General features: G+C 43.1%; 45 protein-coding genes and 1 riboswitch (1 of these 46 cut by a window edge). Of the genes, 35 read left to right on the top strand and 10 right to left on the bottom strand.

The window, feature by feature from the left end; all coding sequences use genetic code 11:
* Positions 1-171, bottom strand: partial view of a response regulator gene (locus CD03_RS0118800; RefSeq protein WP_027294949.1) — the start only. It extends 1347 nt beyond the left edge of the window; 171 of the gene's 1518 nt are visible here — the first part of the coding sequence; the start codon lies at positions 169-171; the stop codon falls past the left edge of the window.
* Positions 172-435: 264 nt separating this feature from the next.
* Positions 436-1287 carry a helix-turn-helix domain-containing protein gene (locus CD03_RS0118795; protein ID WP_044289497.1) on the bottom strand — a complete coding sequence of 284 codons (852 nt, stop codon included), beginning with the start codon at positions 1285-1287 and terminating at the stop codon, positions 436-438.
* Between the two features lie 301 nt (positions 1288-1588).
* Here CD03_RS0118795 and CD03_RS34065 point away from each other — a divergent pair, with 301 nt between their 5' ends.
* From CD03_RS34065 to CD03_RS34050, 11 genes are all read left to right on the top strand, one after another.
* On the top strand, positions 1589-3040 hold the full coding sequence (locus CD03_RS34065) for an MATE family efflux transporter (RefSeq protein ID WP_044289496.1): 1452 nt from the start codon (positions 1589-1591) through the stop codon (positions 3038-3040).
* 136 nt (positions 3041-3176) lie between these two features.
* Positions 3177-4121 carry an ABC transporter permease gene (locus CD03_RS0118785; RefSeq protein ID WP_027294947.1) on the top strand — a complete coding sequence of 315 codons (945 nt, stop codon included), beginning with the start codon at positions 3177-3179 and terminating at the stop codon, positions 4119-4121.
* Between the two features lie 29 nt (positions 4122-4150).
* Positions 4151-5020 carry a carbohydrate ABC transporter permease gene (locus CD03_RS0118780; RefSeq protein ID WP_027294946.1) on the top strand — a complete coding sequence of 290 codons (870 nt, stop codon included), beginning with the start codon at positions 4151-4153 and terminating at the stop codon, positions 5018-5020.
* A 50-nt stretch (positions 5021-5070) separates the two neighbouring features.
* The gene (locus CD03_RS0118775) at positions 5071-6765 is read left to right on the top strand and encodes a hypothetical protein (RefSeq protein ID WP_027294945.1); all 1695 of its coding nucleotides are present in this window, start codon (positions 5071-5073) and stop codon (positions 6763-6765) included.
* A 195-nt stretch (positions 6766-6960) separates the two neighbouring features.
* Entirely contained in the window at positions 6961-10086 is a 3126-nt protein-coding gene (locus CD03_RS34060) for a glycosyl hydrolase 2 galactose-binding domain-containing protein (protein ID WP_156042960.1), read from the top strand.
* Position 10087: 1 nt separating this feature from the next.
* Entirely contained in the window at positions 10088-11170 is a 1083-nt protein-coding gene (locus CD03_RS34055) for a glucuronyl esterase domain-containing protein (RefSeq protein WP_052377870.1), read from the top strand.
* A 16-nt stretch (positions 11171-11186) separates the two neighbouring features.
* On the top strand, positions 11187-13445 hold the full coding sequence (locus CD03_RS0118760) for a glycoside hydrolase family 95 protein (protein WP_027294944.1): 2259 nt from the start codon (positions 11187-11189) through the stop codon (positions 13443-13445).
* 78 nt (positions 13446-13523) lie between these two features.
* Complete coding sequence (locus CD03_RS0118755) at positions 13524-16241, top strand: hypothetical protein (protein WP_044289495.1); 2718 nt, start codon at positions 13524-13526, stop codon at positions 16239-16241.
* A gap of 11 nt (positions 16242-16252) precedes the next feature.
* Entirely contained in the window at positions 16253-17599 is a 1347-nt protein-coding gene (locus CD03_RS0118750) for an alpha-L-fucosidase (RefSeq protein ID WP_027294942.1), read from the top strand.
* A gap of 156 nt (positions 17600-17755) precedes the next feature.
* The gene (locus tag CD03_RS0118745; RefSeq protein ID WP_027294941.1) at positions 17756-19771 is read left to right on the top strand and encodes a beta-galactosidase; all 2016 of its coding nucleotides are present in this window, start codon (positions 17756-17758) and stop codon (positions 19769-19771) included.
* Positions 19772-19858: 87 nt separating this feature from the next.
* On the top strand, positions 19859-22249 hold the full coding sequence (locus CD03_RS34050) for a glycoside hydrolase family 31 protein (RefSeq protein ID WP_156042956.1): 2391 nt from the start codon (positions 19859-19861) through the stop codon (positions 22247-22249).
* A 133-nt stretch (positions 22250-22382) separates the two neighbouring features.
* Here CD03_RS34050 and CD03_RS38625 read toward each other — a convergent pair whose 3' ends face one another.
* Both CD03_RS38625 and CD03_RS0118730 read right to left on the bottom strand, forming a co-directional pair.
* Positions 22383-22469 (bottom strand): putative holin-like toxin, encoded by an 87-nt coding sequence (locus tag CD03_RS38625; RefSeq protein ID WP_255348127.1) that lies wholly within the window; start codon positions 22467-22469, stop codon positions 22383-22385.
* A gap of 321 nt (positions 22470-22790) precedes the next feature.
* On the bottom strand, positions 22791-24599 hold the full coding sequence (locus CD03_RS0118730) for a sensor histidine kinase (protein WP_027294940.1): 1809 nt from the start codon (positions 24597-24599) through the stop codon (positions 22791-22793).
* 133 nt (positions 24600-24732) lie between these two features.
* Between CD03_RS0118730 and CD03_RS0118725 the strand changes: the two genes are divergently transcribed.
* On the top strand, positions 24733-26511 hold the full coding sequence (locus CD03_RS0118725) for an extracellular solute-binding protein (protein WP_197041678.1): 1779 nt from the start codon (positions 24733-24735) through the stop codon (positions 26509-26511).
* 135 nt (positions 26512-26646) lie between these two features.
* Here CD03_RS0118725 and CD03_RS0118720 read toward each other — a convergent pair whose 3' ends face one another.
* Positions 26647-27645, bottom strand: coding sequence for a LacI family DNA-binding transcriptional regulator (locus tag CD03_RS0118720; RefSeq protein WP_027294938.1), 999 nt, complete (start codon positions 27643-27645; stop codon positions 26647-26649).
* Between the two features lie 163 nt (positions 27646-27808).
* Here CD03_RS0118720 and CD03_RS38955 point away from each other — a divergent pair, with 163 nt between their 5' ends.
* The 3 genes from CD03_RS38955 (at position 27809) to CD03_RS0118700 (ending at position 31078) form a co-directional block, all read left to right on the top strand.
* Positions 27809-27931 carry a hypothetical protein gene (locus CD03_RS38955; protein ID WP_255348098.1) on the top strand — a complete coding sequence of 41 codons (123 nt, stop codon included), beginning with the start codon at positions 27809-27811 and terminating at the stop codon, positions 27929-27931.
* A 979-nt stretch (positions 27932-28910) separates the two neighbouring features.
* Positions 28911-30044, top strand: a complete 1134-nt coding sequence (locus CD03_RS0118705; protein WP_027294937.1) for a uroporphyrinogen decarboxylase family protein — start codon at positions 28911-28913, stop codon at positions 30042-30044.
* Positions 30041-31078, top strand: coding sequence for a uroporphyrinogen decarboxylase family protein (locus CD03_RS0118700; RefSeq protein ID WP_081820290.1), 1038 nt, complete (start codon positions 30041-30043; stop codon positions 31076-31078). The genes CD03_RS0118705 and CD03_RS0118700 overlap by 4 nt, the downstream gene beginning before the upstream one ends.
* A 251-nt stretch (positions 31079-31329) precedes the next feature.
* On the opposite strand, the gene CD03_RS0118695 is transcribed toward CD03_RS0118700, so the two are convergent.
* On the bottom strand, positions 31330-32853 hold the full coding sequence (locus CD03_RS0118695) for a response regulator transcription factor (RefSeq protein ID WP_027294935.1): 1524 nt from the start codon (positions 32851-32853) through the stop codon (positions 31330-31332).
* Between the two features lies 1 nt (position 32854).
* Positions 32855-34588 (bottom strand): sensor histidine kinase, encoded by a 1734-nt coding sequence (locus CD03_RS0118690; RefSeq protein WP_027294934.1) that lies wholly within the window; start codon positions 34586-34588, stop codon positions 32855-32857.
* A 464-nt stretch (positions 34589-35052) separates the two neighbouring features.
* Here CD03_RS0118690 and CD03_RS0118685 point away from each other — a divergent pair, with 464 nt between their 5' ends.
* The 10 genes from CD03_RS0118685 (at position 35053) to lpdA (ending at position 46683) form a co-directional block, all read left to right on the top strand.
* Complete coding sequence (locus tag CD03_RS0118685) at positions 35053-36411, top strand: ABC transporter substrate-binding protein (RefSeq protein WP_027294933.1); 1359 nt, start codon at positions 35053-35055, stop codon at positions 36409-36411.
* Between the two features lie 85 nt (positions 36412-36496).
* Positions 36497-37378, top strand: a complete 882-nt coding sequence (locus CD03_RS0118680; protein ID WP_027294932.1) for a carbohydrate ABC transporter permease — start codon at positions 36497-36499, stop codon at positions 37376-37378.
* 14 nt (positions 37379-37392) lie between these two features.
* Entirely contained in the window at positions 37393-38232 is an 840-nt protein-coding gene (locus CD03_RS0118675) for a carbohydrate ABC transporter permease (RefSeq protein WP_197041677.1), read from the top strand.
* Positions 38233-38303: 71 nt separating this feature from the next.
* A complete protein-coding gene (locus tag CD03_RS0118670; RefSeq protein ID WP_044289494.1) occupies positions 38304-39401 on the top strand; it encodes a uroporphyrinogen decarboxylase family protein in 1098 nt (365 codons plus the stop codon).
* Between the two features lie 30 nt (positions 39402-39431).
* Positions 39432-40499, top strand: coding sequence for a uroporphyrinogen decarboxylase family protein (locus tag CD03_RS0118665; protein ID WP_027294929.1), 1068 nt, complete (start codon positions 39432-39434; stop codon positions 40497-40499).
* 119 nt (positions 40500-40618) lie between these two features.
* A riboswitch (glycine riboswitch) is annotated at positions 40619-40701 on the top strand.
* A gap of 201 nt (positions 40702-40902) precedes the next feature.
* Positions 40903-42009, top strand: a complete 1107-nt coding sequence (gene gcvT / locus CD03_RS0118655; RefSeq protein ID WP_027294928.1) for a glycine cleavage system aminomethyltransferase GcvT — start codon at positions 40903-40905, stop codon at positions 42007-42009.
* 48 nt (positions 42010-42057) lie between these two features.
* A complete protein-coding gene (gene gcvH, locus CD03_RS0118650) occupies positions 42058-42435 on the top strand; it encodes a glycine cleavage system protein GcvH (protein WP_027294927.1) in 378 nt (125 codons plus the stop codon).
* A 26-nt stretch (positions 42436-42461) separates the two neighbouring features.
* Positions 42462-43778, top strand: coding sequence for an aminomethyl-transferring glycine dehydrogenase subunit GcvPA (gcvPA, locus tag CD03_RS0118645; protein WP_027294926.1), 1317 nt, complete (start codon positions 42462-42464; stop codon positions 43776-43778).
* A complete protein-coding gene (gene gcvPB, locus CD03_RS0118640) occupies positions 43778-45277 on the top strand; it encodes an aminomethyl-transferring glycine dehydrogenase subunit GcvPB (protein ID WP_027294925.1) in 1500 nt (499 codons plus the stop codon). Before gcvPA ends, gcvPB begins: the two co-directional genes overlap by 1 nt.
* A 44-nt stretch (positions 45278-45321) precedes the next feature.
* A complete protein-coding gene (gene lpdA, locus CD03_RS0118635; RefSeq protein WP_027294924.1) occupies positions 45322-46683 on the top strand; it encodes a dihydrolipoyl dehydrogenase in 1362 nt (453 codons plus the stop codon).
* On the opposite strand, the gene CD03_RS0118630 is transcribed toward lpdA, so the two are convergent.
* Positions 46684-47352: a DUF1638 domain-containing protein gene (locus CD03_RS0118630; protein ID WP_027294923.1), complete on the bottom strand. Its 669-nt coding sequence runs from the start codon at positions 47350-47352 to the stop codon at positions 46684-46686.
* Between the two features lie 195 nt (positions 47353-47547).
* On the opposite strand from CD03_RS0118630, the gene CD03_RS0118625 reads away from it, so the two are divergent.
* Positions 47548-48204 carry a cobalamin B12-binding domain-containing protein gene (locus CD03_RS0118625; protein WP_160295872.1) on the top strand — a complete coding sequence of 219 codons (657 nt, stop codon included), beginning with the start codon at positions 47548-47550 and terminating at the stop codon, positions 48202-48204.
* Positions 48205-48207: 3 nt separating this feature from the next.
* Complete coding sequence (locus CD03_RS0118620; protein ID WP_027294921.1) at positions 48208-48906, top strand: GntR family transcriptional regulator; 699 nt, start codon at positions 48208-48210, stop codon at positions 48904-48906.
* Between the two features lie 38 nt (positions 48907-48944).
* On the opposite strand, the gene CD03_RS0118615 is transcribed toward CD03_RS0118620, so the two are convergent.
* Together CD03_RS0118615 and CD03_RS0118610 are read right to left on the bottom strand one after the other, a co-directional pair.
* Positions 48945-49751 (bottom strand): methyltetrahydrofolate cobalamin methyltransferase, encoded by an 807-nt coding sequence (locus CD03_RS0118615; RefSeq protein ID WP_027294920.1) that lies wholly within the window; start codon positions 49749-49751, stop codon positions 48945-48947.
* A 12-nt stretch (positions 49752-49763) separates the two neighbouring features.
* Positions 49764-51137: an MFS transporter gene (locus CD03_RS0118610; protein ID WP_027294919.1), complete on the bottom strand. Its 1374-nt coding sequence runs from the start codon at positions 51135-51137 to the stop codon at positions 49764-49766.
* A gap of 235 nt (positions 51138-51372) precedes the next feature.
* On the opposite strand from CD03_RS0118610, the gene CD03_RS0118605 reads away from it, so the two are divergent.
* The 8 genes from CD03_RS0118605 (at position 51373) to CD03_RS38950 (ending at position 57541) form a co-directional block, all read left to right on the top strand.
* Complete coding sequence (locus CD03_RS0118605) at positions 51373-52428, top strand: threonine aldolase family protein (RefSeq protein WP_052377867.1); 1056 nt, start codon at positions 51373-51375, stop codon at positions 52426-52428.
* 220 nt (positions 52429-52648) lie between these two features.
* Complete coding sequence (locus CD03_RS0118600) at positions 52649-53293, top strand: cobalamin B12-binding domain-containing protein (RefSeq protein WP_027294917.1); 645 nt, start codon at positions 52649-52651, stop codon at positions 53291-53293.
* Positions 53294-53310: 17 nt separating this feature from the next.
* On the top strand, positions 53311-54486 hold the full coding sequence (locus CD03_RS0118595) for a uroporphyrinogen decarboxylase family protein (protein WP_027294916.1): 1176 nt from the start codon (positions 53311-53313) through the stop codon (positions 54484-54486).
* Positions 54487-54501: 15 nt separating this feature from the next.
* On the top strand, positions 54502-54690 hold the full coding sequence (locus tag CD03_RS0118590; protein WP_027294915.1) for a hypothetical protein: 189 nt from the start codon (positions 54502-54504) through the stop codon (positions 54688-54690).
* Between the two features lie 13 nt (positions 54691-54703).
* Positions 54704-54781: a DUF6783 domain-containing protein gene (locus CD03_RS40025; protein ID WP_394910241.1), complete on the top strand. Its 78-nt coding sequence runs from the start codon at positions 54704-54706 to the stop codon at positions 54779-54781.
* A gap of 33 nt (positions 54782-54814) precedes the next feature.
* Positions 54815-55984: an iron-containing alcohol dehydrogenase gene (locus CD03_RS0118585; RefSeq protein WP_027294914.1), complete on the top strand. Its 1170-nt coding sequence runs from the start codon at positions 54815-54817 to the stop codon at positions 55982-55984.
* Between the two features lie 39 nt (positions 55985-56023).
* Entirely contained in the window at positions 56024-57388 is a 1365-nt protein-coding gene (locus CD03_RS0118580) for an MFS transporter (protein WP_027294913.1), read from the top strand.
* 30 nt (positions 57389-57418) lie between these two features.
* Entirely contained in the window at positions 57419-57541 is a 123-nt protein-coding gene (locus CD03_RS38950) for a hypothetical protein (RefSeq protein WP_255348100.1), read from the top strand.
* The last annotated feature ends 130 nt before the right edge of the window (positions 57542-57671 follow it).

Genomic DNA, 57671 nt, shown 5'->3' with positions numbered 1-57671 from the left:
GGATATATCCGTGATCAGCAGATCTACCGGATTGTTCTCCAGATATTCCAAAGCGTGGAGAGGGTTTGTTGTGCTGCAGCATATTTCAAAATTAAAACCGGTCCAGTCAATGGCCGTTTTCATTCCTTCAATCACAAAAGGTTCATCATCAACAATTAATACCCGATACATAGCAGGGCCTCATTTCTTATCATAAGTTTGATGCTGCCGCAAAGGCAGCTGTTTCTATATTTTATACTAGCGGATTGTTTTAAGAAAGTCAAGACTTGAAGAAATGTGGATAGAATTTAGACACAAGCCTTCTAAATCAGATGAAAAAAAGCTTTTTAGTAGGAATTGTGTTGAATATGTTCTGGCGCTTGAAATTCTGGAAAGCAAAATATAATATTGCAATACCATCTGCTCAGATATTTGGCAAACACCTGTAAAGTAGAATCATTTCAACTTTCTGGCTTTCCGATAAGCCCTTGGTGAAGCCCCGTTCACCTTATAAAACAAATCCCCAAAATAATTACTGTTTTCAAAACCACAGCGTGTTGCAATTTCGGTAATAGAATCATTTGTGTGGAGGAGCTCATAAGAAGCTTTTTGTATGCGGATCTGTGTCAGGTATTCTTTAAAGCCAAAACCGGTAACGGCTTTAAACTTACGGGAAAAGTAGGTAGGGTTTAAATTGGCTTCTCTGGCGGCATCTTCCAAAGTGATGGACTGCCAGTATGACTGGCTGATGAAGAAGGCGGCTTTGCCTATGGCTTCGTCCTGAGGTGTCAAAGGGGAAGGGGCAGGCGTATGCTCTTCCTGCTTGAGCCTTGTAAGCTGCACAAGCAGCCGGCACAGGGATTGTGACGTTAACATTGTGGAAAATTCATCCTTTTGTTCAAATTCCTGAAAAAGATGATTGATTGTCTGCATAATTTCTTCATGACAAAGCTCGGATACATGCAAACAGGGTGTTCCCAGAAAGTTGTCTTTTATCAGGTCCGGGAAGGCATCCGTAAGTGCGGAAATATAGCAGGGATCAAACATGATCACAATTCTCTCGTGTGCAGATACCTGGGAATATGTAGTGCGGTGCAGGAGTCCGGGGGAGATCAGGGCAAAGTCATGGGGGCACATGGCATGTACTGTGTGCTGAATAAAAAATTTCTGTGTGCCGGACAGAAGGTAATAAAGTTCATAGCAGTCGTGAGAATGGGATTCGGGCATACGGAAACTGCTGTTTCGCCTCAACTGGTTTATAAAAAACAGCGGAGGATCATTTGTGAGTTCTTTATTGTCTGGATTCATTTCAATATTGCCTTTCCTAAATATATATGATTTGATTATTTTTAATGCTCCCTATTAGAATAACACAAAATATCTGTAATTCAAGCTGATCTTCACGAAAAAACAGTAGATATCAATAAGATTTTGCGGTAAAATACAATACAAAATACAGTTCATAAAACAGTTAATGAGACAAGAGCATGAAAAAAATTTATGGCACCAGCCTTTGCTGTCCAAAAAAGGTACGCATTTGTGACGCAGCGGATCTTAAGTATTTCGCTGGTACGGGTATTTTTTGACATGTTCTAAAGGAGCAGACATCATGGAAGAGAATAACGCGGGGCTGTCGGCAAAAGATCAGAAGTTTCGGGATTTTACGCTGAACGGGAATATGTGGAAGGTAGTATGGCAGGTCGCATTGCCGCTATGTGTATATCAGTGTCTGGGTCAGGTATTCGGAGTGCTGGATACCATGATGGCTTCCCATATCAGCTCCAATACGGTATCAGCAGTGGCCTATCTGGCTCAGATTAATTCTATCATTTCGGCGGTGGGCGGAGGTCTGGCGGTAGGTGCCAGCCTGAAGGTAAGTGAAGCTTATGGTGAGGGAAAATATGACCTGGTAAAAAAACGGGTCAGTACCCTGTATGCCATGTGCGGTGTTTTATCTGCAATTATACTCCTGCTCATTCCGTTTACCCGGCATATTCTGGCTTTTGCAAAAACGCCGCCGGAGCTGATTGCAGAGGGCAATACCTACTTTCAGCTGCAGCTGCTGGCGATGGTTATTATTTTCTTCAACAATGTGTTTATTGCTATAGAACGTGCCAGGGGCGAAACAAAGCTGATTATGAAAATGAATATTATTGTAATCCTTACCAAGACATCTTTGACCGCATTGTTTGTTTATGTTCTAAAAGGCAGTATCGTTACAATGTCTCTGGCTACGATTATTTCTCAGTCAACTTTAATGGTGATCGGGCTGATCAAGATGAATCGTGAAAAGAATGCGTTTGGATTTTCAATACGGTTTGTGTCTTTCAAAAAAAGATTGTCAGGACCTATGATTATACAGTCTGTTCCTCTGGTTGTAGAAAGGGCTTTATTCTCTATGGGGAAACTGATGGTAAATTCCATGAGTACACTGTATGGTGTTCTTACCGTGGGGGCATTGGGGGTTTCCAATAATCTGGGAGGCTTTGCCGCTGCACCGCAAAACGGTTTACAGGAAGGAGCCGCTTCCGTAATCAGTCAGAATATTGGGGCAGGCAAATTTGACCGGGCATTACAGGCGTTTTGGAGTGTCTTGGTTTATAATTTAATTGCAGGGGCTGCTGCATATGCCATTGCAATGGGATTCTTACAACAGATAAGCGGCATGTTTTCGGAAAATGACCCGGAATTTCAAAGACTGATTATGAAAATATTCCGGTTTGAAGCTATGGGGTTCGTACCTCTTGGGATTAATTCGGCTGTCATGGCGCTGCTTTATGGTTTGGGGAAAACAAAAATATCATTGTTAATCAGTATGAGCCGTGTCTTTGTGTTCCGGGTACCGGTTCTATGGTTTCTGCAAAATTTTACGAATCTGGGAAGTGAAAGCGTAGGTATCGTAATGATGGTCAGTAATATATCCGTTGCCTTTGTGGCAATTCTGGCTGCTGCAATTGTTATACCGGCTGCAAAGAAAAAATATTGGGGGACACATAGAGAAAAAAGTAAGCGCTTCCATAATATGGATGTCAAAAATATTAAAAATATGAAAAAAATATAAAAAAAGATGAAATTTGTACAAAAATATTGAATCTCTACTATATAAAAAATTCTAAAAATCCCTTATACTTTCCTTAACGACGAAGAATAGACGGAAAACACACCGTCTTGAAAAAGATAATCGGGAGGGATATTGTATGAGGGCTTCCAGTCAAAAAAATGTAAGCACTTCCAAAAAGACATTAAGAAAGCACATCTATGAATATCGATGGATCTATGCACTAGGATTACCGGGATTAATTGTTTTATTCCTGTTCTGCTATATGCCGATGAGAGGTCTGTTGATGGCATTTCAGGATTACAATCCACATTTAGGTTTACTCCATAGCAAATGGGTGGGGATTAAACATTTTGAAGCACTGTTTCAGGACCCCAAATTTTATAACATGTTAAAAAACACTTTGATCATCAGTGGATTAAGCCTTTTGACTTTTCCGGCGCCAATCTTCCTGGCTTTGATCATGAATGAGGTACGGAATGCGAAGTTTAAAAAGCTCGTACAGACTTCGGTATACCTTCCGCATTTTCTATCCTGGGCGATCGTAGCCAGTCTGACATTTTTCCTGCTGTCTACAGAACAGGGCCTTGTAAACAAGATTGCGAACCTGTTGGGATATGAATCTACGGCTTATTTATTCAGTACCAAATGGATTTATCTGGTTATTGTAATCCAGTCACTCTGGAAAAGCATCGGATGGGGATCCATCGTATATCTGGCAGCGATTTCCGGAATTGACCAGTCACTGTATGAGGCAGCAAAAATGGATGGGGCTAACAAGTTCCAATGTATGATGAAAATTACACTTCCAAGTATTATGCCTACCGTAGCTGTTATGTTAATCCTGAGAATGGGAACGATCATCTCCGTAGATTTTGAACAGGTATTCCTGATGAATAACGCGATGGTTAAATCGAAACTGGAAGTATTTGAGGTCTACATATATAACAACAGTATTGCCAGCGGAAGTACACAGTACTCTTACACAACCGCAATCGGATTGTTTAAATCTGTAATTAATACGGCACTTGTTATCTTCACAAACTGGATTACGAACCGCAAAGGTTATGACGGGGTTATGTAAAGATGAGGATGGAAAGGAGAGCGAATAAAATGGGTATGAAAGCCAAAGAAAATATTTATCAGAGCATTTTGTGGTTAATTCTTATTATTATAGCAGGTACCATGATTCTGCCATTCCTGTATGTTGTAGTATTATCCTTTACAGATTCCACAGCGTATGTAGCAGGCGAATTTATGTTATGGCCGAAAAAATGGTCTCTGGCGGCATATAAACTGATCTTATCGGGAACAGGATTCCTGAATTCCCTGAAATCAACAATATTTATTACAGCAGTTGGAGTACCGCTCAGCGTCTTTTTAAATGCCGGACTGGCATATATGTTGTCAAAGCCCATACCGGGAAGAAGTTTCATCAATAAATACGTTATGATTACTATGCTGTTTACGGCTGGTATGGTTCCAAACTTTATGAATATCAATTCATTAGGATTAATAGATAACTATTTTGCATGTATCCTGCCGGCAGCATGCGGGGCATGGAGCATCATGGTAATGAGATCTTTCTTCCAGTCATTACCCATTGAACTGGAGGAGGCAGCAAAGATTGACGGATGCGGACAGCTTCGTATCTTTGGAACCATTGTAGTTCCTCTGTCCAAAGCAATGCTTGCAACCATGACACTGTTTTCCTTTGTAAGTTATTGGAATACATACTTTAACTCCATTATGTATATGACATCTACAGCGAAGGCTTCTTTACAGGTATATGTGCAGAAAGTTGTACTATCATCCAATATTTCAGATGTCCTGGATGTGCAGTCAACCGTTCAGAATGCCGTTCCGCAGGAAGTTATGAGAATGGCTGCGGTAGTAGTTGTTGTGTTGCCCGTATTAATTATTTATCCATTCCTGCAGAAGTATTTTGAGACAGGAATGATGGTAGGAGCAGTCAAAGGTTAAAAACGCGGAGCGTTTTGCATAAAAAGAATATTTTTTAGGAGGAATAAGATATGAGGAAGAATTTTAGAAATCAGGTAGCTCTTGGTTTAGCAGCAGTTTTGGCAGCATCTGCTCTGGCAGGATGCGGTGGTTCAGACGGCAAAACCACAGAAGCAGCAAAAACAGAAGGAACACAGGCAGAAGCAGCTACGGGAGATACTGCCGGCGGCGAAACAGCAGCATCAGGTGAAAGCGGAGACCGCATGACAATTTCTGTTATGGGTATTGACTGGGGATATGGTCCTCTGGCAAACAGTGAGATGGAACAGTACTGGGAAGATATGTTTGATGTAAATCTGGAAATTGAATGGGTGAACTATCAGGATTTTGACCAGAAGGTAAATACTTTGATTGCCGCAGACAGTATGCCGGATGTTATCCAGGTGAGCAAGCAGGGAAATGGTTCTTATTATTATCCGGTGTTTACACAGGCGGTAGAAGCAGGATCTTTTGTAGATATGACACCTTACTTATTTGATAATGGAAACGGAATTGCGGAGACCAATGCAGTTATGAAAAACTGGGACGAGAATATGTGGGATCAGGCAAGATATAACGGCGGCATTTATATTCTTCCAAGAAGTAAGGCGGAAAGCGGACAGAATTCCGGTATAGAAGTCAGAAAAGACCTGATGGAAAAATATAATTTCACGGAAGAACCAAAAACCATGGAAGAATTGAAGACCTGGTTAATCGATCTGTCTAAAGCGGCATCTGAAGGTGAAGGCAAGAAGATTTATGCTCTGGAATATTTTGATGATGATTTTATGAATGACAGAATTAAAGCTTTTGCAGTAGCGTTTACGGGACAGTCAGATTGGTCTGTAAATGAAAACGGCGAATTTGAATACATGCAGTTTAAAGATGAATATATCAATTTCCTGAACTGGATGAAAGATTTATACGATGCAGGTGTTATTGATCCTGAATTTGCTTTAGCAAATGCCGATACTTCTAAATGGAAAGCAGGCAATTCCGTGGCATATCTGACAGCATGGTATAACTGGAATCAGTCAGCAGACCTTACCAGTAATAAAATATTTGATGAAAGTACAGGACCGGAATTAAAAGCATGGTGTCTGATGCCGGTTAAGGGAGACAAAGCATATACGGTAAGTCCAAACTATACGGACATTGATTCCTGTATCGCAATCAGCGCTAAATGCTCTGATGAAAAAATTAAGAAGATTATGGAAGTATTTAATGCAACAGAAGAGACTCATCCGGGATACGATTCTGTAATAATGGATGGTGTACAGGATATTCATTATACCTTAAAAGAAGACGGAACAAAAAATACAGATGATGAAACATTTAAGAAAAAAAGACAGGATGGTTATGTAGGTGCATGGAACCAGATCTTCTTGAAAAAAGATGCGGATCAGATAAACGACAAATTTATGAAAGACGGAACCAAGAGAGCATCTGATGAAAATATTGCAAAAGTAAAAGAAATCAAAGAGTTTGTATATAGCGACTTAAAAGAAACCGGAATGAAAAATGCAATCAGTAACCTCCAGTCAGCAACTTACAATAATAACTGGAATGTATTGACCGATGATGTAAATACCCTTTGTGCACAGTATATTATGGGACAGATTGGGGAAACAGAATGGAAAACCTTTGTACAGGGAATCGTAGATTCTGCTGACTACAAAGCAATCCAGCAAGAATTTAAAGACGCAGCGGCAGAAGCAGCTAAATAATAGAAATTGGCAACAGGGTTCATTCACGATATGCTTAACAACTGAGAACTGACAGATGAAAAGTACGTGGATGTGCCCTGTTAATCTGTAAAGCAGTATTGCAGGCAGGACCGCGATATGCAGGAAGTATAAGGTTGAAAGAAAATTATGATATAGAAAGGATGCCATGGTGTGATTCTTTCAACCTGTTTTAGTGTGGCAGTATTGCAGGCAAGCCTGCAATATGCAATGGGTATAAATATGGTTAATCAGGATTTTTTTCATGAGATTGCAATGACAAAGCATCCAATTGGGACAACAGATAAAGAAGTACAGCCTTTACCAACACCGGATATCTGGTTTTCAAAAGAAGACTGCCGTCAGCATAAGATTTCCTGGGAGAAGGAAAAGACATTCGAAGAGCAGTGTGAGAAATTCACGCGGGACTTAGAAGCTATGAGAAAGCAATACCGTCCATACATGAAGAACTATCTGCCGCTTGCAGAGACGGGGACAGAGAGTATTCAATTGCGTGAATTTGAATTCCGCTATCGGGAAAAAGGAGAGGTATTTACAGAACGGGATGATGTCAATAAGGTATGGGAAAAAGTAACGGTACCTGATTACAGAGGACCTGCGCTGGAAGATGGAAAGTGGAGCGGTTATTACAGATGCTCTTATAGAGATACATGGTCAGAAGGGCTCATTCAAAATAAGAAGAGAGCTGTTCTGTATTTTCAGTGTGTGGACTATATTGCTGAAATATATCTGAATGGCAATTATGTAGGCAGCCATGAAGGATTTTTTGCTCCTTTTTCTTTTGATGTTACAGATTACATGCAAGAAGAAAATGAATTGGTTATCCTGTGTAAAAATGATGTGCCGATACTTGGCGTTGGTCCGGTTTTGGATGGGGATAAAATCTATGCGGCTACCGGACCCGGATGGGATGACCCAAATGTTGGATGGCACCATTGTCCGGCAGGTGCTGGAGTATTTGGAAGTGTTGCCCTGGAGATTCGCCCGGAAGTATACCTGGAAGATATTTTTGTAAGACCGGATATCGACAATGATATGGTGGAAGTACGGCTGGGGGTCCTGAACTATACAGATGAGGTGAAAACAGATTACAATTTGGATCTGGATCTGCTGCCACGTAATTATGAAGGGAGAAAGATCGGAGATTTCCATACGACGATTCCATACGTGGGACCGGGAAAGAATGAATACCGCTACTTTATACCGGTATCAGATTACAGGCTTTGGGAACCGGATACCCCGTGGCTTTATGGAGCCCGGGCAAATCTGAGAAAAGGTAGTGTATCTGTTTCAGGCAGGAGCCAGAATTTTGGACTAAAAAAATTTGTGAGTGATGAAACCTCTGTACCAAAAGGGAAATTTTATCTGAACAACCATCCCATAGTACTTCGCGGTGCCAATGAAATGGGACACCTCCAACAGTGTGTGATGAAGGGAGATTTTGACCAGTTGGTGGATGACATTCTGATTGCCAGGATGTGCAATATGAATTATTACCGTATCACTCAGCGTCCGGTACAGGAAGAAATCTATGATTACTTTGATATGCTTGGAATGATGCACCAGTGTGACTTTCCCCTTTTTGGTTTTCTTAGAAGGCCTCAATTTGCAGAAGCAGTGAAGCAGGTGCAGGAGATGGAACATCTGGTAAGAAAGCATGTATCTGCTGTGTTAGTTACTTTTATAAATGAACCCATGTGTATTCGGCGCACCGAAGATCCTGATGATAAATATTCCAGACGCTATGAAGCTAAAGGACACCGGCATCTGTTAAGAGATGAACTGGAGGCATTTTTCGCAGCGGCAAGAAAGGCAGTATATGTGGAAAACCCTGATCGTGTGATTAAAAATGTGGAAGGGGACTATGACGGGCCTACCGCAGAAGGTATGCCGGATTTTCACTGTTACACCATGTGGTATACCAATCATGGAGAACCGATTGGCCGACTGCTGAAAGGATATCTGCCCCCGGTTAAAGAAGGCTGGATGATTGGATGCGGTGAATATGGTGCCGAGGGCTTGGATCATGAGGAGGTAATGCGCAGTTTCTATCCAAAGGAATGGCTGGAAACACAGCCTGACGGATCCTGGTATCCGGATAAAATTGTTCGTGCACAGACCTATTCGGTACAGGGGGACTGGTATGAGGAACAGAATAATATAGCTGACTGGGTAAGGGAGAGCCAGATTCATCAGGCAAAAGCCACAAAGCTTTTGACGGATGCCTATCGAAGAAGGGGCGATATTATAAACCATACGGCAATTCATCTGTTGATTGATGCATGGCCGTCAGGCTGGATGAAGACCCTGGTAGACTGCAGGCGTCAGCCTAAAAGGGCATATTTTACTTATCAGGAATCGCTGCAGCCGCTCCGGGTAAATCTCTATACCGGGCGCAGCAATGCTTATCTGGATGAACAGGTGGACGTAGAGGCGTGGCTGTTAAATGATACGGGGAAAGACAGTGTATTGACAATCCGGGCAGAAGTATTTGCAGGTCATGACACAGATCCCTTCGCGGCTTATGAAATGGAAGATACAGCATTAGCGGCGAATGCCATATGTGCCGGCAAGATTCCGTTAAGCTTTGAGGAAATGCCGGGATTTAACGGCACTCATGCAGAAGTGCAGATTAAAGCAGCTATTTTAAATGAAGAAGGAAATGTTCTGAATACAGAAACCTTATTTCTACAGGTGTATAAACGTAAGATACATACGGAGAAGGTCAGAACAATTGGTGATGAAGCAATCTTACTTTGCACTAACTTGGGATTAACGCCAATAGAAACCGAAGATCAGACTACCTTAGGACAGTCTGACGCAACCGGCAATGATATCTTAATAATCAGTGATTTTAGTTCTGACAGCGTTTCAGAGGCAGAAGCCCATGCTAAGGCTGGCGGACGAAGCATTCTGCTAATGCCGGAGAAAAAAGTAATACTTAATATCGGAGAAAAAGAGGTATCCACAAAGGGATGTGGGGAACTGTTCTTTGCGGCAGCAAAGAAAGAGTTCCAAGATTATCCGATTTCCATGGTATATAACAAAGAAAAGGGATATATTGATGCTACTGCATCCTTCACTGTTCAGACGGAGCTTCCGGGCGAGGCACTGATATATACTTATGACAAGCAGGGGGCGGGAAAAAACCAGGGCGCAAAACCGCATCTTCCGTTTGTAAAGAAATGCCCACTGGGTGCAGGTGAGATTCTGTTGATAAGTCTGGCCAGATCAGGAAGAATCGGATGTAATCCGGGATTGGATGAACTGTTCAGAAATTTGATCTTGAAAGGTGAAAGATAAGATGGGATTGCTTGAGCAAGAAATAAAAAGCAGAAATCTTCCGGAGCTATTTAGAAATAAAGACAATGAGGCTGTACAGAATGAAAGCGGCTGGAGATCCAGACGGGAGGAGATAAAAAATCTGCTTTGCAGAGAGTTCTGCGGCTGTTTCCCAAGAATTACGCATCGAATAGCAGGTAAACAGGTTCTGGAGGATGATAGTGCCTACGGTGGCAAAGCGGTGGTGAAGACCATAAACCTTGGGATTGCATCCGATTATTCTTATGTATCATTTCCATACCGTCTCATGCTTCCGAAAAATGCAGAGCGTCCCCCTGTTTTTCTCTATCTGGCATTTTCACCGGAAATTGCGGATGGGTTAGGAGAAGAAATTCTGGATGCCGGATATGGTGTGGCAAATGTTTATTATCAGGATATTACCGCCGATTATTATGACGAGCATCAAAGCGGATTGGGCAGGTTTTGTACCAGGAATAATTATGACAGCTGGGGGAAACTGGCAATGTGGGCATGGGGGACCAGCAGAATCCTGGATGATATTTTGGAAAGGGAGGAAATAGATGAAAAGAGGGTTGCAGTTCTGGGGCATTCGCGTCTGGGAAAAACAGCGTTAATTGCCGGGGCTTTTGATGAGAGGTTTTCCCTGACGGCTGCAAATGAATCCGGCGCGGGTGGAGCCGCTCTGTTTCGGGGGAAAACCGGGGAGCAGATAGAAAATCTCTATGGGAAGGGATCCAGACTCTGGTTTGACGGAAATTTTTTTAACTACCGAAAGGATCTGACCCGGATGCCTTTTGACCAGCATTTTCTCCTGTCCCTGACAGCTCCCCGCCATCTCTATATAGCCAGTGCGGACAGGGATGACTGGGCAGATCCAAAGTCTGAATTTTTAACGTGTGCGGAATGTTCGAAAGTTTGGAGTCTGTATGGAGAAGAAGGTCTGGTTTCACCGGACCGCCTGCCGGAAACAGGAGCATGTTACCATGAAGGCAGAATCGGATACCATTTGCGGCGGGGGACTCATTATCTCAGCCGGGATGACTGGAGACAGATAATTGCATACCGGAATCGGCATGGAGTGTGAGAGGTTAAAAGAAAAGATGAAGAGATATGAAATATATATGAAAAAGCCCGCCAGGAAGTGGGACGATGGATTCCCTCTTGGGAATGGCCGCCTGGGAGCGATGCTGCTGGGGCGCTTGAAAGAAGAAACTATATTTATAAATGAAGAGACCCTGTGTTATGGACCTCCAAGAGAAAGGGAAAATCCCGATGCGTTCGGGCATCTGGGAGAAATCCGGGACCTTTTACTGGAAGGTAAGGTGGAAAAAGCGGCATTTCTGGCTAAAATGGCTCTGACGTCAACGCCGAAATACAACAATCCTTACCAGCCTATGGGAGATTTGAGACTTTGTTTCTTAAATCATGCCGGGAAGGAAACAAAATACGAAGCCAGGCTGTGTCTGAATGAGGCAATCGCCACAATTGTATATGAACTGGATGAAACCCGGTATGAAAGGGAACATTTTGTCAGTGAAGCTTATCAGGTGCTTGCAATCCGTGTCCGCTCTAAGGGAAAACATAAGATAACCATGAGTGCCAATATCAGCCGGAAACCATTTGAAGAATTTACGGGAGTTCTGGGAGAGGCTACAGCGGGAAACTGGGGAGAAAACGGCGCAGGCGGAATGCACTATCTGAGTGGGGTACGCATAGCATCGGAGCGAGCCAGGACCATGGGCGATGCCGTTTATCTGGAAGCAGCTGAGGAAGTGGTAGTATATCTGGCAGCAGGTACGGATTACCTGGATTGTCTGAATGGTAAGCGTAAAGACGGCAAAGAAGCTTATGAAGAACTGTATCAGGTGGTTGGCAAACGGCTGGACGCGGCACAGGCAGCGGGATATGATGAGATACGCAGGCGGCATTTAGAAGATTATCAGTCTGTATATGGTGATTTTAATCTGGATTTATATGGAACAGGGAAAGAAGAAATGGCAACAGCTGAAATTCTGAATGCCTTTCGCCAGGGGGATATTTCGTGCGACAATTATCTGACGGAAATTCTGGTACACTATGCCAGATATCTGATGGTTGCTTCTTCCTATAACTGCCAGCTTCCCGCTAATCTCCAGGGGTTATGGAACGGCTCCTATGAACCGCCGTGGCAGTGTCAGTATACAATTAATATTAATACCCAGATGAATTACTGGTTTGCGGAAAAAGCAGGGTTATCCCAGTGTCAGCTGCCTGTTATGAATCTGGTAAAGCTGCTTGCCGGGAACGGAAAGGAAACAGCCCGTAAGCTATATGGTGCAAGAGGGTTCTGCGCACATCACAATACAAATGTATGGGGGTGTACAGCACCGGAAGGAATTTTTGATGCATCTCCCTATTGGGTTATGGGAGGCGCTTGGATGTGCCTGCATCTGTATGAACATTATTTATATACAGAAGACATGGAGTTTTTGAAAGAAGCTCTTCCAATTATGAGAGAGGCGATCCTGTTCTTTGAAGATTATCTTTATGAGCTTCCAAATGGCCTTCTGGTCACAGGACCGGTTGTATCTCCGGAAAATACATATCGTTCAAGGGTGGGTGAAACCGGAGCATTATCTATGGGAACCGCAATGGACAGTGCAATATTAAGACAGCTTCTTAAAGCGTATCTGGACAGTATGGATGTCCTTGGAATTCAAAATGAAGAGGAAGAAAAAACCTTAAAGAATATTCTTGGGAAGCTGCCGCCGCTTATGATTGGAAAAGACGGCAGGCTAATGGAGTGGATGGAGGATTATGAGGAAATGGAACCGGGGCACCGGCATATTTCTCATCTCTATGCATTGCATCCGGGAAATGAAATTACTCCTGAAACTGAGGCATATTTTGAAGCAGCTAAAAAGACTTTGCAGACCAGACTTACCCATGGCGGCGGACACACAGGCTGGAGCCGTGCATGGCTTGGATGCTTTGCAGCAAGGCTGGAGGATGGAAAATCACTGAAAGAGCATGTGAGTCAGCTTCTGAAAAAGTGCATTCAGGATAATCTGCTGGATATGCATCCGCCATTTCAAATTGATGGGAATTTTGGAATTGCAGAGGCAATTCTGGAAGGCATTGTGCGGAGCCTGACAGGAAAAGCGGTACTGCTGCCGGCACTGCCAAAGGAATGGAAAGACGGCAGTTTGAAAGGTTATATTTTAATAGGAAATACGAGACTGGACATGGACTGGGAAAATGAAAGGCCTGTGAGAATTGCCCTGACTTCACAAAGCACAAAGACGTATCAGCTGGCCTGGAGGAATGAGATTAGAAATGTTATCTGCAGGGCAGGAGAAAAAGTAGAACTGAATTGGTAAATATGCAATTCAATTATATAAGTAATTTCGGACACACTTTGACATTTATAAAAACGCTCTAAGATTATGGAGGAACAAATGGAAAGAATTACAATATTACAAAACAGCACAAAAAATGAAAGAATCAATTTTGGATTACTGCAGCTTGATCAGGCAATGACCAGTGCCGGGTATGAAGTGATTTACGCCCCGCTCCCCCAGTCACCTGCAGAGTATCGGAATATAGAAGGGAAAAAGGTTTATATTTCTGTATTATGCGAAGACACATTCTTACAGTGGATGGTGGAAAACGAACTATTAATTTTCCATACCCGCCAGCCGGAGGGGGAAGGCTTTTATATTGAAACCTGTTCTGCAGAGTTAACGGTCATCTGTGGAGGAACAGACACCGGAGCCTTATACGGCTGTATGGAGTTAAAAGAGAGAATTGAAAGAGACAGAGAATTTCCGGCTGAAATAACCTTTGGAGACGCACCTGTATTTAAACTGAGGGGACCTGCAGTCGGTCTGCAAAAGACAAAGATCGAACCTCCAAGGCTTACCTATGAATATCCAATTACCCCGGAGCGGTTCCCGTGGTTTTACGATAAAGAGATGTGGACAAAGTTTCTGGATATGCTGTTATCCATGCGTTGTAACGTGCTCTATATCTGGAGCGGACACCCCTTTTCATCCCTGGTGAAAGTGGCAGACTATCCCGAAGCCCTGGAGGTAACGGAAGAAGAATTTGAGTTAAACCGTGAAGTATTCGGTTGGCTTACCAGGGAATGTGACCGCAGAGGTATCTGGGTAGTATTAAAATTCTACAATATACATATCCCTCTCCCATTTGCCAGGAAGCATGGATTGGAACTGCTGCAAAGTAAGATTACACCACTGGTAGCAGACTACACAGGAAAAACAATTAAGGAATTCATCAAATCCTTTCCTCATATCGGTCTTATGGTATGCCTGGGAGAAGCACTCCGCGGAACGCAGAACAAGACAGACTGGTTTATCGATACCATCATACCCGCAGTAAAAGAAGGAGCAGCAGAAGCAGGACTGTCAGAAGAGCCTCCGGTTATTCTGCGCGGTCATGACTGTGACCCTGTTGGAGCCATGGAAGAGGCGAAGAAAAAGTACTCCAACCTTTACACCATGTGGAAATATAATGGAGAAAGTCTGACTACTTATTATCCTAAGGGAAAATGGCAGGACATTCACCAGTCGCTAAGCGGATTGGGCACCACACATATAATGAATATACATATTCTGGCAGATCTGGAGCCCTTCCAATTTAATGCCCCGTTGTACATTCAGAAGTGTGTGCAGGCTGGACAGCACCGGTTTGGCTGTAATGGACTGCATCTGTATCCATTGTTCTACTGGGATTGGCCATATACACCGGATAAGGTGTCACCCAGATTATTGCAGATGGACAGGGATTATATCTGGTATGCCGCATGGTTCCGCTATGCATGGAATCCAAACCGTGAAGAAAATACAGAAATGGAACACTGGGTAAATGTATTTGCAAAGCACTACCGGATTTCTGCGAAATCAGCAAGAAAGTTATTAATTTCTCAGGAAAATGCTGGGCAGTGTGCGCCGAAAATTCTGGGAAGAATAGGTATTACAGAAGGAAACAGGCAGACTATGAGTCTTGGAATGACCATGAGCCAGTTTACCAATGTTAACCGCTACCGTCCAAACAAGGAACTTTGGAATTCCGTAGCCCGAAAAGGGGAACAGCCGGATGATTATATTCAAAAAGAACTGGCTGGTGAGGCACATATTGGAGAGACGCCGTATGATATGATTTCAGAAGTCAGCGCTCATGCGACAAAGGCATTACGGCTTATGGAAGAGGTTATGAAAGAAGAAGGAGAAGGAAATGAAGAGCTGAACCGCCTGTATACCGATGCGGCAGCTGTTTACGAAATGAGTATTTCCTACTGTAAAAAGCTAGAGGGTGCCATGGAAATCCTGAAATATAAATATACGATGGATAAAAAGTGCAAAGGCGATGTGGCATTGTTAGAAAATGCAGCGGCATTAATGCAAGACTCTCTTCATGAATTCCGAAATCTTGCAAAACTTACAGAAAGTACTTACCTCTATGCCAACAGTATGCAGACTCCACAGAGAAAAATACCTTTTCCTAATGGAGAAACCTTCGGACACTGGTCAGCCTGCCTCGCAGAGTACGAAAAGGAATATGAGAACTTTAAGAAACACCTTGCAGAATTAAAGCAGGGAATTCTGCCAACTGATCATGCAGAGGAAGTGAAAGCGGATGCACTGATACCTGTGCCGTTTACTTTGCTGGGTGATCAGAGCTGTGAGACTTATGATCTGAAAAAAGGTGACAGTGTATTTTACGATTGCTCCTGCAAAGTAATCAACCTGGCGCCGGAACTTGAAAAGCTGCATGCAGTACGTATGGGACTGGGAGCAGCCATTGAAGAAGGGGTAACCGTAAAACTGGATCTGCCACAGGATTCTTATGTACTGATTGGATATATGAATGCCAAGGGGGTAGAGTGGCTGCAGCTGCCGGATCTTGAAACTAACACCCACGCAGATGACCGGGGAGGGCTGACGGTAGTCTATGCAAATGCCATTAAGGCAGAGGCTTGTCCGCCAATTAACATTCATGCTTACCGGTATGAAAAAGGAGTTCATGAAATTTATTTTGGAACCGGAGCATTCATGCTCGCCGGTGTCGTAGCTGCTGATACGGTATTAAAACCCAGAAATGCCAACCTGGGCGGTGAGGGACTGGATACCCTGGACTGGTTATACGAAGAATAGGAGGAATAAAAATGGCTTCAAAAACACCAAGAGAGATGACGGGCGCAGAATTGCGCTCTATGCTGAAAAGCAGTATAAATTTAAAAAGTTTAGGGGGGGTAAAATGCCCGGAACTGAAATTACCGCCGGAGGATTTACAATGGTGGAGAGATGCAAAAGTAGGTATGTTCGTTCACTGGGGCCTTTATTCCATACTTGGAAGAGGGGAGTGGGCAAGATTTAATGAACAGATTCCAAAAGAAGAATATGAGGGACTGGCGCAGGAATTCAACCCGGAGAATTTTTCTATGACGGAATGGACAGATCTGGCAAAAGATTTCGGTGCAAAGTATATGGTAATGGTTACCAGGCACCATGATGGTTTTGCGCTCTGGGACAGTCCTGCAAGCTTTGAGGGATTTACCAGTTACAATACAGGATCGAAAAGAGATTTTGTAAAAGAATATACGGATGCGGCAAGAGAAGCGGGCCTTCGTGTAGGACTGTATTATTCGCCAATGGACTGGAGATTTCCGGGATATTTTGACCCGGAAGGATTGCCGGATAATGCAAAACTGATGAAAGACCAGTGTTACGGACAAGTGGAGGAACTTTGCAGCAAATACGGTCCCATTGATATTATGTGGTACGATGGCGGATGGCTTGCCCACAAAGGCAGTGACACCTCCAGTGCATGGTTCTGGGAGCCGGTAAATTTAAATAAAGTGGTTCGTAAATATAATCCAAAAACTTTATTGAATCCACGTTCCGGATATGAAGGAGACTTTTATTGCGATGAGGGTTCCCACGAGATCAGCGGTAAAATTCTTCCGGTACCCTGGGAGAAAAATATGTGTGTCTGCAGCGGCAGTTCCTGGGGATGGATGGCAGAAGATCCGGTATCCGATTTTGACTGGCTGATAAAAATGCTGGTAGATGTAATCTGCAGGGATGGGAATCTGCTTCTGAACGTAGGACCGGATAAAAATGGGAAGCTCTCAGAAGAGGTGAAAACCAGAATGCGGGAAATCGGAGCATGGTTAAAGATAAACGGCGAAGCAGTCTATGGAACCAGAGGGGGCCCTGTTGAACCGGTAGATAACGTATATGGAACTACCAGCAAAGCAAATAAAATCTATCTGCATGTGCTGGATACAAAAGCATTTTCCAGGGAACAGGTTCCATTACAGGAGTATCATGTTGAAAATGCAGCACTTCTTCATGGAGATGCACTTCCATTTGCACAGGATGATGTGGGGGTACGGATTGATCTAAGCAGTATCCGGGAACCGGAAGTTGATACCATTGTAGTACTTACTTTAAAAGAAGAAGTGAAAGAGGCCGAGGCGGCAGAAATCTATTTTACAGGAAAAGTGTGAAAGGAAACCCACTTTCACAGTGCGAACTTTGTTCACACTACATATTAGGAATCGCACAAGCCAGCTTGCGCGATTCATGGGGAAAGTGTGAAAGAAAAACCGCTTTTACAAGCCGACTGGTGCTATTTATGGAGAACAGAGTAGGAGGAATAGAAAATGCAGTATGGTGTAGCGTATTATCCTGAACATAAAACAAAGGAAGAATTACAGCATGACCTGAAACTATTAAAGGAATCCGGTATTAACACGGTTCGTATGGGTGAATTTGCATGGTGTAAAATGGAGCCGGAACCGGGAGAATATCAGTTTGACTGGCTGGAAGAAGTAGTCATAGAATTAGGTGAAGCAGGGATCAGCAGTATTATCTGCACACCGACTGCATGCCCGCCGGCATGGCTGGTTTATGCACATCCTGAGGTTCTCTATGTGGATAACAGAGGGGAAGTCAGACCTTTTGGTGGACGGAGATTCTATTGTTACAATAATCCGGTCTATCGGGAGTATTCCGTGAAAATCACAGAGGAAATCGGCAGACGTTTTGGGAAAAATCCATATGTTTCCGGATTTCAGATCGACAATGAACCGGCGCAGGAAGCATCCGGACGCTGTCATTGTCCGGTATGTAAAAGTAAATTTTCAGATTATCTGAAAGTAAAATATAAAACGATTGAAGAATACAACAGGCGAAGCGGAAATATTTTCTGGGGACAGGATTATGAGAATTTTGATCAGATAAAGCCACCGGTAAATACAATTGAAGTAAGTGCAGAGCAGACCCTGCCGGTGTACTTTGAAAATCCTACTCTGCGCCTGGAATTCGAACGGTTTGCCAGCGACTCACAGATAGAGTATCAGAATCTTCAGGCGGATATTCTCCATAGGTACAGCGATTATCCGGTTACCACGAATGGTACCGGTCTTGCTACCAACAGCATTGACTATTATAAGAGTACGAAGAACCTGGATGTATACGGATTTGATTTTTATCCCGGACTTCGGGATGCCGCCGTAGATTCCTTTCCTTATGCATTTGCAAGAGGGGTTAAGGATGGGAAGGCATTCTGGGTAATGGAATTTATGTCGGGCGGCGGACACCGTTTTGGAGGATCCGGTAGAGTCCAGCCGAATCCGGGTGCACTGAAGCAGGCAGTAATCCAGTCTTATGCCCATGGTGCGGATATGATGTTACATTTCCAATTCCGTACCTTCCCATTTGGAGCAGAGCAGCTGAATTATGCTATCGTGGACATGGATGGAGTACCAAGAAGAAGATATTATGAAATGCAGGAAACAGCAAGGGTTCTGCAGCAGTTAAAAGCTTACGGGAATGCAGAGTTTGTAAATGAGATCGCGGTCTGCGTAGATTATGATGTGCACTGGTCACTTCGCATAAAACCTGTGAATGATCCGGATTTCAATTATCTGGATTATGCCGGCAGAATGTACAATTTATTGGAAGATGCGGGATATAATGCCGATGTAATTGGGTTTGCAGCAGATTTTTCCAGATATAAATTCCTAGTGGTGCCTACTGCGTTTATAGCAGACCGAAAATTCCAGGAGAAGCTGCGCAATTTTGTAAAAAACGGCGGAATATTGATAGCTACCTTCTTGACTTCAGCCAAGAATGAAGACAATGTTGGATATACGGACTCACTTCCGGCAGGATTGAATGATGTCTTTGGTGTGAACGTTGAAGAAGTGGAGCCGGTGTTTGCATCCAACAGAACAAAGCTCAGGTTAAATCTGGGTAATACTGTGCAGGAGAGTCTGGATAGTATGTGGAGTGATTTACTGAAAGGCGATGCGAGGGCAATCGGAATATATATGGAAGATTATAAAACGGGTGCTATGGCAATCAGTGAACATACATATGGTAAGGGTACGGCATGTTATCTTGGAACAGATGTGGACGATGAATCCATGATGCATTTATTTACCTATTTCTGCGAAAAAGCCGGAATTGAAAAGAATCCTATATGCCCGCAGAAAAAAGTGGAAGTAATTCATAGACAACTGGATGGAGCTGATTATTATTATGTGATCAACTTTACGGCTAAGGATACCAGCCTGGTATTAGAGAAGCCTATGGAAGATGTTCTGAAAAATTGTACGTGTCAAAAAGAAGTGCATTTGGAGAGAAATGGATTTGCACTTTTAAAAAGGCTGTAATGATGCAGCTTGCACTATTGATAAGTTGAAAGAAAAATAAGAATAAGAAAGGCAGCCACGCATGGATTCTTTCAACCTGTTTTAATTGTGGCAGTATTGCAGACAAGTCCCCAATATGCAATGGGCATAAGTATGAACACAAGTCCGCAATATGCAATGGGTATAAGTATGAACAGAGAAGTTAGCCATATTACCAGGGTCGTGCTGACGCCGGATGGAAAGTTAAGAGAGCCGGGAATGGCAATTGTGAGCAAGAAAAAATATGAAACATTGGTACTGGATCAGGATACAAATGAGGACGTGGCATTTACTCGCAGGGGAGTTCCGCTCATTGCACAGAAAAGCTTTGAATTCCAGAACCGTGAGATTTTCCAGTATGTGATTGAAGGAAAAAAAGCAAAGATTGTTACAAAGAAGACGATTGACGGGGAGCGTTCTTTTATTGAGAATGCAGCCAGTATTAAGACAGGTGATGCATTTTCAGGAACTCTTAAATTTACAATAGACGAAGATGAAGCAATCTACGGATTGGGTCAGCAGGAGCAGGGAACTTATAATTACCGCGGGGTTAAAGAATATCTTTATCAGAACAATATGCAGATCCCCATGCCTGTTTTCCTGTCCTCAAAGGGATATGCTATACTTTTGGATGCTGACTGTCTTATGGCTTATGAAGAGGCAGATAATATGATTACCCTGAATTTTGATGCGGTAGACCAGATGTCTTATTACGTAATTACCGGAGATGGTTTTGATGCTCTGATTGCAGGTATCCGGGAACTAACAGGAACAGCAGTGATGCTTCCGCGCTGGGCATTTGGTTATATACAGTCCCGGGAGCGCTATATTACCCAGGAAGATATATTGGCTACCCGGGAGGAATTTGAAAAACGTGACATTCCGGTGTCCTGTATGGTATTAGACTGGAAATCCTGGGCAGAAGGGCAGTGGGGGAATAAATTCGTTGATAAAGAGCGCTTCCCGAATTTAAAGGAAATGACGGATAAACTTCATGAAAAAGATACCGCCTTTATGATTTCCATATGGCCAAATATGAATAAAGGATGTGATAACAATCAGGAAATGATGGATGCGGGCAAGTTATTGGCAAACCTATCTACTTATGATGCATTTGATCCTGAAGCAAGAGATCTGTATTGGAAGCAGTGTGAGAGAGAATTATTCAAAAGCGGAGCAGATGCCTGGTGGTGTGATTCCACAGAACCCTTCACTCCTGACTGGAACGGTTTGGAAAAGAGATCCGAGGAGGAGCGTTATGAGCTTGCAAGAGAGAATCTGACAAGATATTTTGATGCAAGAAAAGCAAATAATTATGCACTTGTACACGCGAAAGGAATCTACGAGCATCAAAGAGCGTCAGACAATAAAAAGCGGGTTGCAAACCTGACTCGCTCCGGTTCCCTTTCAATACAGCAGTACGGCACAATTCTATGGTCAGGAGACATCATGGCGACCTGGGAAGTTTTCCGCAATCAGATTGCAGAAGGATTAAGCATGTGTATGTCAGGGATTCCTTACTGGACCTTGGATATCGGAGCATTCTTTGCAGGCTCTACGCAAGGATTCAGACGCTTCTGCGGCGTGGAGGAAGGAGAAGCCCCATGGTTCTGGCATGGTCTTTTCGAAAAAGGAACAGATGATTTTGGTTATCGTGAATTGTATACCAGGTGGCTGCAGTTTGGAACCTTCCTTCCGGTTATGCGTTCACATGGAACAGATACCTATCGGGAACCATGGTATTTTGGAGAGCCGGGGACAGAATATTACGATACCATTGTGGATTATATTAAGCTGCGTTATGAAATGCTGCCTTATACATATTCCTTGGCACACAAGGTAGAAGCAGATGATTATACCATATTGCGCAGCCTGATGTTTGATTTCAATAAGGATATTAATGTTCGGGAAATATCCGGAGAATTTATGTATGGTCCTTCTTATCTTGTCTGCCCGGTAACCCGGGCGATGGAATACGGTCCGGAAAATTCAAAGCTGGATGGAAAAACCACCTGGAAAGTCTACCTTCCGGAAGGAACCTGCTGGTATCATCAGAAGACGAAAGAAGTATTAAACGGCGGACAGAATTTGGAAGTAGAAGCCCCCATAAACTGGCAACCTGTATTTATCAAGGCAGGTTCCATTCTACCGCTGAGTAAAAAATGTATGAAGGATGGCACGGCCGATACGATAGAAGTCTATGAAGGACAGGATGGCAGCTTTGACTATTATCTTGATAATGGTGTGGATTATCAATACGAAGAAGGAAATTATGCCTTAATTCCAATACGCTACGAAGAAAAGCAAAAATGTGTGATGTTAAATGATGTGGAGGGGAACTATTCTTATCCACAGGAATTCGATGTGAAATTTTTCCGGTTGGATGGAAAGGTATTGGTAAAACATATATGTTATGAAGGCAAAGGTATGCGTATAGATTTTCATGAGATAAACGAATAACGTTTGATTTGACTTTTTTTACGTCAGGTGGTATCATGTGAGTATAAAAGGAATAACCGCTCGGGTTAGGCAGTTTTCCTCTAGTTAATTTGATAAGAAAAACTACCCTGTTTTGCGAGAACAGGGTAGTTTTTTATTTTCGCTTGTCTATATAGCCAAGGAGTGTCAATAAAAACCCGCCAAATAATAACATAAGTGTCAATACCTGGTATGTAGTCATAGCACCACCCCCTATCCTTTAAAGTAGGAGGTCAACTACCCTGTAACGGTTATTCCATAATCACAGTATAACATTATACAAATATATTGTCTATTAAAAAGTATTTTAAATAGCATAATTAATTCATATGAATGATAATAAAAACAATAAGTGAAGTTTTGCCTTGTTTATCGTTTCCTTTAAGGTTCTTGCTCATCCGGTTGAAATACCTGTATTTTTTAATATTCAATTCCTGTTCCGCCACCATTAAGCATTCCGGTAAACTGCATTCCGGACAGACTTTTGCGCTGTTCAGGTTGATACCACTGCATAAAGTGGATACTATTTGATATCCTCCGGCAATACCGGTGGTATATAAAATGCAATGCGGAATCCGCATCCGTCACTGCCGGCCTGGGGAATGAGACAGGATCCTTCACCAAATACCAGTTTCAAACGGGTGTTGACATTGGAAAGTGCAAAACCATTATCTTCGTTGCGTTTCATAACCGGCTGGCTGAGTTTTTCGTTTAATAATTCCAGTTCCTCCGGTGTTATGGATGAACCGTTATCTTCTACAGCAAGTTCTAACATGTCTTTTGAATCTCTTGTAACTGAGGTGACCGTTATGGTCAGCATATTGTCATCCCGGTCCAGAATCAGACCATGTACAAAATAATTTTCGATCAGAGGCTGAAGGGTATTCTTGGGAATACCATAGATCTTCAGTGCATTATCGATAATAAATTCATATTCGAAATTACCAAAACGGTACATATACAGGTTAATCAGGTTCTCACAGAGATTCAGTTCTTCACCGATGGAGACGTAGAGATTTCTGCGGGTCTGATTTCGATACATCTTGGAAAGCAGCAGCAGCATCTGGGAAGCATCGTTATAAAGGCCTTTGACGATCTGAACGCGGATCTGTTCCAGTGCATTGTAGAGAAAATGAGGGTTGATACTTGTCTGCATTGCATAAAGTTCCGCTTTTTTCTGGGAAATTTCATATACATATGCTTTCTCCACGTTTCGCTGCAGTTCATCGCACATTTTATTGAAGCTTACGGTGATCTGTTTAAACTCATCGTTACTGTTTGGCAGAGGCAGGCGGTAATCCAGATTATTCTGTCCTACACGGCTCATTCCTGCCTGTATCGTCTTGATTTTCTTATTGGATATCCTCATGGTTATAACGTAGAGCAGAATGGATGCCAGACAGATAACAAGTGCCAGAATAGCAAGGATGACCAGGGTAAAACTTCCGGCAACAGCAGAAGCCGGCAGTTGGTAATTGGTATAAAAATCATACTTTCCATTAAATATTGAGGAACTGAAATATTTGGTATTATTTTTCATATGTTCTGCTATTGGAAGCTGGACACTATTTGTTGTGTCAGGATGTTCATTTGTCAGAAGCAGTTTTGAAGAATTCCCGTATTCTCCGTCGGAAGCATAAACAATATTTTTCTTCATATCAGTAATTGTAAACAGGCCATTTTCATCCAGATGTGCATCGGCGATCGCATTGGTAAATTCAGCGGTAGAGTACAATATTATCATCTGACCTAATGTGACCAGATTTTTATTGGAGTAATCAAAAATTGTGCTGCTAAGTCCATAGACATGTTCCGCCGGTTTATCGTAGTTACTGCTTAACGCATCGATCTGGGAGTCAGAAAGAATTTGCAGATCATAGGATGTGAAACCTGGCGCTGTGCCGTCAAACTGCAATGGAACCAGAGTATCGTAGCTAACATTATACTGATAAAGCTTTCCGGAATTCGTAATCAGCAGAATACCGCGGCAGAACTGGTCATATCGGCAGATCTCAGACAGCATACGGATTACCGATTGGGATGTATTATAATCATTGTCATAATCTTTCTGGTAGAGGCTGCAAAGTGCCTGGTAACGGGAGGTACTGGAAAATACAGGAGAAAGAGTATTGGCAAAAGAGTTTTGCTTGGTTGCGAGAATGGAAGAGAGGGTATTCACTGCAATATCATAGTTTTTCAAATATTCCGATTTCTCCTGATCCCGTATTAAAAAACTGCATAAAGAAAGAAGCACAGCTGTAATGGTACAGACTGCGGTAATACAAATTAACATCATTTTTGAATAATAACCGCTTGTGATTTTTTTCAGCATAATAGCTCCTTGAAATCTATTCTATGAAAATTCAGACGAATCTGATATACTGAGATTATAACAGCCGATAGAATAAAAAGCAAGAAAACAGGCGAAAGTAAGGGATTTAAAGAGGATCAGGGAAATGAAAAAAATGAAGTGCAAGAAAATAAAATGGAAGAAAATAATCGGGAAGAAAATCACCGAAGTCATAACAGGAGTGTTGATCACCGGCGCTTCTCTGATGATTTTGGGCGGATGTAATACATCGAAGGATTTGTCTGGAGCGGGAAAAACAGAAAATAATAGTGCCGAGACGATACTGACAGCATTTGTTCAGCAATCAGTAGCCTCGGATGATGGAATATGGGAAGGCTGGGGAGCCCAGAAGCTGTATGAAGACACCAACATCAAAGTAGATTTCTATGCAAGCGGCAATGAGGTAGAGCAGAAATTAAAGCAATACATGGCAGCGGGGAATCTACCCGATATCATTGGATTTCGTGATCTGGATGAGGTGCAGCTTCTCATGGATGCTGATTTATTGCTTCCCCTGGAAGAATATGAAAATCTGCTGCCGGCTATATTTAAAACAGAGGAGTATCAAAGTGCTATTGCCTATACCATGGAAAATACCAGTAATGGCACTGGAAAACTGTTCTTCATGCCCACTTCAATTGGGCCGGTGTCCTATAATGCTTATAACTGGGTGCCGCTTCTGCAATGGGATGCTTATAAGATGGCAGGAGCTCCAAAGCTAGATACTCTGGAAGATTATCTGGATGTTGTAGAAAAAATGGTGGAAATAAAGCCAGTTACTGAATCCGGTGAGAAAGTTTATGGATTTTCTCTTTTTTCTGACTGGGACAAATATTCAGCCCTGGAAATTGCATCGCTGTCCTACTTTTATGGGATTGATTCAGAATATGTGTCTACACTGATGGAAACCAATATTTTAACAAAGGAGACAAACTCTATATTAAAAGAGGACAGCTTTTATAAGCGTGCATTAAAGTTCTATTTTGAGGCAAATCAGAGAGGGCTGCTGGATCCCGATTCTGCTACGCAGAGTTATAGCAACCTGGAGAAGAAGTACAGCGAAGGAAGAGTCATGTTTTCCTGGTTCTCCTGGCTTTGGGGAAACTATAACAATGTCTCCTCCGGACATGTAAATAATGAGGAGAGACCAGACGGTTATGCTAATATTCTGGCCTCGGATATGAAAATTTATGAAGCCCCGGATCAGGTAATCGGGCGTAACTGGTATTTTGCCATAAGTAAGAATTGTAAAAATGTAAAAAAAGCATGTGAGTTCTTAAACTGGCTTTATGATCCGGAGGTGGAACAATATCTGTATAATGGTCCAAAGGGCGGCGTCTGGGAACGCAAATCGGATGGCGAGCCTTATGTAACGGAAAAGGGCTGGGATGTGATTAATGAGAAAAGCGAAGATCTCATGCCGGTTGAAGGCGGCGGCTCTTTCCAAAACGGGGTATATCATTTTAATGGATTGGGTTTACAGGCATCTACTCTGATGGATGACGGGTATACCATCAGTTACCGTTACTGGCCTTCCAGCCTGAATGTGGATGAAACATTAATGCAGAAAGAGGTTAATGAGATGCTGGGGAAAGACGTCCTTGCGGAATACCTTTATGAAAATGATATGGTGGCAAAGTCTACCATAGCGGTCAATATGATACCTCCTGTATCCGATGTTATGGAGAATAAAATTGCGGAAATCGGAGAAGTAGTGCGCGGCGATTCCTGGGACCTGGTTTATGCAAAAGACGAGAATACATTTGAAGATCTTTGGCAGAATATGGTGAAGAAAGCGAAGGATCTGGGAATGGATGATGTGGAGAAGTATTATAAGAAGGCTTGGAAAGAGGCACTTAAAAAAGCGGCAGAGTTTGAAAATACAGATAAATAAAAACAGAGTATAAAAAAAATATATGTGAAATTTTAAATAGGATTGAAGGGTGGTTTATTTCCTTTTCAATCCTATTTAATTTGAAATTTTTCTAAACCCAGGATATACTGTCCTGCTTTAGATGATAGGAAAAGCCTAAAACCGAATATTCGTAGTCCCCCGTTCCACAATTTCTCCAGTGATGATCGCCTTAGAAGGAACCTTCTTACCTGACAGAACCTGCATTAACATAGAGACAGCATTGATACAGGAAAACTCTAGCCGGTTATCCAGGGTAGTTAGTTCCGGTTCACAACAGATACCCATCTTGGAATTATTATAGCCGGTAATGCATACATCTTCCGGGATTCTGCGCCCCAGACTTTGTTCGTATTTTAAAACGCCGATCGCCATATCATCATCAGAGGTGATAAAAGCGTCATGCATCTCAAATGAACGGTCTGATAACAGAAAGTCTCTGGTAGACAGTATATCACTGTTACAGCAGATATTTTTTGCGTTTTCTATACCAAAGTCTAAACAGGCTTTTAAAAACCCGTTCAATTTTTGACGGCCGCTGTAAGAGAGGGAGCGATATAAATAACAGGGAGATTTTCGTCCGCTTTCTAAAAGTTTTGTTGTCAATTGGTAGATCGCCTGGCTGTCGTCACAGAGGGAACAATAGATGTTGTCTCCCTGCAAGTAGCCATTTACAATAATCAGTGGTGCTGATTTTGCTGCGTTGAGAAGATATTTGTTTTGCTTTGCATTCTTTTCTATATAACTGGAACCGGCCAGAATAATAGCATCTACCCGCTTTGACAGGAGCAGATTCAGATATTTTTCTTTTATTTCCAGATCATAGCCCGTACAGCAGAGGATGGAATCATAATCGTGTCTGCGCAGTTCCCGTTCCAGAAAGTAAATGGCATTTGCCAAAAAGCTATCGGAAGAATCAGCACATAAAATGCCAATGGTATTCATTGTATTTAAACCCAGTCCCCTTGCAAATATATTGGGTGTATATCCTGTTTCCTGTATGACAGACAATACTTTGTCCCTTGTTTTATCACTCACATTTCCACTTCCGTTTAAGACTCTGGAAACAGTGGCGATGGATACGCCTGCCTTTTCTGAGATATCATAGATATTCATAACGCACCTGCCCTTTCTTTAGTAGAGTAAGGTCTTATATTATTAATAGATTATTATAAGGCCTTGTATGGTAAAAAGCAATTAGAATTCAATATTATTAGGGGGGGCTTAATTAATAAATTTGGGTTTGGCTGAGTAAGGGGACGCTTTGTAGATGTAGGTAGTGTACGGAAAGATGGGTGTGGAAAACTGGCATGGGCTCCGTCAGCTGGCCGCAGAACTGGTATTTTCTAACCTTTCCGAAGCGCTTTTTGGCGGCACGCGGGTATTCACCGAGAAATCCTGATGCATTTCTCGGTTCAGTACCCGCTTAGTATCCGATGGGAGCCAGTCGAATACTATCCGCCAAAAAACACTCCGGAAAGGTAAGTAAATACTCAGCTCTGCTCTACGCTTCCTCCGCCCATGCCAGTTTCCCACACCCATCTTTCCGAGATCCAGTTTACTGCCACAAAGCTGGTTTTCTCAGCAGGTTGGAACCCCTGGGCTGTGGCCGGCTATTCTTTATTAGATGCTGCGCAGTATGTTTCGGCTGTTTGCGTAAAAGAAGATGGAAGTTTGCTCCTTTTTCTGGTTACAGAATGAAATACAAATTCAGTTTTCAAGATCAGTTGCTTTACGCCAGTCGCGTCCGGCATGCCACACCCCCGGGGTCCCATCATTCTGAGAAAACCAGCTTTGTATCAACGAATGCTATCTCGGAAAGAGAAGGGGGCGGACCAGGACATTGGTTTGGAAGGCGTATAGCAGAGCTGAGCATTTACTTACCTTCCCGGAGTGCTTTTTGGCGGATACAATTCGACTGGCTCCCATCGGATTGTAAGCGGGCAGTGAGCTGCGAAATGCATCAGGATTTCGGAGCGAATGCCCGCGGGCCGCCAAAAAGTGCTCCGGGAAGGTTAGAAAATGCCAGTTCTGCGGTAAGCCTTCCAAACCAATGTCCTGGTCCGCCCCCTTCTCTTTCCGTACACTACCTACATCTACAAAGCGTCCCCTTACTCAGCTAAACCCCAATATAATTTGTAACTTCATAAGTTTAACCCGCACCATTTTTAAATGCTCCCGCATTTATAAAATCTCAAGAAAACTATAAAAATTCAACATTCATAATCTCATTCCATTGACAAATAGAAAAAAAGAATATAGGATCTTTGTAAGCGCTTACAATGTTGGACGGGAAGTGTTTCCGGCAGTCAGAATATGTTTAGCATAAGAGTTTAGAAAAAAGAAAAATGCAGGAATTGATTATATATGGAGGAAAGGTAATGATGGATAGAAAATTTGACACTACTCTGAGGGATTCACAGGGAACAGCAGTGGAGCCGGTGAGCCCGGAAAGGTTTGACCTGGAAGCATATGCAGACTATGAGGAAAAACAGTTGGAAAAGAATCGTAATTTTCTGCAAAAAGAAGAAGGGCTTTTAGTTTACCGCAGAGTACGGGCTGACGGAGTGTTCTATGACAGATGCAGAGATTATAAAGAATCTTTGGCGCTGCAGCTGGGGGCTTTGAAACTCAGCATGAACTATGAGGCAGACATTGCAAACTTTCTGGAACCCTGGTACGGAATTGGATATATTGCCTCCTGTTTTGGGGGGGAATATGTATGGAAACCGGGGCAGGCACCCAGTGTTGATCCTAAGTTTGAATCAACAGCAGATATTTTGAACAGCGATTTTGTTCCGATAGCCAGGACTGGGATTGGGAGGCATATTTTAGAGATGACGGAATATTTCATAGAAAAAACCAGAGGAAAAGTGCCTGTTTCCCTGACCGATGTTCAATCCCCCATTAATATGCTTACCTATCTGCTGCCTGTGACCAATCTTTTTTATGATGTGGTGGATGAACCGGAACAGGTAAAAAAAGTGTCTGAACTGATTACAGGACTTTTATTAGATTTTCTAATGGAGCAGAAAAAATTGTTGGGCAGTGCATTGGCAGGACCGGGACATGGATTCGCATCCAGCCGGGCTTTCAGAGGAATCGGACTAAGTAATGATATGTCAATTATGGTTCAGAACGAGGATTATGAGGACATTTTTAAAAGCTCGGATGAGAGGCTGGGAGCGGCATTTGGAGGTGTTGTATACCATTCCTGCGGAGTTTGGGAGTCTAAAATTGAAATGGTGAAACGCTATCAAAATATTTTCATGGCTGACGGTGCTTTTTCCATTGAGACAGATCCTTCTCCAAATTGCCCGGAGATTTTTGCAGAGGGATTTTCAGGCAGTGGTATTGTGTTAAATGCCCGGGCTGTTGGAGATGCAGAACATGCATACTCGGTTTTTGAAAAGTTGTGGAAACCAAAACAGAAGCTTATCTGTGTAACTTACTGTAAGACACCGGATGAACAGAAGAAACTATATGAAAAGTTACATAGTTTGGAGGAGAAATGATGAAATATGATATAACCTTTCATCCGTCCTGGTGGCATGCCCATGCAGGAATAGATTTTACCAGGGACTTTTTTGATGAGCCGCAGTATCGAATGGAATGCGATATGAAAATGCGCCGTGCACTTTACGATCATTTTGGTGAGTATGGTCTGGGTGAAAAGGCTCCATTGATGCGCCCTCTGCTTGGGACTGACCTTTTAGCCGCAGGATATCTTTATTCGGAACTGATGGGCTGTGAAGTAAAATACCAGGCAGATAATTCTCCGCAGATTATTCGCAGGGATTTGGATGAAGATGAGATAGGTGAGATTTTTGCTCCCGAACTTGAAAAAAGCGAAGTCTGGCAGCGAACACAGAGGCAAATCGATTACCTGCTGGGTAAGTTTGGTTATGTGGAGCCATATATCAATCTTCAGGGGGTACAAAACATTTCCATGGATTTGATGGGGCAGGAAGCCATGGTGGTGTTTTATACGGCACCGGAAGAAGCAGAGCATGTTCTGTATGAAATAACAAAACTTTCCATTTCAGTGGGGAGACGTCTGAAGATGCTGTCAGATGATATTTCCGGCGGTGTTACGGCAATTGTAAGAAAGGTACGGCCGAAGGTTTATCTGACATCCAATTGCTCGGTGGAGATGATTTCCAATGACTTATACGAAAAATTTCTTTTACCCTGTGATCAGATATTGGCGGAAACATTTGGCAGCTTTGGTGTGCATCACTGTGGTGCGACGATGGAACATGTGGTGGACGGATACCGGAAGATTCCTAATCTGGACTTTGCGGAAGTTGGAGCTTTTTCAGACTTAGCCTTGGTAAGAAGTAAGTTTCCGGGGGTGTTTTTAAATGCCAGGTATAGTCCTGCGCGGCTTTCGGAAGCATCAGAAGAGGAAATTATGCGGGAAGTGCAGGAATTGGCGGTAACAGGACAGGAAAATGGTGGATTAATTTCAGTTTCCTGTGTTGGAATTGATAAAAATGTTTCCGATGAAAAAATAAAGTATTTTCTGAATGCCTGCAAAGAAATGTGAACAGATCTTAAAAAAATAGCTATAAAACGTGGTGATATTTAAAGATAGAAGGATGAAATGACACCGATTTGTAAGGAGATAGAAAACAGCTTATTCCTGGAAGAATACCTTACCGAATAACAGAGGAACGCCGTAAATAAATGAGGATGAAAAACATCATTTATTTCCACGTTCCTTTTTTATTCGAGACCGTAAGAAATTTGTAATTCATAAATCAGATCTGTTTATACATGTGATTCTGGTGTATGCGCTTACGTAGCAGGCGGCGTAAGCCGGTATTTACTGGGAGAAGAACCTACCGTATCCCGGAACAGCTTGGAAAAATAATGGGGATTGCTGATGCCGATCATGATTCCGATGGTATTTACCGGCAGGTCGGTGCCGCGAAGCAATTCACATGCCTTGTTCATACGGCATCCGGTAATATAGTTGTTCAGAAATGCCCCGGTCTTCTGATAAAATACTTTTCCAAGATAGTTTGGAGACAGGTGGATCATATCGGCAAGGCTTTGAATTGACAGATTCTCGCTCAGATGTGACTTTATATAGGATATCACGGTCTCCACATATTCATTGGAGTTACTGACTGCCATTGTATTAAATGGAAGGGCATAAATCCAATCCAGCAAAGATGTAGCAATCCTGTCCAGATCATCTTTTTTCAATTCCCGCTCTAATAGGGCAGATACCATGCTGCTGTTATCGTATTCAATAAAGGATAGTAAAATCGTGAAGACACTTTTTTCCAGGGATCTGTAATTTTTACAGGAAAATATTATTTCCCGGATAATCATTTCCGAATCCTGCTTGCGGAATGAAAAAACAGAAGACATTAATCGTTCCACGTTTATTTCAATATTAGCAGGATTCGCAGTACTTCCGGCACACTGGCCGCTGTAACAGTTCGATGAACTGCTGCCGGAAAAATTCCTTATGTTTACGGATTTATCAAAAATAAATTCATTGCAGGTGAGGCAGGCTTCATTTACTGCCCGGTAAAGTTTCAGCGCAGGATTGGCAAATGTAGAGGAAATTCCGAAATAGCAGGGCTGTTTTGTATAATTGAGCAGTGTTTTGTTTAGTTCCTGTGCGATGGTACGTATTTTTTCTGTATCGGAGGCATCCAGAAGACAGAGGATAAAATCATCTTTACTGTATAACTGGTATGTTATCTGACAACGTTTAAGAATATTCTGGATGATATTGTGGTATAAGTTTTGGTTGATGCTGTTATTAGTATGACGGTCATGGCGTGCGGCAATGACCATCTTTGGACAGTCGGACAGATGGTGCTGCTCCAGATATTTCTCCAGGCTGCGGATATCGGAAGCATCGGTAAAAACTTCTGAGAAATTCTGAATAGAAGGTTCTGAATCAGATGGGTCCGCCTGCCTGGAATCCGGGTAAGAGGCTTTGATTTTCGGCAGTGCCGCAGTCAGGTCCTCATTTTTAAAAGTGGATTTACATAGATACAGTTCCACGCCGTAGCGGATTGCCTGCTGAGCATATTCAAAATCATTATAGGCAGATATGATGATAAATTTCACTTCACTATCCAGTTTTCGGATTTCATTCATCATTTCCAGTCCGCTTACCGGGGACATGCGAATGTCAGTAATGATCAGGTAGGGGTGGTGTTTTTCATATAAGGCCAGCCCTTCCTGGCCGTTTGATGCATCTGCTGCAATATAAAATCCATAGGCATTCCAGTCTATTAATGATTTCAGTCCAACCCGGACCAGAAATTCATCTTCTACGATCATTACAGGAATCATATTAATCAACCTCCTTGGCTGTTTCTGTTAGAATTGGCTGAGTTACGATTACTTTTGTTCCGATATGCAATTCGGAATGAAATGAAATCCCATATTTCTCACCAAACCAGATCTGGATGCGTTTGTTAATATTGGTAAGACCAATATTATGTACCCCGTCTTCTGAAGAGTGGGGCAGTTGGCAGCCGTCAAAAGAAATTCCCTCCCCATTATCTTCTACTTCATAAACCAGTGCATCCTCTGACAGATAAGCGCGTATTACAATTCTACCATAATCGGATGCATCTGAAAAAGCATGATAAAAGCAGTTTTCCACCAAAGGCTGAATCAGAAGCTTTAAAGTCTTGCATTTTTTTGTTTTCTCCTGAACCTCAAAGAGTATATCGATGGCAGAGTTATACCGGAACTTCATAATATCTACATAGCAGGTGACTTCCTGCAGTTCCTGTTCCACCAGAATAAATTCATTGGGATGGCTGCTGGTAATCTGAAGCAAAGTAGAAAAGGAAGATATCATCTCTGCAATCTGGGGGGAGTCCTGCATAAGTGCCAGCCACCGGATGGAATTCAGGGTATTGTAGGTAAAGTGCGGGTTGATCTGAGCCTGCAGTATTTCAAGTTCCGTTTTTCTTTTTTCCTCTTCTATATTTTTTATCTGGCTGATCAGGTTGGAGATTCTGTGCAGCATATCGTCATAACCCTCAATTAAAACATTAATTTCCGACACCTGGGAAGTGCATGGGTCAAATGTAAAATCCCCTTTGGCGCTGCGCTCCATGGAACGCATCAGGGGCTTAAAGGATCTGGTAATTACCCGGCTCAGGAAGAACGTCAAAACCATACTGATTAATAAAGCCAGCAAAACGATCATCACGATCTGATGATAAATGGGATAAAGGTCTTTTTTGGTCGCATCTTTCGGAGTCAGGGAAACCAGGGTCCAGTTGGTGAAGGGATTAATTTGTTTTGCTAATATATAAGTAGTATTTTTAAGTTTGATATGTGCGCCGGTATTATAGGCATTTAAATTAGTCAGGTGGTTTTCCAGCAGATCCTGTTTGCTGGTATTCTGTATGTAGAGCAGGTTGTTTTCCGCATCAAATGCCGAGATAATAACACCATTATTACTGTTGATATTTTTCAGGCAGTTCTGAAGAAGATTAGCGTCCAGAAGCACTAGCATCACACCGGGTGATTTTGAAATAAGTGTACGGCAAAATGACTGGGCATAGATAAAATAATTTTCATCATATGTGAGTATAACCTGGTCTTTTTTACCTTCCTGCACATCCTGGAACCAGTTCTGCTCCATAATTGCGGAATAATTGATCGGCGAGAAGCTGTCATGAATAAAATAAACTTTGTCATTTTTATAAAGATAAATATTTCGAATGTATTTGTAATAATTGGATGAGGTGGCAAGGAGCTGCTGTACTTTGGATTCATTTTGCAGTCGGATAAACTGGTTTGGATGATTGGTAGCCAGATTTACCGCTCCTGTAAGCTCAGAGTTATTTTCCAGAATAGAACCGAGGGTTGCCACATCATAAAAAATCATAGACAGCTGTTCATTTGCCTGTTCAAAAACTTCCTCGTATTTTGTGGTGGACATCTGATGGAAGATGTCGGTAAAGTAGGTTGTAATACTAATGCTGACCGTAACTAAAATTAAGATAATAATGCCGGATGCCGATGTAAATAAAATCTTCATAAGGGAATAAGTCTTCTTATGCATATTATGCCACCTATCATTTTATTCCCGCGATCAAGGACCCAATTGGATGCGCCTGCGGGCTCATTTGTCGCCTGCGGCGAGGTTAGTAAACATCTCCGCTTGCAGTTGGGGGGGTAACTTTATGGAAATCATAGCATAAGAAAAGACGGGAAACAAGACGTGGGAAATAATGACATTAGATATTTATACAAGTGTGTTGATTTTTATAAATCATGGCAAAGGAAATCATTTATATCTGTAATCCGGTATAAATGAAATGGATGAATTTGGTAAACAACACCGTTGGTCTCTCTATTTCATAACAGGATGCAGTTCGATATAATAAAGATACCTTAACAACAGGTGAATTGTGATTGGGATATCATAAGCAGAGCAGTGGTATTCATGGGGTTAGGCATAAAATAGAACTGCAAACGAATGTAAGCCTGCAAGATGTATGAAAAGTGAAAGAGAGGATGAATGGTATGAAAAAGAAAAAACTGATGTCTTTGTTACTGGTTTCGGCAATGGTGTGTTCCATGGCAGCGGGATGCGGGGGTGGAAAAGAAACTTCCGGTTCGCAGGAAACTAAAGGAGAAACAAAGGAAGCTTCCGATAATGAGACGAAAGAAGCATCCGGCGGACAGGAAGAAAAAGTACTGACTATGATGAACTATATTGATCCTGCAAACACAGACGATCCAATGCAGTCTGTAGTGATCAAACTGTATGAACAGTTTACGGAAGAAACGGGGATCAAGATTGAATACAATGTGGTTCCCTGGGATCAGCTGGAATCCAAAATCGTTATTACTAACCGGGCAGGGGCACCCAGTGATCTGGTTGCAGTCAGTTCACAAAAGCTGGCATCCCTGGTAAACAGCGGTGCGCTGATGCCTCTGGATGATATGATTGACCAAAGCTATAACCGGGATGATTTTTCAAATGCTGTCTGGGCAGCAGGCACTTACAGCGGAGACAACAAGGTTTATTGTATGCTGCAGTCCGTTCATACCAGAGGAATATGGTACAATACGGATTATGTAAAAGAAGCACCTAAGACCTGGGATGAAATTGTATCGGCAGGACAAAAAGCTATGTCAGAGCATGAAGGCATTTATGGCTTCGGATTCTGGGGCGGAAAACATTATGCTTCCGGTGAAACTGCGATAGGTCCTTTGACCTGGGCAGGAGACGGAAAACTTACCAATGATGACGGAAGTGCGGCATGGGATAATGATGCTGCAGCAGATGCCATAAAGTTTATGTCTGACTGCGTAAATGAATATAAGATTACGCCGGAGACCTGTTTGTCAGTCAGTGATTATAATGATGTTACCCAGCAGTTTGCAGCCGGTAATATAGCAATGATCTTTGATGGCTCTTATGCAAAACCAACACTGGAAGCTTCTGATCTGGGAAAAGAAGGGAAATTTGATTTTGCTCCTGTTCCAGCCAAGACAGAAGGGGGACCCCAGCCTCATTTCTCCAATGGCTGGGCATGGGGAATTCCAAGTAAATCGAAACAGCCGGAACTGGCCTGGGAATTCATAAAATGGTTCTCGCAGAAAGAACAGCAGCTGGCACATTCCAAGGCAGAGGGAGGACTTCCAATTACTATTGAGGCGCAGCAGGACAAGATGTATCAGGAAGGGCTGGAGAAGAAATTTATTGATAACCTGAATAACAATGCACATAGCATGGATCCTTTCGTTTATTACCAGGAAGGTCTGGAGGAGTTAGCCGTAGCGGGGGCAACTTACTGCCTGGATCCCAGCAGCGATCTGAGGGCAGTACTGAAAGAATCCCAGGAAGCATTTAACCAAAAATACTATGCAGAATAATTTGTAAGCATGTGTCTGCAATATAAATGCAGACACATGCAGACTTTTCTATTGAAGCATATTAGCAATGTCAGGAGGAAGGTATATGTTCCATACAAAAAAGAAATCCTATCTGCCCTATTTTCTGGTAGCTCCGGTCTTTTGCATTCTCTTGTTGTTTTCCTACCTGCCCTTTCCATATACGGTGTATCTGTCGTCCCAGAACGTCATGCCGGGAACCGGAGAAATGGAATTTGTAGGACTTAAGAATTACAAGATGATACTAAAAGATCCGAATTTCTGGGAGAGCATGAGAAATACAGGGTACTTTGTAATTGTGGCAACAATAGTTGTAATTGTATTAGGGGTTATCGTGGCGCTGATTCTAAACAGCAAGATTAAGGGAATGGGTGTCTATATGACAATTTTATTCATTCCCTGGATTGTATCGGATGTAGTTGCCGGTTTTTCCTGGAAATGGATGCTGAATGCGGATTTTGGTGTCCTGAATTACCTGTTTGAACCCTTACATCTAAGGGTAAGCAATCTGATTACGAAACCGGAATATGCCATGATTGCAGTAATCATGGTGACTATGTGGAAGCAGCTGGCTTATTCCACCATTCTGCTTCTGGCTGGTCTGCAAAATGTATCCAAAGAACTTCTGGAGGCGGCGAAGCTGGATGGCTGTTCCGGTCTTCAGGCATTCTGGTATATTACCTTTCCTATATTCAGCCCCATCCTGCTGGTAACCACGCTGCTGGATATTATTAATTTCATCAGCCAGTCCGGAATGCTACTGGTGCTGACAAATGGAGGCCCTCTTCGCAGTACGGAAACGCTGGCACTTTATATGTTTAAAGAGGCGTTTACGAATTTCCATCTGACAAATGCATCTGCAATTTCCATGGTATTGGCAGTGATCAACATCTTGATTGTATTTGTCTATTTCTATATCAATAAAAAAAGCAGAGAGTGGGTGGATTAAGTATGGCAGTGGGAATGAAAAATAAAAATATGAAGAAAAAAATATTTGCAGTGATCAAACATGTGATCATGATCCTGGTTTCAGCATATATGCTTGTGCCGCTATTATGGGGATTTCTTACGTCTTTAAAGCCGCAGAACCTGATTTTTACATATCCCCCTAAGTTTTTTTCCGGGCTTACCTTGGAGAATTATAAGCATGTCTTTGAAACCCAGAATCTGGGACAGAATATTCTTTCTACGCTGGGGCTTGCCTGTATCTCTACTGTGATCGGGATATTGTTTGCGACCTTTGCAGCTTATATATTCTCCAGATATAAATTCCGGGGAAAGGGCTTTTTTATAGGCTTTGTGGTATGTCCTATGTTAATTCCGGGACTTGTAAACCTGATTCCCCTGTTTACCGTTTATACAAAACTGGGACTGGTTGATAATTTCTTTGGATTAATTCTACTGTATCTGCCGTCGGTGATGCCATTTTCCATTATGGTTCTGCAGAATTATTTAAAAGCAATTCCCTTTACGCTGGAGGAAGCTGCAATGATTGACGGATGCAGCAGATTCCAGCTTTTGACCAAAATTATTCTGCCGGTAATTCTGCCGGGAGTGATTGCTGTTGCCATGATCTCTTTTGTTACCATCTGGAATGAGTTTATTATTACTTTAATCTTTACCACAGGTGGAAATCTCAGGACGCTCACCATGGGCATGTATTATATGATGAGTAAAAATAATGTAAATTACGGTGCAGTCTGTGCAGTATCTTTTGTCAGTATTGTTCCGGTATTGATTATTTTTCTTATTTTCAGAAAGCAATTTATTAACTCAATGATAGATGGAGCGATTAAGGGGTAAGTATATTCTGGCAGCCCACAAAACTTAGAATCCCAGTAAAAGCTTAATGGACTGCTGTGAAGGAGGAAATTATGACAAGTAAAGAAAGATTATTAATAGCACTGGACGGGGGCTGTCCCGACAGGCTTCCGGCAACGACCCATCATATTATGAAATATTTCCGGGATACTTATATGGGGGGATGCAATGACCGGGAATTTTTCCGGGAGATGGGACTGGATCCCATACACTGGGTCAATCACTCGTTTTATACCAGGGAACAGGAAGAAAACTGGAGAATAGAAGAAGAACCCGTAAATACCACGGGTTACCGGACTGTTCGCTATAAGATTCACACGCCTAAGAAAACCTTTACGATGGTTGTTCAGTATAATCAATATACATCCTGGGTGACGGAACACCTGCTCAAAGAGAAAGGAGATATTGAAATATTGGCGAGGTACCTTCCAAGTCCCAGGGCGGACGTGGGTAAAATCAATGAAGAAGCAAAAGAACATCAGGACTGCCTGATCCGTGGTTTTATACCATGTTTTGATATTTCGGGACAGCCGGGCTGCTGGCAGGATCTGGCATGCATTTTCGGAATACAGGATCTGATCATGGAAACATATGACGATCCACAGTGGGTGAAGGAAGTGCTGGGAATTTTACAGAGACGCAAACTGGATTATGTAGATACGCTGGATGGATGTAAGTATGATATATTGGAAATGGGCGGTGGGGATGCATCTACCACGGTGATATCCCCAGGCATATTTCAGGAGTTTGTTGCTCCGTTTGACACGCCGATTATTCATGGTATCCAGCAGAAGAACATACGGGTAGTATATCATACCTGCGGTGGAATGATGCCGATCTTAGAGGACATTGCAGCAATGGGTCCCAATGCAATGGAAACTTTTACGCCTGTGGATATGGGAGGGGACGCAGATTTAAAAGAGGCAAAACGCAGAGTTGGGAAAAAGGTCTGTATGATCGGGGGATTCGATCAGTTTCATTTTTTCAATGGCTGTTCCCGGGAGGCAACCAGAACCAGGGTTAGAGAATGTTTTGAGGCGGCAGGAGAAAATGGTGGTTTTATCCTGGCACCTTCCGATCATTTCTTTGATGCGGATCCTGAGTTAATCCGTGCTTTTGCGCAGGAAGCTGCCTGTTGTATCTACGAATAATATAACGAACGGGTCATGGAGGAAGAAACTATGTGGGGAAGAGAACTGATTGAAGCAGCGATTGCAGGAAACAGCTGTGAAGTAAATGGATTCTGGGTAGGGCACCCTTCGGATGAAGCGAAAAAGATCTATTATCAGGAAACAGGTATTACTGGAAATAACGGGAAGTCAGAAGCTGATTTTAACCTGAAAATTAATTCCGATATGATATGGCTGAGTCCCGAACTGGATCCGGAGTGTTGGAAAAGTCCGGATGGATCACCTATGTGGAACTGTTTTAACGAGGAGAGGAAAAGTCTTGGAAGCGGCGGGATATTTGCTGATTGTGAAAGTATTGCAGAAATAGAAGCGTTTCCCTGGCCAGATCCTGCATATCTGGATTTTACAAATTGTCTGGAAGATAGCAGATACGCATATGAAAAAGGTCTGGCAGTATTTGGCGGGATGTGGTGTCCGTTTTTTCATGTATTATGTGATTTTTTTGGAATGGAAAATTATTTTGTTAAGATGTATACCGATCCGGAGGTAGTACATGCTGCAACACGCCATATTGTAGATTTTTATCTGGAAGCCAACCGGCGTTACCTGTGGCAGGCTAAACCATATTTGAGCGCAGCGTTTTTTGGAAATGATCTGGGCACTCAGTTAAGTCTTCTGATCAGTCCGGAGAGTTTTGATGAATTTGTACTGCCCTATCTCACGGAAATCGTTCAGGGAATAAAGGCAGAGGGGCTGAAAACAGCCATGCATTCCTGCGGGGCCATAGATCTGATTATTCCAAAACTGATCGATGCGGGCATTGATATCCTTCATCCCCTTCAGGCAAAAGCAGCAGGAATGGATGCAGAAAATCTGGCGGCAAAATATGGAGGAAAGCTGGTATTTATGGGAGGTGTGGATACTCAGGAACTGCTGCCCTTTGGGAACGGCAGTCAGGTAAAAGAAGAAGTATTAAGACTTCGCGATATCTTTAAAGGTAAGTTTATCGTATCCCCAAGCCATGAGGCGCTGCTTCCAAATGTGCCATTTGAAAATGTGATGGCGATGAGTGCAGGAGCAAAGGAAGAAAGCGTCCTTCTCAGCGAAACACAGATTTAAGCTGAAATAGTACGCTCCGGGAAAAATATGGTTGACGTACCATATGCTCTATGATAGGATGAATCTATAGAAGCAGGCACTGGTATACACAAGTGACGGAATTAAAATAGCATATTCGGTAGAAGGATTTGGGAGAGACTATGCAGATAGCGCCGAAGGGGAAAGTATGGAAACTCTCAGGCAAAAGAACCAGATCTGGACGAATCTCTGGAGAGCGCAGCAGCACCAACGAAGTAAATCTGTTCCCGGTACAGGTCATTTTCTGACGTATGCAGGAATGGACTAATCTTTCAGGTAAAAGGACAGAGACGGATTGAATGAATGAAGTATATCTTCATTTATTCAGCCCGTCTTTTTTTGTGTGTTTCGGTGTGGGTGGAGTCAGTAAAAAAGGAGGAAAACTATGGAGCGTAAGACGCCGCTTTACGAAAGACATGTAAGTCAGAAAGGAAAAATGGTGGATTTTGCAGGTTATCAGCTTCCGGTTCAATATGATGCGGGAGTGATTGCAGAACATATGGCAGTGCGGAAAAACTGCGGATTGTTTGATGTTTCCCACATGGGTGAATTTATTTGCAGGGGAAAGGATGCTTTGAGAAATTTAAATTATCTTCTGACAAATGATTTTACTAATATGTATGACGGGCAGGCAAGGTACAGTCCCATGTGTAACGAAGGGGGAGGAATTCTGGATGATCTGATCGTTTATAAGATCAAAGAAGAAGATTACTTTATTGTGGTAAATGCGGCTAATAGGGAAAAAGATTTTGCCTGGATGAATCAGCATCGTTTTGGAGATGTGCAGTTGATGGACATCTCAGACTTCACGGCGCAGATTGCACTTCAGGGTCCTGGAGCAGAAGCGGTAATTACAAAGGCGGTATCCGAAAAAGATATTCCGAAAAAGTATTACAGTGCGAATTTTAAAGGTCAGATAAAAGGAATCCCCTGTACTATTTCAAAAACAGGGTATACCGGGGAAGAGGGATTTGAATTTTACTGTAAACCGGAAGATGCAGTTATAATCTGGGATCTTCTCATGGAACTTGGAGAGGCAGAAGGGATTTTGCCCTGCGGACTTGGTGCCAGGGATACACTCAGACTGGAAGCTGCTATGCCCCTTTATGGTCATGAAATGGATGAACAGATCACACCGTGCGAAGCGGGGCTGGAAAACTTTATAAAAATGAAAAAAGAAGATTTTATCGGAAAGAAAGCTTTGGAGGAAGGGGCTGGTTATCCCAGGCACAGAATGGGACTGAAAGTAACAGGACGGGGAATTATAAGAGAACAGGCTGATATTTACCGGGAGGGAAGTCTGATTGGGAAGACTACTTCGGGAACGTATTCTCCACTATTCCAGTATTCCATTGCTATGGCGCTTTTGGATCGGGATAGAGTAAAAGCTGGTGACGAAGTAGAAGCAGTTGTAAGGGGCAGGAAGGTTTTAGCTCAGGTAGTGGAATTACCTTTTTACAGAAAAAAGCAGGAAGCAGCAGGAAACAGGTAAATAAATCCGGAGCCGCAGCAAGCGGCAGACACGTGATAGGAGGAATCTATGAATTATCCAAAGGAATTAAATTATGTGAAATCCCATGAGTGGATTAGAAAAGAAGCAGACGGAATCGTGGTAATTGGTATTACAGACTATGCCCAGGACGCATTAGGAGATCTGGTATTTGTAAATCTTCCGGAGACAGGGGACGAAATCTCTGTTGGAAATCCTTTTGCGGATGTGGAGTCTGTGAAGGCAGTATCGGAAATATTCTCTCCGGTCACCGGACGGGTAGCAGAGATTAATGAGGAACTGCTGGACAGTCCGGAACTGATAAATGATGATCCTTACGGTGCATGGTTTATTAAAGTAGAGGAGGTCACAGAGGAAGAAGAATATATGGATGCTCAAAGTTACGAAGAATATACAGAGCAGCTTTAAAAAATGATAAGAAAGGGGGTCGCTGTATGGGATCATATGTTGTTTCCACGAGGGAAGAACAGGAGCAGATGTTAAAAACTATGGGTTATACAGGTTTCCAGGATTTATTTTCCGGGATACCGGAGGAAATTAAATTAAATAGAGATCTGAATATTCCGCCCGGCTGTTCAGAAATGGAAGTGTTGCGCAGGATGGAGGAGCTGGCAAATGAGAATAAGGTATTCCGGCATATTTTCCGGGGGGCAGGTGCGTATCATCATTATATACCATCTGCGGTGAATCAGATTTCACAAAAGGAGGAATTTCTCACTGCATACACACCCTATCAGGCAGAGATCAGCCAGGGAATTCTGCAGTCTATTTTTGAATATCAGACCATGATCTGCGAACTGACCGGGATGGACGTATCCAACGCTTCCGTTTATGACGGGGCTACCGCAGCTGCTGAGGCAGCAGCCATGTGCCGTGACAGGAAACGAACCAAGATAGTAGTATCTGCCGCTGTAAACCCCCAGGTGATTCGCACGATTCAGACTTATTGTTTTGGAAATGGTTCAGAAGTTCTGATCGTGCCCGAAAAGTCAGGTGAAACAGACCTTCAGGCGCTGGAAGCGGCAATGACAGCGGATGCCTGCTGTTTTTATGTTCAGCAGCCCAATTATTATGGTATACTTGAAAATTATGGGGATATGGAAAAGATTGTACATAAGAGCGGGGCAATGCTGATTATGGGATGCAATCCGATTGCGCTGGCAGTCCTGAAAACACCGGGTGAGTATGGTGCGGACGTGGCGGTTGGTGACGGGCAGCCCCTTGGTCTGCCGCTTGGATTTGGAGGTCCCTATCAGGGATTTATGACAGTGAGGTCTTCCATGGCGAGAAAACTTCCGGGCAGAATCGTGGGAGAGACCACCGATGAAAAGGGAAACCGTGCATTTGTCCTGACCCTGCAGGCAAGGGAACAGCATATCAGAAGAGAAAAGGCAGGAAGCAATATTTGTTCCAATCAGGCACTTTGTACCCTCCGGGCGGCTATCTATATGGCAGTTATGGGGAGCAGAGGAATGGAGGAAGCGGCAAGGCAGTGTACAGCGAAAGCCCATTACCTGCAGCAGGAATTAGAAAAGAATGGATATGAATTAAAATATCAGAAACCGTTCTTTCATGAATTTGTCACGCGGACTCCGGTGCCGGCAGAAAAGGCCTTAAATTATTTGGAACAACAGGGGATTCTGGGGGGATTGCCGCTGTCTGACAGAGAGATCCTGTGGTGTACCACGGAAATGAATACCAGAGCTGAGATGGATAAATTGACGGCATTCTTAAAGGAGGTGCGGGAATAATGAAACTGCTTTTTGAACAAAGCGTCTGCGGCAGGGGATGTGATATCCTCTGGAAATGTGATGTCCCGGCAGTGCAGCATAAGGGGATGGAACGGGAGAAAAAACTGGATTTGCCCCAGATGTCAGAAATTGATATCAGCAGGCATTATACAAAACTGGCAGAGAATACTTACGGTGTGAATACAGGCTTCTATCCGTTAGGCTCCTGTACCATGAAGTATAATCCCAAAGTAAATGAAGATATAGCAGCATTGCCCGGATTTACAGAGATCCATCCACTACAGCCTGTGGAAACCATCCAGGGATGTCTGAAAGTTCTGAAACTGGCTGAGGAAATCTTCTGTGAAATTACCGGAATGGATGGTATGTCTTTTCAGCCGGCGGCAGGAGCACATGGCGAATTTACGGGGCTGCTGCTTATAAAAGCATACCATGAAAAACGTGGGGATATAAAAAGAACGAAGATGATTGTTCCGGATTCGGCACACGGGACAAATCCAGCAAGTGCCGCCATGGCGGGATATACGATCGTGAATATCCCTTCCATGGAAGATGGATGCGTCGATTTAAAACAGCTTAAAGCTGCAGTGGGAGAAGATACGGCAGGATTAATGCTTACGAATCCGAATACAGCGGGATTGTTTGATAAAAATATCCTGGAGATAACCAGGATTGTGCATGAAGCAGGAGGGCTGAATTATTATGACGGTGCCAACTTAAATGCGGTAATGGGGATTGTAAGACCCGGAGACATGGGATTTGACATTGTCCACCTGAATCTTCATAAGACGTTTGCTACGCCACATGGCGGAGGCGGACCGGGAAGCGGACCTTGTGGTTGCATGGAATTTCTGATGCCTTATCTTCCGGGGCCCAGAGTGTGTCAGAATAGTCATTCCACCGACCAGAACACCCTGATTTCCGGCATGGACGGTTCAGGATTCGAACTTCATTTAATGGAATCACCCGAATCCATAGGCATGGTAAAAGAATTTTACGGAAACTTTCTGGTGGTCGTGAGAGCCCTTTCGTATATTCTTACATTGGGAAGGGAAGGGATCAAAGAAGCGTCCCAGGCGGCAGTACTGAATGCCAATTATATGATGCACCGGTTAAAAGGTCACTATGAGATGGCTTACGGCGGTCCATGTATGCATGAATTCGTAATGTCTCTGGCTAAAATGAAGCAGGAGACGGGCGTTACTGCAATGGATGCTGCCAAATCTATGCTGGACTACAGGCTTCATCCACCAACTATGTATTTTCCCTTAATTGTTCCGGAAGCACTTATGGTTGAGCCTACGGAGACGGAATCCAGAGAAACCCTGGACGATGCCGTGGATATATTGCTGAAAATCTATCGTGAGGCTTATGAAAATCCACAAAAGCTCCATCAGTCTCCGGGCAGTACAATAATCGGGCGTCCGGATGAAGTAAAAGCCGCAAGGAAGCCAAAGCTGCGGTATATTCCGGAAAATGAATCGGGATGGCAAAATTAAAGGGCATACAATGCAAAGCACCTAATGAAAAGGAGTTCAGGAAGATGGCAGAAAATCAATATGATTATGATCTGGCAGTGATCGGATCTGGCCCGGGAGGGTATGTGGCAGCGATAAAAGCTGCTAAAACAGGAATGCGGACTGCAGTCATAGAAAATAAACAGGCAGGGGGAACCTGTCTGAACAGAGGATGTATTCCGACAAAGACAATTTTACACAGTGCAGAGATTTTCCGGGAACTGCAAAGCAGCGGGGCATTTGGAATTCACGCGGAATCCATTTCCTATAATATGGAGGAAATCCAGTCGAAAAAAGATGAAGTAGTTGAACAGCTTGGCAGTGGAATCCATATGCTTTTTAACAATAACCGAATTAGTTTTTATCAGGGATCGGGACAGATCAGGGATGCGCATACGGTATGGACGGGAGAAGAACTGCTTACTACCAAATACATTCTGATTGCAACCGGATCGGTTCCGGCAGATCTTCCGGTAGAAGGTGCCAGCCTGGAAGGTGTCTTTAACAGCGATCAGCTATTAGAAAGGAAGAAACCCTGTAAAAAGCTTGTGATTATAGGTGGTGGTGTGATTGGCATGGAATTTGCATCCATTTACCAGGCACTTGGTACTGAGGTGGTGGTGATAGAGGCAATGGATCGCATACTTTCCAATATGGATAAGGAAATCGGGCAGAATCTGAAAATGATTATGAAAAAGCGCGGCGTCATCATTTATACCCAGGCGAACCTGGAAAAAATATGGGATGACAACGGTCTTCACTGTTCCTTTCAAGTAAAAGGAGAGAGACAGGAGATTGAGACAGAGGCCGTTTTAATGGCTGCCGGCAGAAAAGCATGTACCAAAGGACTTTTTGGAGATCAGATGTCTGTGGAAATGGAACGGGACAAGATAAAGGTAAACGAAAATTTCCAGACGAATTACGAAAATATTTATGCGGCAGGAGACGTCATTGGCGGGATTTCCCTGGCCCATATGGCAAGTGCGGAAGCAATCAATGCTGTCTGCCACATGAATGGGGAAGAGGCTGTGATGAATCTGGGCACCGTTCCCGCCTGTGTATACACAAATCCGGAAATAGCCTGTGTGGGAATGACGGCACAGGAAGCGAAAGACAGCGGAATTGAAGTAATTACGTCGAAATATTTGATGTCTGCAAATGGAAAGTCCCTGCTTACCGGCCAGGATAGGGGATTTATCAAATTAGTGGTAGTAAAGGATACCGGACAAATACTGGGAGCGCAGATGATGTGTGCAAGAGCCACTGACATGATCGGGGAGATCGGACTTGCAATTGCAGGGGGACTGACAAAGAACAATATCAGATCGGTCATCCACCCACATCCTACTTTCTCTGAAGGGATATGGGAGGCTGCGGAGCTTTTGTAATCAGCCAAAAACCATCAAATCCTGGTTAGTTATGGCATGGTGTGGCTCGATGACCAGAAAACGGTCATCTGTCCAAGGTCCGGTAAGAAGCTGTTTTATAAAACTGTCATTCCCTTCAATGATTTCATGGGTGAGATTTAATTCATCTGCGATATGCCTTGTTTCCGGGAGAATGGCCGGTAAATGATATGCCTTAGTGTCAATTACTGCCAGCCGTTTATAATTTGACAGCAGGGAGCGGAAAATGAGTTTTGCTTTCCGCTCTCCGTATTTTTCACGTGTATATACATATTCAGCCCAGATATTGCGTTCGCCGTCCAGCCAGCCTTTCGTAAGAAAATAGGATGCAGCTTCTGAGGATATTTCCTGGCGTTTCTTAAATGATCCGAGCATCAGGGTAATACAGTCGTCTACTCTTGGAAGGATCAGCTGAAAGTTTCCGGTTTTCAGCCCGTTTACTGCATTGCCGCAGTAGCCAAATGCAAGGATGACACGGTCTGTGTCTGCAGATACTTCATCCAGGGATTTTTGCAGTGATTCTCTTAGCTTTTCAGGATAATTATGAAGACCGGATTCCAGCCAGGTGCAGGGATAGGAAATGCCGGTATCCTGAATTGCTTTTTTTAATTCTCTTTCAATGGTTCTGCATGCGATCAATATAGTTTTCATGGTAACACCTCCGTACTATCTGTGTGGTATCCGATGGGAGCCGGTCGAATACTATCCGCCTTTTATAACTTTATAAGTTTGACCCAAAATTAAGAAAATTCATATGACAAATGCAAAATAATCCTATATAATATTATACATATATTCTCTGGAAGAAAATTCAAATTATTATACAGGCAAGGCGGGGTGATGATTATGACACTGAATGAACAATTTGTGAAAGCAATTGAGGATCTGGATGAGGACAAGGCTTTGGAGCTCACCGATCAGCTCATGCAAAATGGTGTAAACTGGATGGTTATTCTGGATCTTTTGCAGACCGGCGTAAAGCTGGTAGGGAACCGGTATGAAGAAGGAGAATACTTTATTGCAGACCTGATTATGTCAGGAATTATCTTTCGCAGTGTAATTGAACATTACGGTGTAATCGTTCCCGGAATTCTGGACATCTCACTTTCCAGTGATACACCCTGTATGGTAATGGGTACTGTAGAAGGGGATGTTCATGATATTGGAAAGGATATTTTTATCAGTCTGCTTGCAGCGCAGGGAATCCGTGTCATTGACCTTGGTACGGATACATCTCCCAAAGTATTTGCAGACAGCATCCGCACCTATGCTCCTAAAGTTGTGGGGATGAGCGGCATCATGAACTTTGCTGTTTCCTCTATGAAGAGAACCATAGACCTGATCTGCCAGGAAGGTCTGAGGGATCAGATTAAAATTATCGTCGGCGGCTGCTGTATCACGGCAGAAATGGCAGAAAATATAGGGGCAGACGCTTATTCCGGTGATTTACTGGATGGTTCTGCACTCTGTAAAAAATGGATATTTGAAACGGAGGCAGATTAGTCTATGGCCGAAGCATTATATAAACATGTTTTTAGTGACGTAAAGCGCGCTATCTTTGAAGGGGAATACAAGCCCGGCGATATGCTTCCCTCAGAGAATGAATTAGCCGCAAAATATAATACCAGCAGAGTTACCATCCGCAAAAGTCTTGGAATGCTGGAAAATGAGCGTATTGTAAAATCATGGCACGGAAAAGGATATTTTGTAATTGAACCGGAACATGCGAAGTTCACGTTTGTTTACGAAGAGCATAACAAAGCACTGGAAAGCAAACTGCAATATATACGTCTGCTCCACCCGGAAGCAGAAGTTCAGTCAGCACTGCACATTGATCCAAGTCAGCGCGTAGTGTCCATCATGCGGATTCTCTATAATACTAAGAAAAATATGCTTTGTGATTTGATGTATCTCCCATATCAAAAAGGTATGCCTTTAATCGAAATGGAAATTCAGTATGCGGACTTCCCTGATCTGGTAAAAAATAAAGTATCAACATTTGCAATTCATACAAAAATGGAAATTGGCATAGCAGCCGTAACCGGAGAAGTTGCAAAGAGGCTGATGTTAGAAGAAGGAACTTCGGTACTGGTCATCTACCGTTATCTGTATGATGAAATGGAACGGCCGGTTGCCTTTGGAAAACGTTACCTTCATCCGGACTGTGGCCATTTGACAGCTCATTCGGGATTTTTCCCTGGTTAATATAGAAAAGTGCGCTCCATATGCGGGCGCACTTTTTGCTATTTTTTTATCGGTCCGATACGTCCCTTGCGGTATGCTGTATTGTAATTACGGCAGTATTTATCCCTGCATAACAGAGCTTCTGCTGCCAGAAGAGTGGTATAGGTATCCCGGTTTGTAGGATCAATGATAGCGGAATCCATCCCGGCATTCATGGCAAGGGTGAGGAAATTCAGATTGATCGCTTTACGGTGTGGCATACCAAAGGAAATATTGGACAGTCCAGATGTGGTCTTAACATCGGGGTACTTTGTTTTAATCCGGTGTATGGCATCCGTAAATACAAGAAGGGAATTATTAACAGCGCTTAAAGCCATAACCAGCGGGTCGATAAAGATACGGTCCGGGGTAATGCCATAAGTGCCGGCTTTTTCAATTAGCTGATCTGCGATGGCTGCTTTACTTTCCGCATCATATGGTATACCGTTGTCGTCGCAGGTCAGAGCCACTACTTTCCATTCATTATCAGTCAGAAGCGGATAGAGGATCCCGCATTTATTTCCTTCGCCGGATACAGAATTTATAATGCCCGGTTTTTTCACCTTTGGCATGACTGCTTTTAGAATTTCCGGATTGGGGCTGTCAATACAAAGAGGGGTCTCCACAGTATCCTGGACGATTTCTATCAGCCATTCCATCACTTCAAGTTCACAGGAAGGATCGGTTCCCGCGCAGATATCCAGATAGTCCGCACCGGCTTCTGTCTGGCGGACTGCAAGATTCCGTATAAAATCTTCGTCGCGGTTTGTAATAGCCGCGGCAGAAGAGGGGATAGCTCCATTTATTTTTTCTCCAATAATAATCATCTTATATCCTCCTTAGCTGGCTTTTAAGCCTAATTCCATTTCAGCAATTTTCTTTTCACTCAGCGGCATAAGCGCGGCAATAACAGCGGCAATGATGAATAAAATGCCGGGTATGAGCAAGACGAGGTTTTTCAGCCCGGATAACTGGGAAGCAGTCAGACTGGCAGCTGCCGGATCGTATCCGATGGCGTTTAATGCAATTCCGATAATGATAACACTGAATGCAATTCCAATCTCCACAGGAAGCACATAGATAGACATCACGAATCCATGAGCGGAAAGTCCTGTTTTCCACTGGTGATAGTCAGCCGCTTTGGAATACATTACGATTCCGACACAGACCTGAAGGGCGGCGCCAAAATATGCCAGGCAGATGCAGGCGGTGTAGACTACCAGATTGCCCTCTGCAAAAAAGCGGGGAACCAGCATACCCACAGCATACATGCACATTGCCAGAATAGAAGAATTTTTCCTCCCAATCAGGCTGCTGATGTGTGGAGAGAGTATGCTGCTGATAAAACACACGACAGTTGCAGCAGTAGCCACGGTGGTGATTGCTGACATATCGCCCAGAAACCATTTGAAATAATATGCCATGGTAGAAACGTAAATCATAAATCCGAGATATCGGAAGACTTCAATTAACATACAGCAGATCAGTGGGGGATTTTTAATGACCGTGTCAATCATCTGCCTTACCGTGAGCCGGTCCGAATGATCATCTTTCGAATTTTCGTCATAATAAACGTCATAGTCTTTTCCGGCATGAGCTGTAGTGTAATAGCATACAAGTCCGGTCAATCCAAACAGAACCGCTACACCAAAATACCCTTTTGCTTCATTTCCCTGACCGATTAAGGCAATCAACGGAAGGCAGATAAGGGAGAAAACAATGTTCCCAACCTGCTCAAATTGTGCAGAACGGGCGGTGAGCATCATACGTTCTTTATCATTTTGCGCCATTCTTGTCATCAAAGCTCTCTGAGCGCCGCCCGGTTTATCCAACAGTCCATAAGCCAGCAGATACATAATGCCGTAATAGATGGCCACAACAATGGGATTACCGGTGATCCTGGAAAAACAAAGTATCGTAAAAAATGATGTAACAGGTACAATATAAAGAATCCAGGAGCGGTACTTTCCCAGTTTAAATCTTCCATTCTGGACAAATCCCGCAATGATCGGGGTGCAGCAGAAGTCAAAGATCCTGGTACAGGTGAAAACTGTTGCCATAATACCGGCAGGTACAAGAGCTACATCAGTTACAAAATAGATAAAATAGGTGTTTGCAAGGCTGAACAGCAGGCCGACTCCAAAAGAACCTGCAGCAAATTGAAAGACCAGTAATTGTGACAGCTTACGGCTTGGTTGCTGTGAGTTGGACATGAAGGAACTCCCCTTTCAGATTTTCATTAGTTGACGTCTGTTAATTAGTAAAGTATAATTCAGTATAACTTGTATTTATAAGTTGCTTTGTCTAAATCTGATGTTAGCATGTAAGTCGAAAATTGTCAAATAGAAATAGATAAACACTACTTATAAATATAAAATTAGTATAATTGCACAAATTTTGCAGATAAATTTGTAGCAATAAACCTTATAAATTTATAGGAGGTATTTTATGTTGGAGATGAATGGAAAGCGGGGATTTGAAAGTGATAACTGTTCTTCGGTGCATCCACGTGTAATGCAGGCGCTTATGGATGTCAACTGCGGGCATGTGCCGGGATATGGTTATGATCCGGTGACTGCTGAAGCAGATCGCATTTTTAATCATCTGTTTGACAGAGAAACAGATGTATTTTTTACCTTTAATGGAACGGGAACGAACTGTGCGGCCCTTGCGCATCTGGTTACGCCCTGGCAGAGTATCCTGTGTGCAGACAGTGCACATATTAATTCTGCTGAAACAGGAGCCCCGGAACGCATTGCAAATGCAAAGCTTGTTCCTGTTCCTTCTATAGACGGCAAAATCAGTCCCCGGAGTCTGGAGGATGCAGTAGGAGGATGGCAGAGCGAACATGTTCCCAAGCCGCGGGTATTGAGTCTGACACAGGTGACGGATGATGGAACGGTATATACGCCGGGAGAGTTAAAGAACCTTTGTAAAATTGCCCATGATCACAATATGATTGTACATATGGATGGAGCCAGGCTGGCAAATGCCGTTGCCGCAAACCAAAATGACCTGACCGGAACAACCTGGGGAGCAGGCGTGGATGTACTATCCTTTGGCGGGACGAAGAATGGTCTGATGTTCGGAGAAGCAGTCGTTTTTTTTGATCATAAACTGGCTGAAAATTTTAAGTACACCAGGAAGAGCTGCGGACAGCTGCCAAGTAAAATGCGTTATATAGCAGCTCAGTTCATAGAAATATTAAAAGACGGCCTGTGGCTTGAGATGGCTGGACATGCCAACCGGATGGCAATGATGCTGTATGAAAAAATGAGTGGATTACCTGTCTTTCGGACGCCCTTTGTACCACAGGCAAATGAATTGTTCGCCCATGTGGATGAGAGGATCAAATGGCAGCTATGTGATGCGTTTCCGTTTCAGCATTTCGGACCGGAGCCTGGAATTTCCAGGTTTGTAACTTCATTTGATACAACAGAAGAGGATCTGAATGCATTAATTGCGTGTGCGGAAGATTTGACGCATTCCTACGGAAATGTCTAGAAGGTTTCAGCGCATATTGGAACACATATTTGAATGCATATTTGAAAAATCAGAAATAAGCTAAAAAAGAGATGTCAATTTTTGTGCAATACTCATAAATCGTATTTCTATATCACATATATCATTGACAATATGACGAGAGTCCATTATGATAAAGCTAACTTGTAAACACAAGTTAGCTTTGTTTTTCGTCAATACGATGTTAGGAGGATAAAGGCAAATGATCGATTATGCAAAACTTACGCAGGCTTTGGGAGATCTGGATGAAGATGCGGTATTTGAGCAGCTGGATCTGATCACGAAGGAAGAAAATGTGGATTCAGAAGCGGCAGTAAAAGCGTGCCAGGATGGTCTGGCTATTGTAGGTAAGAGGTTTGAAAGCAACGAATATTTTGTGGGTGACCTGATTTATTCCGGTGATCTGATGTCGGATGCATTTGCCCGGCTAAAACCTTTTATAGCAGGTGATATCAGCGGGAAATTGGGCAAACTTGTATTCTGTACGGTTAAAGATGACCTTCATGATATTGGAAAAAATATTGTGAAATGTATGTTTGAAACGGCAGGATTTGAAGTCATTGACCTTGGGATCGACGTAGCCCCGGAGACAATTATTGCGGCATTAAAAGAATCAAAGGCAAAGATCCTCGGGTTATCCGGTGTTCTTACGCTTGCCATCGAGTCAATGAAAAAGACCGTAGAAGCGCTTAATGCCGAGGGAATGCGTGATGATATAAAAGTGATTATAGGAGGAGCACCGGTTACTGCTGAATACTGTGAACTGGTAGGTGCGGATGCCTGGAGCATTAATGCAGCAGAATCTGTTGAAATCTGCCGGAAGTGGGCAGAGGAAGTCTACCAATAAGGTGAGGAGGAATTGGCATGACGCAAGAAGAGTTAAAAAAATACCGAATTAAATTGTTTCATGATGCGATCCGCATGGAGCAGAAGCCGGACAGGGTTCCGCATATAGCGAATTTCTGGACATGGCAGATCCTGGATGCAGGGTATACCTTTACGGAAGCAACGCATGACTATGATATCATGCGTGATGTTGTTATGAAATTCCATGAAAAATACGGATTTGACGGCTATCAGGAAACCGGAATACGAAATCCTCAAAGAGTAGTGGAAACCCTGGGTACGTCTTTGTATACCATAGACGATGAGCGTGAAATTTTTGCCATCAAGGATTTTACCCTGTTTTACACGGAAGAATATCCAGAGCTGATTGCCGATCCCACCAAGTTTATCTGGGAAAAGGTACTGCCCAGAAAGTTTGAAAAATTCAGGCCGGATATGGATCCTGCATTGATGCGTCAATGTGCATGGGAGCAGAAAATCTTTTTTGATGAATCCTTAAAGAGGAATGATGAACTGGCAAATGTTTACGGCGTTCCAAATTTAATCTGTCCGTTTAATGGTTTTATGTCTCTTGGAATCGAATATCTGTTTACGGGACTCAGAGGAATTAAAGGGTTATCCATCGACATGAGGAAGGATCCCATCAGAGTAAAAGAGGCATGTGAAGCGCTTGACCGAATCAGCGCCGATCCGGTTATTGAAAATGTGCTGAACGATGCGCCGGGCAGCCACCCTGATTTCTGCTTTGATGCTTTAACAGCTTTGCTGGCACATACTATCCTGAACCGAAAACAATGGGAAATGTTTTACTGGCCGCCGCTTAAGAGACTTTTGGATGGAATTGTGGCAAAGGACAAGACGATTTACCTCTTTGTGGAGGGCGGTATATTAAGGTTTGCTGAGTATTTTCAGGATTATCCCAAGGGACATATCTGTATGCTGGTAGAGCAGGATGACATTTTTGAACTGCGTAAGGCACTGCCGAACGTCTGTGTGATTGGAGGGATGAAAGCAAGTCTGCTGGGCAGCGGAACGAAACAGCAATGTCTTGACTATGCAAAACGTCTGTGTGATGAGCTGGGAAGTGAAGGCGGATTTATCATGAGCCAGGATAAGATGATGTCGTACCGCAAAGATGCAGATCCCGAAAATCTTTTGGCTGTTTGCGACTTTGTTCGCGAATACCGCCCATGATGAGGAGGAATAAAGATGGCAGCAGAAAATGAAAACAGAAATGAAAACAGAAATGAAAACAGTAGCGGAGAAAAAAAGGTTGACTATACTACATATCCGGAAGGTTTTGATGAACTGTTAAAGCATCTGGACTTTCTGCCGGAGGATACGGCAGCCAGGCGCAGGTTTATGATGGGGCTGCTTGATAATCTGGGCAGACGATAGAGCGTGTTTGAAAATTCATTCCCGCCAGCTGCACGCCCTACTTTGCGGCATATTTGCCCCGAATTCAGGTTACGTAGCCTGGCTGAAATAATCATGACGATAGGAATGGGAAGGAGGATTTGTCATGATAAATTATGTTTACCACAATCCGGGTAAAATTATATTTGGAAAAGATTGCGAACTGGAGATCGGAAAAGAAGTCGCAGGGTATGCAAAGCGTGTTCTCATTGTATTGGGCGGTCCGTTTATAAAGGAAAACGGACTGTATGACCGTGTTGCATCATCCTTGTCGGAGGCCGGAATCACTTATTACGATCTGGATCACATTGTTCCTAACCCAAGACTAAAGCAGGTCTGTGAGGGGATTGAAATGTGCAGGAAGCATGACATTGGTTTTGTGCTGGCAATTGGAGGGGGGTCTGCAATTGATACGGCGAAAAGTATAGCAGCAGGCGTTAAATGTGAAGGTGATATCTGGGAGTATTTTGGCACGTTTACCAGATTTATCACAGATGCACTGCCGTGCGGAGTTTTGCTGACTCTGCCGGCAACAGGCTCAGAATCATCTAATTGTGCTGTTTTAACAAATGAAGAAACAGGTTTGAAGCGCAGTCTGTTTTCTGACTACATCATTCCCAGGTTTGCCATGCTGAATCCGGAAATGAGCTATTCCCTTCCTCCATATCAGACTGCTTGTGGAACGGTAGATATACTTGCACATCTGATGGAGGCTTATTTTACAAATACAGATAATGTGGATTTAACAGACCGGCTTTTAGAGGCTGCCATGAAAACGGTTATCCACTTTGGACCGCTGTCACTGGAATATCCGGATAATTATGATATTCGTGCAGAGCTTTACCAGGCGGCTAATATTACGAACAATGGAATGCTTATGGCAGGCCGGCTGGGAGACTGGGGCAGCCATAATATTGAACATGAAATCAGCGGTATCTATGATATTGCCCACGGTGCAGGACTTGCCATCATATTCCCCGCATGGATAAAGTATGTCTGGAAAAGAGATCCGGACAGGTTTGTACAGTTTGCACAACGGGTTTTTGACGTAGCATATGCCGCTCCTAGAAAAGAGTGGACCATAAATAGAGGGATTAAAAAGTTAGAAGAGTTTTATAGGGAAATGAATCTGCCGACCCGTTTAAGCGAGGCGGGAATCGGGGATGAAAACCTGCGAACCATGGCGGAGAAAGCAATGATAGGAACTTCGGCAGTAGGAATGGCATTTCCTTTACAGGAAGAGGATATTTACCAGATTTTAAAATTGGCTTTGTAGAACGTATACGTTCTGTAGAATTGAGAGGAGGATCTCAAGATGAGTAATGAAAAACGATTACCCGAATTGACCGTCAGCGCATTTGCCGTTGGTACTCTGACCGCCAGTCTGTATTATAGCCTGGTAAACAGCTATTTTAATTATTATGTGACGGATATAGCCCTGGTTCCAACCGATGTATTTGGAACGGCCAGCTTCGTCGTACGTCTGTTGTTTGTAATTATTGTACCGCTTCTGGGGGCGATGGTCCAAAATGGGCATTCCAGATTTGGAAAGTACCGGATGTGGATCTTTATCGGAGTTCCGTTATCCCTGGTATTTACAATTTTGTCGTTCACTAAATTTTCCGGGTCTGGAATATTCCTGGCGATATTTTACTCGCTGGCATATACGATTTCTTCAGGAGCAAGCAGTTTGTGCGGAAATGCACAGATGTCCCTGATGAATGTGATCAGTAAGGATCCGTCCCAGCAAAGGAGGCTGTCTACACGCCGGTCCCAGTACCAGGATATTGCCAAAATATTATTTTCAGCCACATTTTTGCCCCTCGTATTATTGATCGGCGGCGAAAATCAGGCAAAAGGATATCAGTATACAGCGATTCTGATTGCCATACTGGCGGCACTTGGCTATCTGGCAACGGCATGGTCAGGAAAAAAACATGACATCTATGATGTAAAAGGAAAAGTTCCCGATGAAGTGAAAAAATCCAAAATGTCTGCAAAACAGATGCTGGATTGTGTTATTAAAAATCCACCGTTAATATTTATGCTTTTATCTGAAACGTTAAAGTTTACGGCATTTATGATTTTTATATCTACATTTGCTTATTATTATCAGTACATATTAAATGATTTCAGTGCAATTACAGTTACCATGACTATCGCTTCTGTCGTAGCGCTTGGGTCCAGCCTTATCGCACCGGTTATTATTAAAAAGGCAGGTTCTAAGAACGCTGGTATCGTGGCACTGGTATTTTATACAGTGGGAGCACTGCTGCCGCGCTTTATGCCGCCGAGCGTCACTATGTTTGGTGTCGGCTTTGTACTTATTTATTTTGGTATGTCATTAAATGCATGTGCAGGTCCGATTCAGTTTGTAAATTCCTCCCTGTATTATCAGGCGAAAACAGGTCTGAATGCAACCGGATTTATTATGTCTCTGTATGTATTCCCCATACAACTTGGTATTGCCATATCAAGCGGTATGATCAACTGGCTGTTGTCCAGTATGGGATACGTTGCCGGGGCTGCACTGGAGGGATCACAGCTGGTGAGCCTTCAGAATATAATTCTTCTGATACCCGGACTAATGCTGCTGGCTGCAGCAATTCTCGTGATAGCTTATCCATTATCGGAGAAGAAGATGGATGAAATACACGGTAAACTGGGCAGTAATATGTAATGAAAATGCCGATCCGCAGGAGAATATTCCATGGATCGGCATTTTTTTATCCTGTACGGCAACCCGGATTTCCAGATCATCACTCTGGCTGTATATTTCCAGATCAGGAGCATCACCCTTCATTCTGTAAGTCCAAATGGTTTTTATTCATAAGCTGACATAAATTGAGAGGTTGTCCATTACAGAAAGTAATTGACAACCCAAAACCTTAATGATAGAATAGCATCAATTGAAAATACCCGTGAGGGAGTAGTTGGCGTATCGCAAGGTACGTGTCAAGTCA

The organism is Robinsoniella sp. KNHs210 (genome assembly GCF_000686105.1).
Taxonomy (GTDB): Bacteria; Bacillota; Clostridia; order Lachnospirales; family Lachnospiraceae; genus Robinsoniella; species Robinsoniella peoriensis.
This window is presented reverse-complemented; position numbering and strand designations above follow the sequence as displayed.

Coding starts and splice junctions, on each gene's coding strand:
- CD03_RS0118795 (WP_044289497.1), bottom strand. CDS start 1,287: ATGAATCCAGACAATAAAGAACTCACAAATGATCCTCCGCTGTTTTTT.
- CD03_RS34065 (WP_044289496.1), top strand. CDS start 1,589: ATGGAAGAGAATAACGCGGGGCTGTCGGCAAAAGATCAGAAGTTTCGG.
- CD03_RS0118785 (WP_027294947.1), top strand. CDS start 3,177: ATGAGGGCTTCCAGTCAAAAAAATGTAAGCACTTCCAAAAAGACATTA.
- CD03_RS0118780 (WP_027294946.1), top strand. CDS start 4,151: ATGGGTATGAAAGCCAAAGAAAATATTTATCAGAGCATTTTGTGGTTA.
- CD03_RS0118775 (WP_027294945.1), top strand. CDS start 5,071: ATGAGGAAGAATTTTAGAAATCAGGTAGCTCTTGGTTTAGCAGCAGTT.
- CD03_RS34055 (WP_052377870.1), top strand. CDS start 10,088: ATGGGATTGCTTGAGCAAGAAATAAAAAGCAGAAATCTTCCGGAGCTA.
- CD03_RS0118760 (WP_027294944.1), top strand. CDS start 11,187: ATGAAGAGATATGAAATATATATGAAAAAGCCCGCCAGGAAGTGGGAC.
- CD03_RS0118755 (WP_044289495.1), top strand. CDS start 13,524: ATGGAAAGAATTACAATATTACAAAACAGCACAAAAAATGAAAGAATC.
- CD03_RS0118750 (WP_027294942.1), top strand. CDS start 16,253: ATGGCTTCAAAAACACCAAGAGAGATGACGGGCGCAGAATTGCGCTCT.
- CD03_RS0118745 (WP_027294941.1), top strand. CDS start 17,756: ATGCAGTATGGTGTAGCGTATTATCCTGAACATAAAACAAAGGAAGAA.
- CD03_RS38625 (WP_255348127.1), bottom strand. CDS start 22,469: ATGACTACATACCAGGTATTGACACTTATGTTATTATTTGGCGGGTTT.
- CD03_RS0118730 (WP_027294940.1), bottom strand. CDS start 24,599: ATGCTGAAAAAAATCACAAGCGGTTATTATTCAAAAATGATGTTAATT.
- CD03_RS0118725 (WP_197041678.1), top strand. CDS start 24,733: ATGAAGTGCAAGAAAATAAAATGGAAGAAAATAATCGGGAAGAAAATC.
- CD03_RS0118720 (WP_027294938.1), bottom strand. CDS start 27,645: ATGAATATCTATGATATCTCAGAAAAGGCAGGCGTATCCATCGCCACT.
- CD03_RS0118705 (WP_027294937.1), top strand. CDS start 28,911: ATGATGGATAGAAAATTTGACACTACTCTGAGGGATTCACAGGGAACA.
- CD03_RS0118700 (WP_081820290.1), top strand. CDS start 30,041: ATGATGAAATATGATATAACCTTTCATCCGTCCTGGTGGCATGCCCAT.
- CD03_RS0118695 (WP_027294935.1), bottom strand. CDS start 32,853: ATGATTCCTGTAATGATCGTAGAAGATGAATTTCTGGTCCGGGTTGGA.
- CD03_RS0118690 (WP_027294934.1), bottom strand. CDS start 34,588: ATGCATAAGAAGACTTATTCCCTTATGAAGATTTTATTTACATCGGCA.
- CD03_RS0118685 (WP_027294933.1), top strand. CDS start 35,053: ATGAAAAAGAAAAAACTGATGTCTTTGTTACTGGTTTCGGCAATGGTG.
- CD03_RS0118680 (WP_027294932.1), top strand. CDS start 36,497: ATGTTCCATACAAAAAAGAAATCCTATCTGCCCTATTTTCTGGTAGCT.
- CD03_RS0118675 (WP_197041677.1), top strand. CDS start 37,393: ATGAAAAATAAAAATATGAAGAAAAAAATATTTGCAGTGATCAAACAT.
- CD03_RS0118670 (WP_044289494.1), top strand. CDS start 38,304: ATGACAAGTAAAGAAAGATTATTAATAGCACTGGACGGGGGCTGTCCC.
- CD03_RS0118665 (WP_027294929.1), top strand. CDS start 39,432: ATGTGGGGAAGAGAACTGATTGAAGCAGCGATTGCAGGAAACAGCTGT.
- gcvT (WP_027294928.1), top strand. CDS start 40,903: ATGGAGCGTAAGACGCCGCTTTACGAAAGACATGTAAGTCAGAAAGGA.
- gcvH (WP_027294927.1), top strand. CDS start 42,058: ATGAATTATCCAAAGGAATTAAATTATGTGAAATCCCATGAGTGGATT.
- gcvPA (WP_027294926.1), top strand. CDS start 42,462: ATGGGATCATATGTTGTTTCCACGAGGGAAGAACAGGAGCAGATGTTA.
- gcvPB (WP_027294925.1), top strand. CDS start 43,778: ATGAAACTGCTTTTTGAACAAAGCGTCTGCGGCAGGGGATGTGATATC.
- lpdA (WP_027294924.1), top strand. CDS start 45,322: ATGGCAGAAAATCAATATGATTATGATCTGGCAGTGATCGGATCTGGC.
- CD03_RS0118630 (WP_027294923.1), bottom strand. CDS start 47,352: ATGAAAACTATATTGATCGCATGCAGAACCATTGAAAGAGAATTAAAA.
- CD03_RS0118625 (WP_160295872.1), top strand. CDS start 47,548: ATGACACTGAATGAACAATTTGTGAAAGCAATTGAGGATCTGGATGAG.
- CD03_RS0118620 (WP_027294921.1), top strand. CDS start 48,208: ATGGCCGAAGCATTATATAAACATGTTTTTAGTGACGTAAAGCGCGCT.
- CD03_RS0118615 (WP_027294920.1), bottom strand. CDS start 49,751: ATGATTATTATTGGAGAAAAAATAAATGGAGCTATCCCCTCTTCTGCC.
- CD03_RS0118610 (WP_027294919.1), bottom strand. CDS start 51,137: ATGTCCAACTCACAGCAACCAAGCCGTAAGCTGTCACAATTACTGGTC.
- CD03_RS0118605 (WP_052377867.1), top strand. CDS start 51,373: ATGTTGGAGATGAATGGAAAGCGGGGATTTGAAAGTGATAACTGTTCT.
- CD03_RS0118600 (WP_027294917.1), top strand. CDS start 52,649: ATGATCGATTATGCAAAACTTACGCAGGCTTTGGGAGATCTGGATGAA.
- CD03_RS0118595 (WP_027294916.1), top strand. CDS start 53,311: ATGACGCAAGAAGAGTTAAAAAAATACCGAATTAAATTGTTTCATGAT.
- CD03_RS0118590 (WP_027294915.1), top strand. CDS start 54,502: ATGGCAGCAGAAAATGAAAACAGAAATGAAAACAGAAATGAAAACAGT.
- CD03_RS0118585 (WP_027294914.1), top strand. CDS start 54,815: ATGATAAATTATGTTTACCACAATCCGGGTAAAATTATATTTGGAAAA.
- CD03_RS0118580 (WP_027294913.1), top strand. CDS start 56,024: ATGAGTAATGAAAAACGATTACCCGAATTGACCGTCAGCGCATTTGCC.
- CD03_RS38950 (WP_255348100.1), top strand. CDS start 57,419: ATGGATCGGCATTTTTTTATCCTGTACGGCAACCCGGATTTCCAGATC.